Annotated in this window: 49 protein-coding genes and 2 tRNA genes (1 of these 51 running past the window's edge); 26 read left to right on the forward strand and 25 right to left on the reverse strand. The window is 68.6% G+C overall.

What is annotated here, in order from left to right; all coding sequences use genetic code 11:
- Positions 1–511: 511 nt before the first annotated feature.
- Positions 512–931 (reverse strand): VOC family protein, encoded by a 420-nt coding sequence (locus ACFXKA_RS13895; protein ID WP_379427477.1) that lies wholly within the window; start codon positions 929–931, stop codon positions 512–514.
- A 670-nt stretch (positions 932–1601) separates the two neighbouring features.
- On the opposite strand from ACFXKA_RS13895, the gene ACFXKA_RS13900 reads away from it, so the two are divergent.
- Both ACFXKA_RS13900 and ACFXKA_RS13905 read left to right on the forward strand, forming a co-directional pair.
- Entirely contained in the window at positions 1602–2462 is an 861-nt protein-coding gene (locus ACFXKA_RS13900) for a tyrosine-protein phosphatase (RefSeq protein WP_379427478.1), read from the forward strand.
- A 209-nt stretch (positions 2463–2671) separates the two neighbouring features.
- The gene (locus ACFXKA_RS13905; protein WP_379427479.1) at positions 2672–3643 is read left to right on the forward strand and encodes a trypsin-like serine peptidase; all 972 of its coding nucleotides are present in this window, start codon (positions 2672–2674) and stop codon (positions 3641–3643) included.
- Between the two features lie 36 nt (positions 3644–3679).
- Here the strand turns inward: ACFXKA_RS13905 and ACFXKA_RS13910 are convergent, their stop codons facing one another.
- The 3 genes from ACFXKA_RS13910 to ACFXKA_RS13920 all read right to left on the reverse strand — a co-directional run bounded on the left by ACFXKA_RS13910 (position 3680) and on the right by ACFXKA_RS13920 (position 5428).
- Complete coding sequence (locus tag ACFXKA_RS13910; RefSeq protein ID WP_379399819.1) at positions 3680–4135, reverse strand: hypothetical protein; 456 nt, start codon at positions 4133–4135, stop codon at positions 3680–3682.
- A gap of 119 nt (positions 4136–4254) precedes the next feature.
- Complete coding sequence (locus tag ACFXKA_RS13915; RefSeq protein ID WP_379427480.1) at positions 4255–4425, reverse strand: hypothetical protein; 171 nt, start codon at positions 4423–4425, stop codon at positions 4255–4257.
- A 136-nt stretch (positions 4426–4561) separates the two neighbouring features.
- Positions 4562–5428 carry a sigma-70 family RNA polymerase sigma factor gene (locus ACFXKA_RS13920; protein WP_379427481.1) on the reverse strand — a complete coding sequence of 289 codons (867 nt, stop codon included), beginning with the start codon at positions 5426–5428 and terminating at the stop codon, positions 4562–4564.
- Positions 5429–5543: 115 nt separating this feature from the next.
- Between ACFXKA_RS13920 and tsaA the strand changes: the two genes are divergently transcribed.
- The 8 genes from tsaA to ACFXKA_RS13960 all read left to right on the forward strand — a co-directional run bounded on the left by tsaA (position 5544) and on the right by ACFXKA_RS13960 (position 14183).
- The gene (gene tsaA / locus ACFXKA_RS13925) at positions 5544–6146 is read left to right on the forward strand and encodes a tRNA (N6-threonylcarbamoyladenosine(37)-N6)-methyltransferase TrmO (RefSeq protein ID WP_379427482.1); all 603 of its coding nucleotides are present in this window, start codon (positions 5544–5546) and stop codon (positions 6144–6146) included.
- Between the two features lie 49 nt (positions 6147–6195).
- Positions 6196–7398, forward strand: coding sequence for a PucR family transcriptional regulator (locus tag ACFXKA_RS13930; protein WP_379427483.1), 1203 nt, complete (start codon positions 6196–6198; stop codon positions 7396–7398).
- 179 nt (positions 7399–7577) lie between these two features.
- A complete protein-coding gene (lpdA, locus tag ACFXKA_RS13935; RefSeq protein WP_354838430.1) occupies positions 7578–9035 on the forward strand; it encodes a dihydrolipoyl dehydrogenase in 1458 nt (485 codons plus the stop codon).
- Positions 9036–9046: 11 nt separating this feature from the next.
- Positions 9047–10195 carry a pyruvate dehydrogenase (acetyl-transferring) E1 component subunit alpha gene (gene pdhA / locus ACFXKA_RS13940; RefSeq protein WP_379427484.1) on the forward strand — a complete coding sequence of 383 codons (1149 nt, stop codon included), beginning with the start codon at positions 9047–9049 and terminating at the stop codon, positions 10193–10195.
- A gap of 19 nt (positions 10196–10214) precedes the next feature.
- Positions 10215–11198 (forward strand): alpha-ketoacid dehydrogenase subunit beta, encoded by a 984-nt coding sequence (locus ACFXKA_RS13945; protein WP_379378293.1) that lies wholly within the window; start codon positions 10215–10217, stop codon positions 11196–11198.
- A gap of 15 nt (positions 11199–11213) precedes the next feature.
- Positions 11214–12473: a dihydrolipoamide acetyltransferase family protein gene (locus ACFXKA_RS13950; RefSeq protein ID WP_379427485.1), complete on the forward strand. Its 1260-nt coding sequence runs from the start codon at positions 11214–11216 to the stop codon at positions 12471–12473.
- 222 nt (positions 12474–12695) lie between these two features.
- Positions 12696–13406, forward strand: a complete 711-nt coding sequence (locus tag ACFXKA_RS13955; RefSeq protein ID WP_379427486.1) for a hypothetical protein — start codon at positions 12696–12698, stop codon at positions 13404–13406.
- A 165-nt stretch (positions 13407–13571) separates the two neighbouring features.
- Positions 13572–14183, forward strand: a complete 612-nt coding sequence (locus tag ACFXKA_RS13960) for a TetR/AcrR family transcriptional regulator (protein ID WP_379427487.1) — start codon at positions 13572–13574, stop codon at positions 14181–14183.
- A gap of 134 nt (positions 14184–14317) precedes the next feature.
- On the opposite strand, the gene ACFXKA_RS13965 is transcribed toward ACFXKA_RS13960, so the two are convergent.
- From ACFXKA_RS13965 to ACFXKA_RS13975, 3 genes are all read right to left on the reverse strand, one after another.
- Positions 14318–14545 (reverse strand): hypothetical protein, encoded by a 228-nt coding sequence (locus ACFXKA_RS13965; RefSeq protein WP_354838415.1) that lies wholly within the window; start codon positions 14543–14545, stop codon positions 14318–14320.
- A 5-nt stretch (positions 14546–14550) separates the two neighbouring features.
- Entirely contained in the window at positions 14551–16383 is a 1833-nt protein-coding gene (locus ACFXKA_RS13970; protein ID WP_354838412.1) for an acyl-CoA dehydrogenase, read from the reverse strand.
- A 146-nt stretch (positions 16384–16529) separates the two neighbouring features.
- Positions 16530–17702, reverse strand: coding sequence for a TetR/AcrR family transcriptional regulator (locus ACFXKA_RS13975; protein WP_379427488.1), 1173 nt, complete (start codon positions 17700–17702; stop codon positions 16530–16532).
- A 620-nt stretch (positions 17703–18322) separates the two neighbouring features.
- Between ACFXKA_RS13975 and ACFXKA_RS13980 the strand changes: the two genes are divergently transcribed.
- Entirely contained in the window at positions 18323–19231 is a 909-nt protein-coding gene (locus ACFXKA_RS13980; protein ID WP_379427489.1) for an oxygenase MpaB family protein, read from the forward strand.
- Positions 19232–19298: 67 nt separating this feature from the next.
- Here ACFXKA_RS13980 and ACFXKA_RS13985 read toward each other — a convergent pair whose 3' ends face one another.
- Positions 19299–19856 (reverse strand): GyrI-like domain-containing protein, encoded by a 558-nt coding sequence (locus ACFXKA_RS13985; protein ID WP_379427490.1) that lies wholly within the window; start codon positions 19854–19856, stop codon positions 19299–19301.
- A 154-nt stretch (positions 19857–20010) separates the two neighbouring features.
- Between ACFXKA_RS13985 and ACFXKA_RS13990 the strand changes: the two genes are divergently transcribed.
- The 3 genes from ACFXKA_RS13990 (at position 20011) to ACFXKA_RS14000 (ending at position 24033) form a co-directional block, all read left to right on the forward strand.
- Entirely contained in the window at positions 20011–21663 is a 1653-nt protein-coding gene (locus ACFXKA_RS13990; RefSeq protein ID WP_379427491.1) for a CocE/NonD family hydrolase, read from the forward strand.
- A gap of 4 nt (positions 21664–21667) precedes the next feature.
- A complete protein-coding gene (locus ACFXKA_RS13995) occupies positions 21668–23032 on the forward strand; it encodes a M20/M25/M40 family metallo-hydrolase (RefSeq protein ID WP_379427492.1) in 1365 nt (454 codons plus the stop codon).
- Between the two features lie 161 nt (positions 23033–23193).
- A complete protein-coding gene (locus ACFXKA_RS14000) occupies positions 23194–24033 on the forward strand; it encodes an alpha/beta hydrolase (RefSeq protein ID WP_379427493.1) in 840 nt (279 codons plus the stop codon).
- Between the two features lie 74 nt (positions 24034–24107).
- On the opposite strand, the gene ACFXKA_RS14005 is transcribed toward ACFXKA_RS14000, so the two are convergent.
- Positions 24108–25019: a hypothetical protein gene (locus ACFXKA_RS14005; RefSeq protein WP_379427494.1), complete on the reverse strand. Its 912-nt coding sequence runs from the start codon at positions 25017–25019 to the stop codon at positions 24108–24110.
- Positions 25020–25196: 177 nt separating this feature from the next.
- Here ACFXKA_RS14005 and ACFXKA_RS14010 point away from each other — a divergent pair, with 177 nt between their 5' ends.
- The 5 genes from ACFXKA_RS14010 to ACFXKA_RS14030 all read left to right on the forward strand — a co-directional run bounded on the left by ACFXKA_RS14010 (position 25197) and on the right by ACFXKA_RS14030 (position 30206).
- Positions 25197–26018 carry a class I SAM-dependent methyltransferase gene (locus ACFXKA_RS14010; protein ID WP_379427495.1) on the forward strand — a complete coding sequence of 274 codons (822 nt, stop codon included), beginning with the start codon at positions 25197–25199 and terminating at the stop codon, positions 26016–26018.
- 55 nt (positions 26019–26073) lie between these two features.
- Positions 26074–26148: transfer RNA gene (locus ACFXKA_RS14015), tRNA-Lys, on the forward strand.
- Position 26149: 1 nt separating this feature from the next.
- Positions 26150–26221 (forward strand) — tRNA-Arg (locus tag ACFXKA_RS14020).
- Between the two features lie 27 nt (positions 26222–26248).
- Positions 26249–28831, forward strand: a complete 2583-nt coding sequence (locus ACFXKA_RS14025; RefSeq protein WP_379427496.1) for a hypothetical protein — start codon at positions 26249–26251, stop codon at positions 28829–28831.
- A gap of 139 nt (positions 28832–28970) precedes the next feature.
- The gene (locus ACFXKA_RS14030; protein WP_379427497.1) at positions 28971–30206 is read left to right on the forward strand and encodes a hypothetical protein; all 1236 of its coding nucleotides are present in this window, start codon (positions 28971–28973) and stop codon (positions 30204–30206) included.
- 216 nt (positions 30207–30422) lie between these two features.
- On the opposite strand, the gene ACFXKA_RS14035 is transcribed toward ACFXKA_RS14030, so the two are convergent.
- The 3 genes from ACFXKA_RS14035 to ACFXKA_RS14045 form a co-directional block, all read right to left on the reverse strand.
- On the reverse strand, positions 30423–33437 hold the full coding sequence (locus ACFXKA_RS14035) for a bifunctional [glutamine synthetase] adenylyltransferase/[glutamine synthetase]-adenylyl-L-tyrosine phosphorylase (protein WP_379427498.1): 3015 nt from the start codon (positions 33435–33437) through the stop codon (positions 30423–30425).
- A 257-nt stretch (positions 33438–33694) separates the two neighbouring features.
- Positions 33695–35035, reverse strand: a complete 1341-nt coding sequence (locus ACFXKA_RS14040) for a glutamine synthetase family protein (RefSeq protein ID WP_354838380.1) — start codon at positions 35033–35035, stop codon at positions 33695–33697.
- A 73-nt stretch (positions 35036–35108) separates the two neighbouring features.
- Positions 35109–36635 carry an alpha/beta hydrolase gene (locus ACFXKA_RS14045; protein WP_379427499.1) on the reverse strand — a complete coding sequence of 509 codons (1527 nt, stop codon included), beginning with the start codon at positions 36633–36635 and terminating at the stop codon, positions 35109–35111.
- A gap of 293 nt (positions 36636–36928) precedes the next feature.
- Here ACFXKA_RS14045 and ACFXKA_RS14050 point away from each other — a divergent pair, with 293 nt between their 5' ends.
- The 5 genes from ACFXKA_RS14050 (at position 36929) to ACFXKA_RS14070 (ending at position 41602) form a co-directional block, all read left to right on the forward strand.
- A complete protein-coding gene (locus ACFXKA_RS14050; protein ID WP_379427500.1) occupies positions 36929–38068 on the forward strand; it encodes a S1C family serine protease in 1140 nt (379 codons plus the stop codon).
- A gap of 184 nt (positions 38069–38252) precedes the next feature.
- Positions 38253–39107, forward strand: coding sequence for a 3-methyl-2-oxobutanoate hydroxymethyltransferase (gene panB, locus ACFXKA_RS14055; protein WP_379427501.1), 855 nt, complete (start codon positions 38253–38255; stop codon positions 39105–39107).
- A gap of 168 nt (positions 39108–39275) precedes the next feature.
- Entirely contained in the window at positions 39276–39749 is a 474-nt protein-coding gene (locus ACFXKA_RS14060; RefSeq protein WP_379427502.1) for a hypothetical protein, read from the forward strand.
- Entirely contained in the window at positions 39749–40705 is a 957-nt protein-coding gene (gene pip / locus ACFXKA_RS14065; RefSeq protein WP_379427503.1) for a prolyl aminopeptidase, read from the forward strand. The genes ACFXKA_RS14060 and pip overlap by 1 nt, the downstream gene beginning before the upstream one ends.
- The gene (locus ACFXKA_RS14070; protein WP_379427504.1) at positions 40706–41602 is read left to right on the forward strand and encodes a CHAD domain-containing protein; all 897 of its coding nucleotides are present in this window, start codon (positions 40706–40708) and stop codon (positions 41600–41602) included.
- Between the two features lie 62 nt (positions 41603–41664).
- Here the strand turns inward: ACFXKA_RS14070 and ACFXKA_RS14075 are convergent, their stop codons facing one another.
- Positions 41665–42318, reverse strand: a complete 654-nt coding sequence (locus ACFXKA_RS14075) for a TIGR00645 family protein (RefSeq protein ID WP_379427505.1) — start codon at positions 42316–42318, stop codon at positions 41665–41667.
- 123 nt (positions 42319–42441) lie between these two features.
- On the opposite strand from ACFXKA_RS14075, the gene ACFXKA_RS14080 reads away from it, so the two are divergent.
- Positions 42442–43359 (forward strand): DUF4436 family protein, encoded by a 918-nt coding sequence (locus tag ACFXKA_RS14080; protein WP_379427506.1) that lies wholly within the window; start codon positions 42442–42444, stop codon positions 43357–43359.
- Position 43360: 1 nt separating this feature from the next.
- Here ACFXKA_RS14080 and dgoD read toward each other — a convergent pair whose 3' ends face one another.
- The 8 genes from dgoD to ACFXKA_RS14120 are packed head-to-tail and all read right to left on the reverse strand — an operon-like array spanning position 43361 to position 51602.
- Positions 43361–44506 carry a galactonate dehydratase gene (gene dgoD / locus ACFXKA_RS14085; protein ID WP_379427507.1) on the reverse strand — a complete coding sequence of 382 codons (1146 nt, stop codon included), beginning with the start codon at positions 44504–44506 and terminating at the stop codon, positions 43361–43363.
- Positions 44503–45258 (reverse strand): SDR family NAD(P)-dependent oxidoreductase, encoded by a 756-nt coding sequence (locus ACFXKA_RS14090; protein WP_379427508.1) that lies wholly within the window; start codon positions 45256–45258, stop codon positions 44503–44505. The genes dgoD and ACFXKA_RS14090 overlap by 4 nt, the downstream gene beginning before the upstream one ends.
- 17 nt (positions 45259–45275) lie before the next feature.
- Positions 45276–46355 (reverse strand): sugar kinase, encoded by a 1080-nt coding sequence (locus tag ACFXKA_RS14095; protein WP_379427509.1) that lies wholly within the window; start codon positions 46353–46355, stop codon positions 45276–45278.
- Positions 46352–47014, reverse strand: a complete 663-nt coding sequence (locus ACFXKA_RS14100; protein WP_379427510.1) for a bifunctional 4-hydroxy-2-oxoglutarate aldolase/2-dehydro-3-deoxy-phosphogluconate aldolase — start codon at positions 47012–47014, stop codon at positions 46352–46354. Before ACFXKA_RS14100 ends, ACFXKA_RS14095 begins: the two co-directional genes overlap by 4 nt.
- Positions 47004–47960, reverse strand: coding sequence for an SMP-30/gluconolactonase/LRE family protein (locus tag ACFXKA_RS14105; protein WP_379427511.1), 957 nt, complete (start codon positions 47958–47960; stop codon positions 47004–47006). The genes ACFXKA_RS14100 and ACFXKA_RS14105 overlap by 11 nt, the downstream gene beginning before the upstream one ends.
- Positions 47961–47976: 16 nt before the next feature.
- Positions 47977–49044, reverse strand: coding sequence for an ABC transporter permease (locus tag ACFXKA_RS14110; protein WP_379427512.1), 1068 nt, complete (start codon positions 49042–49044; stop codon positions 47977–47979).
- Between the two features lie 6 nt (positions 49045–49050).
- A complete protein-coding gene (locus ACFXKA_RS14115; protein WP_379427513.1) occupies positions 49051–50562 on the reverse strand; it encodes a sugar ABC transporter ATP-binding protein in 1512 nt (503 codons plus the stop codon).
- On the reverse strand, positions 50553–51602 hold the full coding sequence (locus ACFXKA_RS14120; RefSeq protein ID WP_354838339.1) for a substrate-binding domain-containing protein: 1050 nt from the start codon (positions 51600–51602) through the stop codon (positions 50553–50555). Before ACFXKA_RS14120 ends, ACFXKA_RS14115 begins: the two co-directional genes overlap by 10 nt.
- A gap of 155 nt (positions 51603–51757) precedes the next feature.
- Here ACFXKA_RS14120 and ACFXKA_RS14125 point away from each other — a divergent pair, with 155 nt between their 5' ends.
- The gene (locus tag ACFXKA_RS14125) at positions 51758–53005 is read left to right on the forward strand and encodes an ROK family protein (protein WP_379427514.1); all 1248 of its coding nucleotides are present in this window, start codon (positions 51758–51760) and stop codon (positions 53003–53005) included.
- Positions 53006–53059: 54 nt separating this feature from the next.
- On the opposite strand, the gene ACFXKA_RS14130 is transcribed toward ACFXKA_RS14125, so the two are convergent.
- The 4 genes from ACFXKA_RS14130 to ACFXKA_RS14145 all read right to left on the reverse strand — a co-directional run.
- On the reverse strand, positions 53060–53638 hold the full coding sequence (locus ACFXKA_RS14130) for a Uma2 family endonuclease (protein WP_379427515.1): 579 nt from the start codon (positions 53636–53638) through the stop codon (positions 53060–53062).
- On the reverse strand, positions 53635–55125 hold the full coding sequence (locus ACFXKA_RS14135; RefSeq protein WP_379427516.1) for an RNB domain-containing ribonuclease: 1491 nt from the start codon (positions 55123–55125) through the stop codon (positions 53635–53637). Before ACFXKA_RS14135 ends, ACFXKA_RS14130 begins: the two co-directional genes overlap by 4 nt.
- A 14-nt stretch (positions 55126–55139) precedes the next feature.
- Positions 55140–55466, reverse strand: coding sequence for a hypothetical protein (locus ACFXKA_RS14140; RefSeq protein ID WP_354838327.1), 327 nt, complete (start codon positions 55464–55466; stop codon positions 55140–55142).
- A 428-nt stretch (positions 55467–55894) separates the two neighbouring features.
- Positions 55895–56700, reverse strand: partial view of an SPFH domain-containing protein gene (locus tag ACFXKA_RS14145; RefSeq protein WP_379427517.1) — the 3' portion only. It continues 163 nt past the right edge of the window; the window shows 806 of its 969 coding nt (coding positions 164–969); the start codon falls outside the window, past its right edge; it ends in the stop codon at positions 55895–55897.

Raw genomic sequence — 56700 nt, forward strand, 5'->3', positions numbered from 1 at the left:
AAACCCCCCTAGGGGGGGCTTCTTCACGCACTACCCCCAATTCCACGGGGGGGCGCCACTTTGTAGTTGGCGCCCCCCCCCCGCTTCGTGTGTCTGCCTGTCAACCGTTGTGTCCGCCCCGTCTCCTGGGCGTGTCCACCCGTCTGCTCGGGTGGACACTGCTGTGTCCTTACTGCGCGATAAGGAGACAGTCAGGACACCGAGGAGACAGCAGAGCTTCTTCGGTGAGGCTGCGCAGGTCTTCCGGGACCTCGGTCAGCCCAACGAAATTGACCGCTTCGCTGACCGCTCGATTCAGGAACGCCTGGAACAGCGGCGCGCACGGAGGGGCGGCCTCGGCCAGGCCGCGATGGCTACCGCCTTCCTACAGCGCAATGAGATCGAGGCGGCGGCTGAACGAGCCGAGGTCGTTGTTCAACTGACCTCGACGGTCAACTATTCGCGGTGCCTCGAGGCCGTCACCGACCTCCAGCGGAAGCTGAAGCCGTATGCGGCAGTCCCGCAGGCACGTTCAGAGCCCCTTCGATTGGCCAACTTCGATGAGGTGGCCGTCGGGATCACGGATGTAGGAGCGGAGTTCGTGAGGGTGGTCGACCGGTTCTGTCAGAAAATCCGCACCTCGGGCGGTCCATTCGCGCTGCGACCGGTAGATGTCGGCGACGCGGATGTTGAGGAAGGCGCTGACCGTGTCGGGGTCTTGCGGCGTGGTGAGAGTTACGGTCGGTTTGTCCGCTGTCGGACCGCCGCCGTCGTTGAGGATCAGCCAAGTATTGGCCAACTGCAGGATGACGGGGTCACGGTCGTGCACAACCTGGGCGCCGAACACAGTCCGGTAGTAGTCACGCGATCTGTCCTGGTCGGAGACGACGAGGAAATGGGTGACCACGAAACCGTCGCGCGGGGGAAACTCGAACTGTTGTGAAGTAGTCATGGATCGCCTCCTCTAGCTTGCAGCTCGGGTGCGGTCACAGTCTCGACCGATGCATAGTACCCGACCCAGCTCCAGCATCACTTTGTGATGTAGTGCCTTCTTCGCTGGTAGTGAGCGGGTTTTTCCTGGTGTTGAGGTCTTCGTTGCCATGTCGGCCAGCGGAACAGCCAGGTGGGGTGCCGACCACAACTGGGGCTGGTCGCGCTGGCGACAACACCAAGCCCGGCCTTTCCCACTACGCGCCTCGGGAACCCTCTCGAACCATCAACAACCGTCGACAGGGAACCCGCGGGTCAGCCCACTGGTACAACGTGGCCACAACCGCAAAGGCCAAGGTGGCAGTCCGAGCTGTACTTGGACGTGTAAATCGTCGGGTCGCAAGCGATCTCAGGAGCCCCAACCGCATCGCGGTTGGGGCTCCGTCCTTTTTCGAGCCGCTGCCCGGCCTCTTCCGGATGCTGCAGGCAAGGGAATTCGCGTATGATTGCGTGAGATTTACTGGGGTGCAAGAGCATTGATGGTGGTCCAGGCGTGGTCCCGGTGGGTGGGGCGGGAGGTTCGGTGGGCGGGAGGAACCGTGGGTAGGACTGCGGGGGACGCGTAAGCACCCCTAGCGTCCCGGGCTGTGAAAACCAAACGTTTTGCACGACTTCGTGTTTCAGTGTTCGCTGTGACTGCTATCGCCGCCGCGGTGCTCGGTGTGGGAGGGCTGCCGACGGCCGTGGCCGCGCCGATCATGCGGGCGGATGCCACTCAGATCACGCTGCAGGGAGCGGTGAATGTCCGGGATGTGGGCGGGTATGTCACCTATACCGGGGATCCGACGCGGTCCGGCAAGGTGATTCGGTCCGATGCGCTGAACAAGCTGACCGATGCCGATGTCCAGAAGCTGGGCACGCTGGGCATTCAGAAGGTGATCGACTTCCGCACGCAGGCCGAGGTGCAGGCGCAGGGTGCGGACCGGCTGCCGGCCGGGCTGACCGCGGTGGCGCGGCCCATCGACGACGGCGGCATGTACATCAAGATGGCGCAGGCCATCGGATCCAAGGATCCGGTGCAGCAGCAGGCCGCGCTCGCGGACGGCAAGGCCGAGCAGATGATGAAGGACGCCTATGTCAGCTTCCTGAGCGCGGATTCGGTGGCCAAGTTCGGTCAGACCATCAAGGACATCGCGGCCGCAAGCGGGGCGACGCTCTACCACTGCACGGCGGGCAAGGACCGGACCGGCTGGATGACGTATGTGCTGCTGCGCGCGGTAGGTGTACCGGAGACCATCGCGCGCAAGGACTACCTGCTGTCCAACCAGTACCGTGCCGCGGCCGACGCCGCCCAGCGGGCCCAGCTGAAGGCGGCCGGGATCATGCAGAACCCCGACCTGCTGATCCCGCTGCAGGTAGTGAGTGACGAGTACCTGGACACCGCCGTCAACCAGATGAACCAGCAGTACGGCGATTTCGACCACTTCCTCACCAAGGGCCTGGGCCTGGACGCCGGCACCATCCTCCGCCTGCACCACAACCTGGCGGGCTGAGCCCACCACAACCGGAGCCCCGTCGCAGCGGCTGAGGCGGGGCTCCGGTCATCCGGAGAGCGGCTCGCGGCCGGGTTGCGGCCCGATCCGCGCGAGTAGCAGCAGCCGCCCGATTCGGGTATCGCGCTACCCGTGTCGGTGCGACCGGTTCGGCGCAGGATCGTAGTCGTCACAACCCTGTTCGTCACTCATTTCGGGAGGGATGCACCATGAAGCGTCTCTCGGAACGCCGACGGCTCACTGCCGCGGAGTTCGAGACCTGCGCGGGCGAGTTCGAGCGGAGCGGTCGGTCCGGAGCCGCGACGACGCCACAGCGAACCGGTCGCGGCGTGGTCGCACTGCCGCGCCGGGGACGCGGCGAGCACGCACCGGAGCAATTGGCCGGATTCCTGCCGAAGGATATGCCGGTTCATACCCGCCCACACACGGAAACCGTTGCACTGTATGCGCATTCGCGCAGACTCACCGGCGACTGCCGGCCGCCGTCCGTATCTTCCGGCCACGGCCGGCACCTGCTGACCGACCACACCTGGCCGTGGATTCTGACCGGGCGGGTCACCACCAGTGACGGCATGGCGGGATCCGGCGTGCTGGTCGGCTCCCGGCTCGTGCTGACCGCGGACCAGCTGCGGCCGAGCGAGAGCATCGCCCGGGGCAGCTGGTGGATGACCTTCTCGCCGCACTTCGACAGCGGCGCCGATCCGAACGCGCCGTTCGGTTCGAGCGATGTCAGCGATCTGGCGCACTACAACGCCGGGCGCGACACCGAATACGGTGCCGGGCACGACTTCATGCTGTGCCGGTTGTTCGAGCCCATGGGCCATCAGCTCGGGTTCCTGGGCGCCACCTCGTTCGCGGACGACTGGCGCGGGCTGCAGGTCTGGCACAGCATCGGCTACCCGGCCGACATGGGTGGCGGGACGCGTCCGGCGGTACGGATCAACGGGAGCGTGGAACACGATCACGAAGACGACAACGGCTGGTACATCGAGGCCGAGGCGAGCCTCGATCCCGGCAATGCGGGTGGGCTCTTCTTCTCCTGGTTCGACGACGGCCATGTCCGGCTGTGCGGTGTCGTATCGGCTGCGGAGAGCGTCGACGGCGATCTCGACCATGCCCTCGCCAGCGGCGACGACATGGTGTCCCTGATCAATTGGGGTCGCGCCACCTGGCCCGAGTGAACCGGAAGCGCCGGGTATGCCCCGCCCGCGGCCAGATCAGCGGCGGGGCGGCGCGGCGAACGCGGACAGGTCCAGGGCGGTGGTCTCGGTCCAGCCGGTGGCGCGCAGGTCGTCGGGGGTGGGGACGCCCAGGGCCTCGTGCAGGCCGCGCGCGGCCGAGCGGGCCAGGTCCTCGAAGCCGGTGCGGGTGATCGGCCAGTGCATGGTGCGGCGCCAGTTCTCGATTTCGTGCTGGAGAGTGGGCGCGGTCCAGCCCAGCTCGCGCAGAAGGCGGTCGGCGGTCTCGGAAATCGGTTCGGCGAGATAGTAATTGCCGGTGAGTTCGGCTGAGAGTTTGATGTCGAACTGCTGGAATTGCACGTAGCGATTGCCGGTCGCGGCGAGGATGACGGTGGCGCGGGAGGGTAATTTCGCAAGGCAGCCGGCCAGGCCGTGCACAAACACGTCCCAGTCGGTTGTGACAACTTGCAGGGGCTGGCTCCGGGTGCCCATCGCGGCCGATCATACGCCGTCAAAACACGGCGTCGACGAAAAACCGTGGCGCCCAGTCCGATCAGCGGAAACCGCGGCGGCGTCGACTGGAGGACCGTCGCGGTTTCCGGGTGATCGGCTTACCGCTGGTGGGGCATCGGGGCGGGGCCGAGTACGGCGAGGGGTGTGCGGGCCAGCATTCGCTCGTCGCTTTCCCACGACGGGAGCAGCTGGCGGGCAAAGAATTCCCGCACCCGCCGCGACATCGAGTCGGAGACCGGAATCGACGCGGCCGGCGCCGGAGCGGCCATTGCGTTCATTGCACTCCCCTCGACGGGTCAGATGTTCGACAATTCATTCTGCCCATCGAACATCGGTGTGGCCGTTAATCTCTCGTGAATATTTGCTCGCCGGCGCGCGGATTGACGATTCCCTGGCGGCCGCTCTTCAGCCGAACATTTCGAGATTCAGGTCGCTCAGCAGATCGGGGTCGGCCAGCATTTCGATGGCGGTGATGCGGCCGTCGACGACGGTGAAGTCGAAGACGACGCGCGGGGTGCCGCCGGTCGACCACACCAGGCCGGCGAGGCCGTCGATGAGGGCCGGGCGGGCGGCCTTGGCGCGGCCCGCGAAGGTGGTCGCGACCGCCTGTGCGCCACGGACTTCGGGGTCCGCGCCCATGGTGACGCCGATGGCGTCGGCGCGCACCACCACGTCGGGGTCGAGCAGTTCCAGCAGGGCGGCGAAGTCGCCGCCGCGGGAGGCGGTCAGGAAGGCGTTGACCACTTCCTGCTGGCGTTCGCGGTCGACGGCGATCTCGTCGACGCCGCGCACACGTCGCCGGCCGCGGCTGGCGAGTTGCCGGGCGGCGGCGGGGGTTTTGCCGAGAATGGGGGCGATGTCCTCGAACGGGACGGCGAACATGTCGTGCAGGACGAAGGAGAGCCGCTCGGTGGGGGTCAGGGTGTCGAGCACCACCAGCAGGGCGGCGCCGATCGAATCGCCCAGCAGCGCTTCCTGTTCCGGGCCGAAGGTGGCTTCCGGCGCGTCGTAGTCCGCGAGCGCGTCCTCGCGCCGGGTGCCGCGCGACTGGAGCATGTTCAGGCAGACGCGGGAGACGACGGTGGTGAGCCAGCCGGCCAGATTGTCGATCCCGTCGGTCTCGGAGCGGCTCAGTCGCAGCCAGGCTTCCTGGACGGCATCCTCGGCTTCGGCGGAGGAGCCGAGCATGCGCTGTGCGAGCGCCTGCAGCCGGCCGCGCTGCAACTCGAATTCCCGTGCCACCAGGTCCAGTTCGTCACGCTCGTTGCCCATTGCCGAAGTCTCCTCGATCACGACCGGTCGGTCCATCCGTACCGTGCGGGCGCGTCCGGAAAATCGGGGCCCACACCTCCACGACCGAGTAACCGGGCCGAATGTGACAGCGTCGATGAAATACCAGCTCAGAGGGGTCGAGATCCGGTTCACCGTCGCCCGCGGCGAGGATCCGATCATGGACGCCGCCCACCACGTTGGCTATAACGGCAATGGCCGGAACGTCGGCCTCGACCCGCACGGCATGGCCGCCGCATCGCCACGGTGGAAGGAGCAGACGATCGTGTCCTCGGAACCCTCCGACAACCCCGAACATTTCGAGGTGCGACCAGTGGGCCGGGTCCGTTCCCCGCTCACCGACCGCACCGGCGCACCGCGCCAGGCCGACGAGGACGCCCCACCCGCCGATATCGTCCTCGCCCCCGAATTCGCCGCGGCCGCAGCCGATCTGCGCCCGGGCATGCGCGTCGTCCTGCTCACCTGGCTGCACGCCGGGAGCCGCGATGTGCTCGCGGTCCATCCCCGCGGCGATCGAACCCGGCCGCCCACCGGGGTCTTCGCCACCCGCTCCCCCGACCGCCCCAACCCGATCGGCCTGCACGAGGTCACCATCACCACGGTGTCTCCCGAGGTCCTCGGCGTAGCCGGCCTGGAAGCCATCGACGGCACCCCCGTCCTCGACATCAAGCCGGTCCTGGGCGCCATCGAAACCCGCTGACCGGCCCGGCTCGGGCGGGCGGGCGCGGGCCCGGCGTAGGTTGAGGGTCATGGCGGCACCCAGGCATCCGATCCCGGCGGTCGGCACGCAGCGGCTGGCCGCGGCGTGTCAGGCCGAGGTGCCCGCATTGACCAAGCAGCTGATCGCGGCCATTTTCACCGACAATCCGGGGTGGACGGACTACACGGCGGTGCCGCGGGCGGACCTGAGGGACGGGTGCCGGCGGTATCTGACGCGGATCCTGGATCTGCTGGGCGGGCAGCCGCCGGATCCGGACGGGGACGATGTGGCCGCGGCCATCGGGCGGCGGCGGGCCGAGCAGGGCGTGCCGTTGGAGGCCATGCTGCGGACCTTCCGGCTGGGCGGCCAGATCGTGTGGGAAGCGTTGCTGGACAAGGCCGATGACATCGGTTCAGCGGAGACCCGGCAGGTCGGTTCGGCGATGTGGGCGGTGGTCGACGGCATGTCGTCGGCGCTGGTCACCTCGTACCGGAACACCGAGCTCGACCGGGTGCGCAGCGATGAGCGGCGGCGGCATTCGCTGATCGAGGATCTGCTGGCGGGCCGGGCGCACGACGCCACCTTCGCCGCGCGGGCGGGACGCGAGCTGAATCTGCCCGCGAACGGGGCGTACCTGGTGGTGGTGGCGCGCGGTGAGGGCGGGCCGCGGCTGCGCACGGGTGCGGAGGCGGCGCTGGGGGTGTCGGGGATCCGGTCGGTGTGGCACGAGCGGGTCGATTCCACGGTCGGGCTGGTCTCGCTCGAGCATCGCGCGAGTTCGGCTGTGCTGCACCAGCTTCGGCCGCTGATCCGGGGGCGGGCAGGGGTCTCGCCGGCGGTTCCGGGCCTGGCGGGCATCGATACCGCGCACGGGCTGGCGGTGCTCGCGCTGGACACCGCGCCCGGCGATGAGCAGGGGCTGCTGGTTTCGCTGGACGAGCGCTACCTGGAGGCGCTGCTGCTGCGCTCCCCCGATCTCACCGATCTGCTCGTCGCGCGCACCCTCGGCCCGGTGCTGGAACTGCCGCCCAAGGAGCGCGACATTCTGCTCCGCACACTGACCGTCTGGCTGGCCGAGAACTGCTCGGCGGCCAATGCCGCGCCGAAGTTGCACTGCCATCGCAACACGGTCATCAACCGGCTGCAGCGCATCACCCTGCTGCTCGGCCGCCCGCTCGAGGGGCAGCGGGCCTACCTGGAGCTTTCCCTCGCCCTGGCCGCCCTGGGACTGGCCGGCGCCGACCGCGACTGAGCCGCCGAAAGCCCGCTACTCACGGGTACAAATTGTGCTCTGCGCCCAGCCGCGCCGTGTCATATATGGGCTTCCAGTGCATTGATTGTGCATTTGGTGACCGACAGACTCGATCGGAATGACTCGCATCACAACCGATGGCGGGTTACGAGAGCAATCGAGAACGAGGAGCACCACGAGTGCCGGAATTCGATCTTCTGGTGATCGGCGGCGGTCCGGGCGGTTACGTCGCCGCCATCCGCGCCGCCCAGCGGGGCCTGACAGTGGCCCTGGCCGAAAAGGAACGCCCGGGCGGCGTCTGCCTGAACTGGGGCTGCATCCCGACCAAGGCCATGCTGCGCTCCGCCGAGGTCTTCCACACCATCGCGCACGCCGCCGATTTCGGCATCTACGCCGATAACCTGCGCTTCGACTACGCCGCCGTGCGGCAGCGCAAGGACGGCATCGTCAAGGAGCTGACCGACGGTGTCGCGGGCCTGCTGAAGGCCAATGGCGTGACCGTCATCGAGGGCCATGCGCGTTTCACGTCGCCGACCACGGTCGAGGTGGTCGAGGCCGGGCCGTCGCCGATCTTCGAGGGCGGCCCGCGCTACGCCGCCGCCCCGACCGCGAACGCCGTCCGGACCGTGAGCGCGAAGGATGTCATCGTCGCCACCGGTTCGATCCCGGCCGTGCTCCCGATTCCGGGCGCGGATCTGCCGGGCGTAATCACCTCCGACGGCGCGTTCGGCCTCACCGAGGTGCCGAAGCGCCTGGTCGTCATCGGCGGCAGCGCGGTGGGCGCGGAGTGGGCCAACCTGTTCCACGAGTTCGGCAGCGATGTCACCGTGGTCGAGATGCAGGATCGCCTGGTTCCGTTGGAGGACAAGGAGATCGGCACCGCCCTGGTGCGCTCGTTCACCAAGCGCGGCATCAAGGTGCTGACCGGTGCGACGGTCACCGCCATCGCCCAGGGCGGCACCGGCCTCACCGTCAGCGTCGGCGGCCCGCAGGCGCAGGAGCTCGCCGCGGACGTGGTGCTGGTCGGCGTCGGCCGCCGCCCCAATACCGCCGGGCTGGGCCTGGACGTCGCCGGAATCGACACCGACGCACGGGGTTTCATCCCCGTCGACGCACAGCTGCGCACCGCTGTCGAGCACGTCTACGCCATCGGCGATGTCACCGGTAAGGCGCTGCTCGCGCACGTCGCCTCGCATCAGGGCCTGGTCGCGTCCGACACCATCGCCGGCCACGCCGCCCACATCGACTACAACGTCATCCCCGCCGCGACCTTCACCCACCCGGAGATCGCCGGCGTCGGCCTCACCGAGGACGCCGCGAAAGCCGCGGGCCACGACGTCATCACCGCCAAGTTCCCGTTCGCGGCACTGGGCCGGGCCAAGTCCTTCGGCGATCAGGAAGGCTTCATGAAGATCGTCGCGGGCCGGCAGCACCAGGAGGTGCTGGGCGTGCACATCATCGGCCCGTCGGCCAGCGATCTCATTACCGAAGGGGCCCTGGCGATCTCGCTGGAGGCGACCCTCGACGAGCTCGCCGACACCATTCACGCCCACCCCACCCTCGGCGAGATCGGCATGGAGGCCGCCCTGGTCGGGCTGGGCCTGCCGGTCCACGTCGCGCCGCCCCGGAAGCGTTGAGGAGTTCCGTCATGACCACGACCACTTCAGCGGAGCTGACCAAGACCACCGCCGCGCCGCGCAAGGCGGCGCGCAAGGCGACCCGCCCGGCCGACCGGACCGCCGACGTAGCCGTATCGGAAAACCTCCTCGGCGGAGCCGATTTCGGCGGCGCGGATGCGGACACGCTGCGCGAGCTGTACACCGACATGCTGTTCATCCGCCGCTTCGAGGAGCGCACCGCGCAGGCCTACCAGCAGGCCAAGATCGGCGGCTACTGCCACCTCAACCTGGGTGAGGAAGCCACCGTCGTCGGCGTCGGAAAGGCCATGCGCCCCACCGACTATCTGTTCACCAACTACCGCGAGCACGGCTACGCGCTGGCCAAGGGCATCGAGCCCGGCCGCGTCATGGCCGAGCTGTACGGCCGCTCCACCGGCACCTCCAAGGGCTGGGGCGGGTCGATGCACATGTACGACACCGAGACCCGCCTGCTCGGCGGCTACGCCATTGTCGGCGGCCAGGTTCCGCTCGCCATCGGCGCGGCGCTGGCCATCGACTACCGGGGCGGCGACGACGTCGTGGTGTGCCAGATGGGTGAGGGCACCACCAATATCGGCGCCTTCCACGAGTCGCTGAACATCGCGGCGCTGTGGAACCTGCCCGTCGTGTTCCTGGTCATCAACAACCAGACCGGCATGGGCACCACCGTCGAGAAGTCCTCCGCCGAACCGGACCTGTGGAAGCGGGCGTCGTCCTACCGCATGCGCGGTGAGCGCGTGGACGGCACCGATGTGCTGGCCGTGCGCGAGGTCGCGAGCGATCTCATCGAGACCGCCCGCCGCGAGGGCAAGCCCGCCCTGCTCGAGGCCGTCTCCTACCGGCTGAAGGGCCACTCGGTCGTCGACCCGGCCAAGTACCGCAGCGAGGACGCCGTCTCCACCGCCGTCGAGCACGACCCGATCGTGCTGTGGCACAACCGTCTTCTCGACGCGGGCGTGCTGAGCGAGGACTCGGCCGCCGCCATCGAGGCCGACGTCAAGCAACGCGTCCGCGCCGCGGTCGATTTCGCCGATCAGTCCCCGCACCCGGACCCGGCCACCCTGTTCGATTACAACTACGCGACCCCGGTCGCGGGCGATTCCCGTCGCCTGCCCGGCGATCCGCTCTTCACCGCCTAAGGACATCACCGTGGCTGTCATGACCTACCGTGAAGCGCTGCGCGAGACCCTCCGCGAGGAGATGCGGCGCGACGACGACGTCCTCCTCATCGGGGAGGAGATCGGCGTCTTCGAGGGCTCCTACAAGATCACCGCCGGCCTGCTGGCCGAGTTCGGCGAGAAGCGGGTGCGTGACACCCCGATCGCCGAAGAGGGTTTCGTCGGCGCGGCCATCGGCGCCGCCATGCTGGGCCTGCGCCCGGTCGTCGAGATCATGACGATCAACTTCTCGCTGCTGGCGCTGGACCAGATCGTCAATCACGCCGCCAAGATCTACGGCATGTTCGGCGGGCAGACGTCGGTGCCGATGGTGATCCGCACTCCCGGTGGCGGCGGCCAGCAGCTCGGCGCGACGCACTCGCAGAACATCGAGCTGTACTACGCGTTCGTGCCGGGCCTGAAGGTGGTCGCGCCGAGCACGCCCGCCGATGCGAAGGCGCTGCTCAAGGCCGCCATCGACGACGACGATCCGGTGCTGTTCCTGGAGAACCTCTCGCTCTACAACACCAAGGGCGAGGTGCCGGACGACCTGCCGCCCGCCGAGATCGGCAAGGCCGCGGTCACCCGTGAGGGCACCGACATCACGCTCATCGGCTACTCGCGCATGGCCACCGTGTGCACCCAGGTCGCGGAAAAGCTCGCCGCGGAGGGCATCTCGGCGGAGGTCGTCGACCTGCGCAGCCTGCGGCCGCTGGACCGCGACACCATTGTCGCCTCGGTCAAGAAGACCGGTTGCGCCGTCATCGGCGAGGACGACTGGCTGACCTACGGCATCGGCGCGGAGGTCGCGGCCTCCATCTCCGACGGCGCGTTCGACTACCTCGACGCCCCCGTGCGCCGGGTGGCCATGGCCGAGGTGCCGCTGCCCTACGCCAAGCCCCTGGAGAAGCTGGCGCTCCCGTCGCCGGACTCCCTCTACAGGGCCGCCCTCGAAACCCTTGCCGCCGTGGGCAAGCGACGCTGAGAACCGGAAGGAATCATGCCTGAAGTAACCATGCCCCGGCTCTCCGACACCATGGAGGAGGGCATCGTCTCGGCCTGGCTCAAGCAGGTCGGCGACCAGGTCAAGGCCGGCGAGATCCTCGCCGAGATCGAGACCGACAAGGCGCTGATGGAGCTCGAGGCCTACGAGGACGGCGTGCTCGAGCAGATCATCGCCGCGCCCGGCACCACCGTCGCCATCGGCGAGCCGATCGCGATTCTCGGTGACGGCAGCGGGGCGTCGGCTCCGGCCCCGGCCGCAGCTCCTGCCCCTGCGGCTCCGGCTCCGGCCGCGACGACCGCTAGCGCGCCGGCGAATTCGGCTCCGACCGCCGAAAACGGCAGTGCCCCTGAGGTTCCGGCCGAGTCCGGTGAGCGCAAGAAGTCGTCGCCGCTGGCCCGCAAGGTCGCCAAGGAACTCGGCGTCGACATCGCCGCCCTGACCGGCACCGGCCCCGGCGGCCGCGTCACCAAGCAGGATGTCGAAAACGCGGGCAGCACAGCCGCTCCGACCGCTGCCGCCCCGGCTCCGGTCGCCCCGGCTCCCGCGATCGCTCCGGCCACCGGCGATTACGAAGAGATCCCGCTGACCACCATCCAGCGCGTCTCGGCCCAGCGCCTCACCGAGTCCAAGCAGCAGGCCCCGCACATCTATCTGACCAGTGCGATCGATGTGACCGAGCTGCTCGCCTTCCGCGCGCAGATCAACCAGACCCTGGAGGAGACCGGCTCCGGCAAGGTCAGCGTGAACGACCTGCTGGTGAAGGCGGTCGCCACCGCGCTGCGCCTGGATCCGGCGGTGAACGTCTCCTTCGCGGGCGACAAGCTGTTGCGGCACAACGCGATCAATATCGGTATCGCGGTCGCCACCGAGGCGGGCCTGCTGGTCCCGGTCATCCACGACGCCGACCGCAAGAGCGTGTCCGCCATCGCCGCCGAGGGCCGCGACAAGGCCGCCCGGGCCCGCGACCGCAAGCTGCGCGGCGAGGACATGTCCGGCGGCACCTTCACCATCTCCAACCTGGGCATGTTCGGCATCGAGCAGTTCACCGCCGTCATCAACCCGCCGGAGTCCGCGATCCTCGCGGTCGGCGCGGCCCAGGACGAGCTGAAGCTGGACGGCGAGAAGGTGGTGGCGCGCAAGATCCTTCGCGTCACGCTGTCGGCCGATCACCGTTCCATCGACGGCGCCGTCGCGGCCCGTTTCCTGCAGCAGTTGAAGGCGCTCATCGAGCATCCGCTGCGCATCGTGACCTAGTCACGCCCCGATCGCCGTCCGGTTTTCGATCCAGGATCGGACGACGTCGCCCGCCACCCGGCGCGCGCGGTTACCCATGCCACGCCGCGCGACCGGCAGCCGTACTCACCCGGCGGCGGGTAGTGAACGCCGGATGGCGTGGACCGGGTTACCCGGCCGGTCCCCGCCATCCGGCTCTTCGCGTCTCTACGGCTAGCCTCGGGCGTGCCTATTCTCGAATCCATGGGGTTGCAGCGGTTCCCGAACCTGACCTTCGGTGTATTCGTGGTGACGGCCGTGGTGAACGTCCTGCAATGGCTCGTACCCGGCACGCTGGCGCACCTGGAGCGGACTCCGTCAGGGCTGCATGGGGATTGGTGGCGCTCGGGCACAGCACTGTTCGTGCAAGATGGCGGATTCGCCGGCGCAATACTGAACCTGGCCTTCTTGCTGGCGCTCGGCCTGCTTGCCGAGCAGGTGCTCCCGCAGTCCCGTTGGCTGCTCCAGTATTTCGGGATCGGGCTGGTGGCCGAGTTCATCGCGTACGCCTGGCAGCCGGTCGGCGGTGGAAACTCCATCGCCGATTGCGGTCTTGCCGGCGGGCTCGCAGTGGCGTTGTGGCGGCGCGACGAACGCCTGCCGCGTTGGTCGCTGACCGTCGTAATGCTATGGAGCGCAGCCATGTTCGCCACCCTTGGAGGCCAAGCGTGGTTGCCTGCGGTATTGGGATGCGCGTTGCTCGTCGGGCCCGCAAATCTCATGGCGGCGCGTGGTCTGGACCTTCGCCGCCCGGTAGCAGCTCTGCTCGTGCTCGTCGGCCTGGTCCTCGCTGCAACTGCGAATATTCATGGCGCGGCCCTGATTCTGGGCACCGCTGCTGCGGCCAGTTCTGCCACCGGCAGTCAACACCGACGCCAGGAAACGGCCCCCTCCACGGAGGGCTCACCTGCGTAAAGCCTGGTGACGCCGGGCATGCCGAGCCGCGGCCGGCCGTTCGAGCCCTGCTAACATCGCTGGTCGAGACGTGAATTCGCGCTGAACATGTTGCATCCCAGACGGTCGGAGAGGTGGATTGTGGGCGACGCCCGGACCGAACGATGGGCCGAACATCGGGTCGAGATGCGGCGCACTCTGATCGACGCCGCCATCCGCGTGATCGAGACCGAGGGGCCGCAGGCCAGCATGCGCGCCATCGCCGCAGAGGCGAAGGTCTCCAAGCCCACCCTCTACCGGTTTTTCGCCGACAAGGCGGATCTGGCGCTCGCCATCGCGGATCAGGCCAAACAGGATATCGTGCGCGGCCTGGCGGAGGTCCGCCGGCAGCCGGCGGGCAGCGCCGGGGCGATGCTGCACGCCGCGCTCGCCGGATACGCCGCGCTGATCGTGGACCATCCGCAGATCGCGCGGTTCCTGTTCCTCGACGCGGAGAGCCCGGGAGCCAAGTCGCTCGAGAATTGGCAGGCGATCCGCTCCGAGGTCGCCGATCTGGTCGTCCTGATCATCGAATCGTCCGGCGCCACAACGGCGGTCGACGCGTCCCTCTACGCTTCGATGATCGTCGGGGCGGTGGAGGGCGCGGCGAACTGGTGGTCCGCGCCCGCCGAAATGCCCGGCTCGGCCGAGGAATTCGTGGCGGCGGCGGAACCCGTGGTGCGGGCGATCATCGAGCGGGCCGCGACCGCCGCCGGCGTGACGATCGATTTCGACCGGCCGCTGACCACCGCCTCCTGACCTGCGCCGGCAGCGGCTCTGCGGCGCGACCACGTCGCCGATTCAATACATCATCGCCTTCGACGGCACGCTCGCCGACGCCCCACTGCCGCAAAGGCCGTGGGCCCGCTCGCCTTCCGCCAGCTGCAACCCGCCTAGCGCGCGACACCGGCCGCCCGCAGATACGGCCAGAGTGCCGAGCGCGCATGCCGGAGGAATGGTTCCTCGGCCGTCGTTCCCCGAGCCGAGAGGACGGCACGGATCCTCGCGCGGAAGACGGGTTCGGTCATGCCGAACTCGACCAGGATGTCCTCGGGGGTGGGGCCACCGTACGGCTGCCAGATCAGGGCGAACTCGACGATGGCCCACTCGTGACTCCGCACCGGGGTCAGAAAGCCGATTCTTCGACGGTCATGATCTCGCTGTCGAGCGCGGCGAGGACCTCGAGGTCGGCGTCCAGCCGGGGCAGCACCTGCTGGGCGAAGAATGTCGCGGTGGCGACCTTGCCCTCGTAGTAGCGGCGATCGGTCTCGGCCGGGTCCGAATCGAGTGCGGCGAGAGCGGTTTCGGCGCCGGCGAGCAGGCGCCACCCGATGAGGAGGTCGCCGACGGCCAGCAGGAAGCGGACCGAGCCGAGACCGACCTTGTACAGCTCGTCGGGCTGTTCGCCGGCGGCCAGCAGATAGCCGGTCAGGATCCCCGCCATGTCCTGGACCTGTTCCAGCGCGACCGACAGCTGATCCTTGGCGAGCTTCAGCTGCTGCGGACCGTCGGCTTCCGCGGTCCGGCGCACCTGGGCGAGCACGTGCCCCAGCGCGACGCCGCGATTACGCGCGATCTTGCGGAAGAAGAAGTCCTGCGCCTGGATCGCCGTGGTGCCCTCGTAGAGCGAGTCGATCTTCGCGTCGCGAATGTACTGTTCGATCGGATAGTCCTGCAGGAAGCCCGAACCACCCAGGGTCTGCAGCGATTCCGCCAGATACTGGTAGGCGCGTTCGGAGCCGACACCCTTCACGATCGGCAGCAGCAGGTCGTTGACGGCGGCGGCCAGTTCCGGGCCGGCCCCCGAAATATGCTGCGCCACCACGGCGTCCTGGTGCCCGGCCGTGTAGAGGTAGACCGACCGCAGCCCTTCGGCGTAGGCCTTCTGCAGCAGCAGGGATCGGCGCACGTCAGGGTGGTTGATGATCGTCACCTTCGGGGCCGTCTTGTCGGCCTGGCGGGTCAGATCCGCGCCCTGCACCCGCTGCTTCGCGTAGTCCAGCGCGTTCAGGTAGCCGGTGGACAGCGTGGCGATCGCCTTGGTGCCCACCATCATCCGGGCTTCCTCGATCACCTTGAACATCTGCGCGATACCGTCGTGCACCTCGCCCACGAGCCAGCCGACCGCGGGGACGCCGTGCCCGCCGAGGGTCAGCTCACAGGTCGCCGAGGCCTTGAGGCCCATTTTGTGCTCGACGTTGGTGACGAACACGCCGTTGCGCTCACCGAGCTCACCGGTCTGCGGATCGAAGTGGAACTTCGGCACGAAGAACAGGGACAGGCCCTTGGTGCCCGGACCGGCGCCCTCCGGCCGCGCCAGCACCAGGTGCGCGATGTTCTCGAACAGATCGTCCGAATCCGCGCCGGTGATGAAGCGTTTGACGCCCTCGAGCCGCCAGGAACCGTCCTCCTGCCGAACGGCTTTCGTCCGGCCCGCACCGACGTCGGAGCCCGCGTCGGGCTCGGTGAGCACCATGGTGCCGCCCCAGTTCCGTTCCGTCATCAACTGCGCCCAGTGGCGCTGCTGCTCGGTGCCGACGCCGTGGAGGACATTGGCCATCATCGGGCCGATCAGGTACATGTAGGCGGCCGGTTGCGCACCGAGCACGAATTCCGAGATGGCCCAGGACACCATCGCGGGCGCCGGCATCCCACCGATCTCCTCGGCCTTGCCCACCCGCCACCAGTCCGCGTCGTACCAGGCCCGGACGGCCTGCTTGAAGTCTTCCGGCAGCCGCACCGCGTGTGCCGCCGCGTCGAAAACCGGTGGCGTGCGATCGGTTTCGGCGTAGGACGCCGCCGCCGGTCCCTCGGCGAGGCGGGCCGCTTCGGCCAGCATGGTGCGCACGGTGTCGGCGTCGAGGTCGCCGAAGGCGCCCGCGTCCAGGACGGTCCCGAGCCCGAACACCTCGAACAGGTTGAATTCGAGGTCGCGGACATTGCTCTTGTAATGGCTCACGAGTCACCACTTTTCGAGATACGGAACGGGCTGACAATGGCTTGTTAATGACCGATAAGTAAGGAACCCGTATCAATTCACGCCATTCACGTACTGGTAGCAGGCAATTCGAATCGACTAAGTGAATGGCCGCTAAGTGGCGTAATTCACCGGGCCGCCGCACGGACGCCGATCGGGGCCGCCGCGATCCGCTCGTCGACCGCAACCAGGACGTCGACGAGATCGTCACGCCACCGCAACCGCGGATTGCGCACGGCCTCGATGACAACCGTGGTGGATGCGCGGACCAGCAGCCGCGCCACCGCGGCCGGGATCTCGGGCCGGACCGCCTGCAACATGCGCCCCCACTGGGCAATGCTGTCCAGGCGGACGCGCCGGTAGCGCTGCACCGCGTCGTAGGGCAGGTGACGTGTTTCGCTGACGGTGATGGCCAGCAGGTCCGGTTCGTCGACGCCGAATCGCGCGAAGCTGCGCATCAGCGAGCGCATCGACGCCTCGGCGCTGCGGGTCTCCGCGACCGCCCGCACCAGTGTCAGCTGCAGCCATTCGTCCTGCCGTCGCACGATCCGATCGAGCAGTTCGGCCTTGTTCGAGAAGTGGTAGTACAGTGCGGGTCCCGACACCCCGACCGCCGCGCCGATGTCCTCGATGCCGACGGCGGCGAAACCGCGAGTGCTGAACAGCCGGGCGGCCTCGGCGAGCATCCGCTCGGACCGGAGCGCTCGATCCAGCGCGGTATTCGCACCGTCGAGCCGCGCGGAGCGCGTCGGCGGCCGTCCCCCCGTCCGATCCGGCAGCTCGGTCCGGATCACCTCGGCGACAACGGATTCGAGCAGCTGCGCGGCGATCGGCAGCGGCAGCTCGGTCCGGTGATAGGACGGACTGACCGCGACCGACAGCACACACCAGCTCAGCAGCTCGACATCGGCGACGTTCAGTTCGGGACGGCAGCCGCGAATCCAGTGTCTGAGGTATCCGGTGAGCCGGGCGGCGCGCAGCAGCACCGCGGTCCGGTCACCGGGCGTCAGATTGCGGAACTCCAACTGCCACAGCCTGGGCAGCTCACGCAGCTCGAGCGCAACCCGGACCAGAGCGGCCGGTACCGCCGCCCCCGACGGGTCGGCCCGGTGGGCGGCCTCGACACGCGTCAGGGTGTCGTCGAGGCCGACCAGCAGGCACTGCCCGAGCAGTGCCTGCTTACCGTGGAAGTGCCGGTACAGCGCCGGCGCCGAAATGCCCACGGCCGCCGCGATATCGGACATGGAAGTGCCGTGATAGCCACCGTGCGCGAAGGCGTCCACGGCAGCGTCCAAGATCATGGCACGCCGGGTCGGAGGGCGTTTCCCGGTCGCGGCGGCTCTCGTCCGCCGGTGTGTCGGCGCGGACGCCCGGTCAGGCCGCGGAGTCACCCGCGGCAGCCCATTCCGCCGCCGCGCGATCCGATCGGATCGCTGAAGTAGATCAGTGCCTGGAGAGCGGCGGGCAGAGGCGGCCCTGGCGGCAGCACCGCGCTCGTGGTTGCCGTGACATTCATGATGGGAAGGCTCCATACTGGTACCGTCGGTACCGATACCGAGGGTAGCACGACGTCCTGAGCAGGCGACATCCGTCAACAGGGCACCCCGGACAGAGAAGGCCGACTCGGATCACATCTCCAGCCGCTGAGTAGCGGGCTTTATTTTATTGCGCACCAACATAATTCGTCGAAATAACCTGATATTCAGGCGTTCAATCGTTGCCCACGGTATGCCATCCCGACCGGTCATACTCGCCGACCGGGAGAGTTCCCGGCCCGAGAGCCGGCAGGCGACGAATCCAGTGGAGGACCGATGCCCGAGTGACGGTTGCCACGCTCTCGACATGATGAGAAGATTTGTTAGTAACTCTCTCATCCTGTCGCAGTGTGGCGCTCCGGCGGGAGTGATCAAAGGAGATCAGCATGACCGCCGCCGTCGCGCTCGACCACGAGACCAAAGGCCGTCCCGAACGCCGCCCGTTCGAACCCGGCAGCCGGATGTGGGATGACGTCGGCCTGCTCACCTTCTCCCTCACCGCCGGGTCCGCCTTCCTGCTGCAGACCATGGAACCGACCATCGCCGCGGTGGTCGACGAACACTCGACCTTCCGCACCGACCCGATGGGCCGGGCCACCCGCAGCATCGCCTCGGTGATGATGTGGATCTACGGCGGCGACGAGGCGCTCGCCGAGGCCGACCGGCTGCGGCGGATGCATGCCACTCTGAACTCCACCGACGCCCAGAGCGTCAAGCACCGGGCCCTCGCGTCCGCGCCCTGGGCCTGGGTCCTGCACACCGGCGTGTTCGCCTTCACCGAGGGCAACAAGTACTTCTCCAGCCGGAAGCTCACCGACGCCGACAAGGAGTCCTATTACCAGGAGACCGTGCAGCTCATGCGCAATTTCTCGGTGGCCCCCAAGGAGATTCCCGCGACCTACGCGGAATGGGAGCCCTGGTTCCAGGATCAGGTCGAAAACCACCTCGTCGCAACGAATGTCGCCTACGACTATCTGAAGGTGATCCGGAAGATCGCCCCGCCCAAGCAGGTCCCCGCTCCCCTGCACCCCGTCTGGCGTGCCGTCACCAACCCGGTCGGCCGCCTCCAGTACTTCTTCACCGTCGGCACCACCCCCGAGCTGGTCCGCGACCGGCTCGGCCTGGAATGGACCGCGAAAGACGAACGCGCCCTGCGCATCCTGGGCCGCGTCATCGGCCGCACCGTCCCCCTCCTCCCCGAGCGCGTCCGCTACTTCCCCATCGCCTACGAGGCCCGCCGCCTCGAACGCGACCGCGCCCGCCTCCGCAAGATGATCAACCTCCGTCCCGTGTAATCACACGGGATCGGGGGAGCTCTCAGCATAGGGAACCGGGCGAGATGCCATGGTGAGAGCTCCCCCGTCAGGACAGCGGCCGGACCGGGTGGCGAAGCAGGGTGCGCATGGCGGCGTCCTGGGTCCGGCGCGGGTCCGAGAGGTAGATCTCGTGGTGGCGGCCGTTCATGGTCAGGTGGTGTTCGGCCATGAAGGCTTCCATGCGGGCGAGGGTCTCGGGCTCGGTGGCGTACGGGCCGCGGTGCATGATCTGGATGGCGTCGCCCTCGGTGAGCTGTTCGAAAGTGGCTCCGGAGACCATGTCCGGGGTCACCGGGTCGGGCATGCGGATCATCATGGTCCAGTGCCATTCGTCACGCGGCACCTCCAGGGCGGGACGGTCCGACTCGACCCACCACAGGCCCTCCAGCTTGGGGACCACGAAATCGTTGCCCTCGGCCTTGGCGATCTTCTTGGCGCCGTAGGCGGCTCGGTACAGGGTCGAGACGGCCTCGGTGTAGGCGTCGCCCAGGGGTGCGCCGACACCGCTGACCGTCGCATAGTTGCAGGTCCGGAAGGTACGCAGGACGGGTTCGGCGGGGGCGTCGTAGTAGTGCCTGTCGGTCTTGGCCAGGTCCAGTTTCATGGGTGCTCCTCCCTCGGGGTCGATTCGAGGATGCGGTCTCCCGTGACGGGAGGGTCAAACCCGGCGTGGCGTGCCGACCGGGAAGCGGACCGCGCACCCCGGTTCCTGGGGCTGGATCGCGGCCCTCGCAAGCACCAAGGTCACTATGGTGAGCATGCGGATGGTGTTGTGGCGCGCGTTGATCGGCGTGCTGCTACTGGTGGTGGGGGTAGTGGCGGAGCCGGGGCGGGCGGGGGCGCAGGCGCAGTATCAATGGCACGAGGAGTTCATCACCGCACCGGACGGGACGCGATTGCACGCGGACGTGCTGCGACCCGTCGGAATCGCCGACGACGTGCGCACACCGGTGATCATGACCGTGAGCCCGTACCGGGCGCACCTCATGCGGTTGAGCGAGCCGCGGGTCAAGGGCGGGCCGTCCACCGACGATCTGCCGGCGTCGCTGTTCCTGCAGGCCGGATACACCTACGTGATCGTGGATCTGCGCGGATTCGGCGGCTCCAACGGCTGCCCCGATTTCGGCGGCCCGGGCGAGCGGTCGGATGTGAAGACCGCGGTGGAATGGGCTGCGGGACAACCGTGGTCGACCGGCCGGGTCGGGCTGGCCGGCACCTCCTACGAGGGCTGGACCGGGCTCATGGGACTGGCCGAGCGGCCCGCCGGACTGGCGGCGGTGGCCGCCTTCGAGCCGGTCGTGGATCCCAGCACCTACCTCTATATGCAGGGCATCGCCTGGAAGTTCTCGCTCAAGCCGATCAGTGAGAACGGCTTCCGGCCCGGCGATCTCGCGGGCTTCGAGCATCTGATGATCGCCTCCACGCCCGCGTATCCGACCGATTCGGCCGAGTACAAGGCGAATGCTTCGAGCATCGATCCGGCCTGCTATCAGCACTACCTCGCCGAAACCACCAACCACGACGCGAATTCCGCATTCTGGCGGGACCGGGATCTGGTGGAGAAGGTGCGGGGCAACACCATACCGCTGTTCCTCAGCCAGGGCTTCGTCGACTACAACACCCGCCCCGACCGGGTCTTCCCGCTGTGGAACGCGCTCGGCCCGGGCGAGCACCGGGCCTGGTTCGGGCAGTGGGGTCACCGCGACTGCACCGAGAAATGCGGTTCGCCCGACTTCGCCACCGAGCTGCTGGCGTTCTTCGACCGGCACGTGGCGGGCAAGGACGTGACGGTGCCCGGACCCCGGATCACCGTCGGCCAGTTCGACGGCCGGTGGCGTTCGGAGACCGCGTGGCCGCCCGCCGACAGCCGCGCCGTCGACATCGATCTGCGCACCGGACGCTACAACGACCGCGGCCTTGTCCCGGGCGCGGACCGCGAGATCTGGACCGTGACCCAGCCACTCGACCAGGACCAGCACCTGTCCGGTCAGGCGACGGCCACCCTCGGCCTGGACGGGCCCGCCGCGGCAGCCGTCACCGTCGAGGTCTACGACATCGACCCGAACAACCGGGCGACCGTCGTCACCCGCGGCATCGCCCCGGTCACCCCGACCGCCCAGGTCCGGCTGCTCGCACAGGACTGGCCCATTGCCGCCGGCCACCGGATCGGCATCCGCATCACCGACGTGGTCGACGACGTGTGGGCGCACCCGCCGGCCTTCGCACCGGTCACTGTCACGACGGCCCAGATCCACCTGCCGCTGCTCGCCAGCATCCGCACCCCCGACCTGCCCGGCGATATCAGCGAGGCCATTCCGAAGTGGCGGAACGAGAAGTCGGTCTCGCTGTCCCCCGATGTGGTGAACAATGCCAGTGTGACCGTGAACTTCCCGCCCAGGGCCGGCGGATAGGCCCATGACCAGCACCGCGCCGACCGACGCCCGCACCGTCGACGATGCCACCGCCGAGCGGCTGGCCGCGGCGCTCCGCTGCCGAACCGTCTCCTACGAGAACCGCGACCGCATCGACCGCGCCGAATTCGACCGCCTCACCGCTCACCTCGAACAGTCCTTCCCACTGGTCCACACCCACCTCACCTGGGAAACCTTCGGCCACAGCCGCCTGTACCGCTGGGCGGCCGCCGACGGGCCGGATGACACTGTGGCGGCGATTCTGCTGGCGCATATGGATGTCGTGCCGGTGGACGATCTGGAGGCGTGGACGCACCCGCCGTTCGACGGCGTGGTGGATGACGAATTCATCTGGGGGCGTGGGGCTATCGATGACAAGAGCCGGGTGCTGGCGATTCTGGAAGCGGTCGAGCGGGCGTTGAGTGCGGGTGTCCGGCCCAGGGAGACCGTGTATCTCGCGTTCGGGCACGACGAGGAGATCTTCGGCGCCGAGGGCGCGGGACGGATGGCGCAGCGGTTGCGTGACGCCGGTGTCCGGGCTCGGTTGCTGGTCGACGAGGGCGGCGTGATCACCACGGGCGTGGCCGACGGGATCGACGTGCCGGTGGCCACGATCATGGTGGGCGAGAAGGGGTTCGCGACGGTGCGGCTGTCGGTGACCGATGTGGGCGGGCATTCGTCGATGCCGGGACGGCAGACCGCGGTGGGGCGGCTGGCGCGGGCGGTCGCACGTATTCAGGATCATCCGTTCCCCTTGCGGTTGACGCCGGTCGCGGTCGACATGCTCACGCGGGTACGGGAATTCATGTCCGAACCGCGCCGGACGCTGCTCGGGCTGGTGCACGTGGCCGGGGCCATCGCGGCGCGGGTGCTGGCGGCCCGGCCGCAGACCGAGGCGCTGGTGCGGACCACCACCGCGCCGACCATGATCAGCGGCGGGGTGAAGCCCAATGTGCTGCCGCAGCGGGCCGAGGCGTTCGTGAACTTCCGCATCCTGCCGGGCGATTCGGTGGCCGATGTGCTGGCCCACTGCCGGAAGGTGGTGCGGGACAAGGGCGTATCCATCGAACTCGACGGCACCACCTCCGAGCCCTCGGCCAACCCGTCGGCGGGCCCGGACTTCGATCTCGTCGCCGACGTCGCGCGCGAGGTTGCGCCGGGCATCGCCGTCACGGTCGGCGTCGTCCCGGGCGCCACCGACTCCCGCTATTACGACGATCTGGCCGCCACCCGCTGTAATTTCGCGCCGATCATCTTGACCGCCACCGATCTGGAGCGTATCCACGGCACCGACGAACGAATCTCCCGCGCCGATTACGCCCGATTGATCCGGTTCAACCGGCTTCTGCTCGACCGCCTCGTCGGCTGACCCCGGCAACCCCCACTCCACCGGACGGATTTGCCCGTCCGGCCCCGCCACGCGCCGGATGCGCGAGAATGATTCCGCCGGTACTCGACATTTCGGGCGCACCGTGTTGGGCGGGCGCACCCTCCGGCAGCGTGACGACCTTGAACCGAAGGGAGCGGCGAATGACCCGCACGGAAACCGGTGAATTCCAGGGAGCGGAAGGCCGCGTGTTCTGGCAGGCGTGGCTGCCCGACGGCGACCCCCGCGCCGTCGCCGTGATCGTGCACGGGTACGCCGAGCACTCCGGCCGGTACGCGCATGTCGCGCAGCGGCTCACCGAGTCCGGGGTCGCGGTCTACGCGCTCGACCACACCGGGCACGGCAAATCGGAGGGCCCGCGGGCGAATGTCGTCTCGCTGGATACCGCGGCCGACAATGTGCGCACCATGCTCACCACCGCCACCGGACGCCATCCCGGACTGCCGAGCTTCCTCATCGGCCACAGCATGGGCGGCCTCACCACCGCCTACCTGGCCACCCGCGACCAGCCGGAGGTGACCGGCGTCGTGCTGTCGGCCCCGGCCATCGATATCGAGGCGGGCAATGCGGTGCAGCGCCTGGCCGCGCCGCTGGTGTCGAAATACCTGCCGAATCTGCCGGTGGTGAAGCTGGATTCGACGCTGGTGAGCCGCGACCCCGAGGTGGTGCGCGCCTATGACGAGGATCCGCTGGTGCACCACGGCGGCGTCCCGGCCCGCACCGCCGGTGAGATGCTGCGCGCGGGCGAGTACGTCAAGTCCCACCTGGACCGCCTGACCGCCCCGCTGCTGGTCCAGCACGGCACCTCCGACGGCCTCGCCTCGCCCACCGGCAGCGACCTGCTGGAGCGGAGCGCGGCGTCGAAGGACAAGACGGTCATCCGCTACGACGGGCTCTACCACGAGATCTACAACGAGCCCGAACAGGACAAGGTGCTCACCGACCTGGTGAACTGGCTCGAGGCGCACCTGCCGCAGAACTGAGCCGGCGGCCGTAAACGGCCGGAATCCACTGCGCCACTCCGGATTCCGGCCGTTGGTCCGCTACCGGTAAGCCTTCAGGCAGGCGTCCTCGCCGTCCAGCACCCCGGTCCGGAAGGCCTCGAGCCGCACGAAGCCGCTGGGAACCACAGCGCCGTTGACGTCGGCGGCGGCCAGCCCGTCGAGCAACAGTCCGGAGATCGCCGCGTCGAGATCGGTTGCACGGCGGTGACCCGTCCGAACGCGGTCCCGTGCTCGTCCTGCGACGCGCCGGGTTCCCGGTCCCGGAAGGAGATGACCGCGGCCAGCACGCCGTTCAGCCCGTCGGTGGTGTTGAGGGTGAAGTGCCGCGAATTCCCTTCCGCCACCGAGCGCAGGAACACCCCCGCGAAGCAGTCGGCCTGCTGTTCGCGCACCACGCTCGAGGTGAAGAAGCCGTTCAGTTCGGCCTGCGCCTGGACGGAGTGCCCGTATTCGTGGGCCAGCACCATGACCACCGCCAGCTGCCCGAACTTCTTCACGAGTTCGGGCAGCAGGGTGCCGCGATCCCAGCCGATGGTCTGGTCGACGCTGCAGTAGGCGGCATTGACCTCCTGATAGGTGCTGCTGCGGCAGAAATCGACGGCCCGGGCGCGGGGCGCGGTGGCATCCCAGGAGATGAATCGGGTCACCGGGGTGAAGGTGCCCGGAAAGTTCTTGGCGTACTGCCCTTTCCAGTAGTCGGCGATATCGGAGATGGCGTTCAGGGCCAGCTTGTCGATGGCCCCGCCGTCCCCGTTCTCGGCCCGCAGATCCGCGTCCGGCACCCCGGTCCGGGGACCGCTGGGCCCGCTCGCCGAGGTCTGCCCGGTGAGTTCCCACGGATTGGTCGTCGCCGGAGCCGGAACATTTTGTGCGGCTGGTCCTTTGACGGCCGAACAACCGGTGAGGACCACCCCCGCCACCAAGAGCACGACGGCCAGCCCCAGCCGCACCCGCGACGTCCCCATCTCGCCTCCCGCTCACCACTCGGGACCTGCTCCGAGTATCCACCGACATATCGCACGAAGTCCCCGGTCTCGCAACTGCCGGTGGGAATCATCGGCCCGGTCACGGCGCGCCGCTCGCGACACGCATCCGGAAAATCAGCTGAGACGGCCGCCGCATTCATGGCACAGTCGAGCATCATGAGCGACTACCGCCGCCTGAACCGGGCCAACTGGGACGATCGCGCTCCGCTGCACGCCGGTTCCGGCGACTACGCCCTCGACAAATTCCGGACCGATCCGTCGTTCCTGAGCCACGTGGTCCGCTTCGACCTGCCGCGCCTCGGCGACATCCGCGGTCTGGACGCGGTGCACCTGCAATGCCACATCGGCACCGACACCCTCTCCCTCGCGCGGCTGGGCGCCACCATGACCGGCCTCGACTTCTCCCCCGCCTCCCTGGCCGAGGCTCGCAAGCTCGCCGAATCCAGCGCCACACCAATCGATTTCGTCGAGGCCGACGTCTACGACGCCGTAACCGTGCTCGGCGCTGCGCGATTCGATCTCGTGTACACCGGCATCGGGGCGCTGTGCTGGCTGCCCGACATCCGCCGGTGGGCCGAGACGGTGGCCGGGCTGCTGCGGCCGGGCGGGCGGCTGTTCATCCGCGACGACCATCCGGTCCGGATGGCCGTGGACGAGGCCCGCACCGACGCGCTCACCCTCGGCTACCCGTACTTCGAGACGCCGGAGCCCATGGTGTTCGACGACGGAACCACCTATGTGGACATCGATCTGGCGGTCGCGCACAGCACCACCCACGAGTGGAATCACGGCCTCGGCGAGATCGTGGAGGCCGTCCTGCAGGCCGACCTGACCCTCACCCAGCTCGTCGAGCACCACAGCGTGCCGTGGGAGGCCCTCCCCGGTCGCATGGTGTGCGGCGAGGACTCCGAATGGCGGCTCGCCGAACACCCCGAACGCCTGCCCCTCAGCTTCACCCTGCAGGCACGCAAACACTGACATCGAAAAATGTTCGTGCGCATCCGGTTCCGCCCCGGATACGATCCGGACGCCACATGGAGTAGATCAGCGGTAGATCACCCGGCTCTTAACCGGGAGGGCGCAGGTTCGAATCCTGCCTCCATGCCCACCCTGGCCTAGCTCAGCGGCAGAGCACCCGGCTTCGGACCGGGAGGGCGCGAGTTCGAATCTCGCGGCCAGGTCTGCTTGTCACCGATTCAGGAGTTCCCTTGTCCGATCAGGTCTTTCGCCATGGTCCGCAGCGGTATGCGACGGGGCAGCTGTCGCGCGCGCTGACCGCCATCGTGCGCGCCGGGGCGAACAAGGCCGAGCGGCGGCGAGCAGAGGCCAAGGCGCAACGCTGGCGCGAGGTGCTGGACGGACTGACGAGCGGCCGCGTCACGGTCGGCAGCCGCACCCCCGTCGCCGATCTGCCCGCCTGGGTGACCCTGGAGGTCGCACACGGCGGATTCACCACCGGCCGCGGCCTCGCCGAGGCCCCGCTCACCCGGGACGAGGCGGAACGAGTCGCCGACCTGCCCGCCGAGGTGCCCGGCGACAACCCCCGCGAACGACTCAACCTCTGGTACCTCGGCGACGCCGGCCAGGCCCAGCTCCTGGCAGCCCTGCGCAGCGGCCACTATCGCATCCAGCTCCCCGAGCATGCGGCGCTGCTCGTCGTAGCCCTGTTGCTGGACAAGGGTTTTCCCGAGCAGGCGCTCGACCTGGTCGCCGAACTCCGCCCGTACATGTCGCGTCTGCGCTTCACCCCCGCCTTCGACCTCGTGGCCCGCCCGTCCGGCGCGGCGGTGCGGGTGGCGACCGTCGGCGAGGCCGCCGACGCCCTGCGCGGCGTGCGCACCCCGGAACAACTGACCCTCATGCACGCCACCATCGAGGTCTGGACCCCGCTCTACGACCGTCTGGTCGCACTCTGGTGCGCCACCGTCGACGGCGACCTCCCGAGCCGCGACCGCACCGGCACCGTCATCGGCGGCCTTCCGGGCAGCGCCGTCCCGCCCCACTGGATGCACGAACGTGCCCGCTGGCTGGCCGATTTCGAGTCCGCCCGCACCACCCACGAGTTCCGCGGCCGCCACGCCCACCGCAAGAGCAACTTCACCCACCTCCACGAGGCGCTGCTGAGCATCCGCGACGAGGCCCGCGACAACGGCTCGATCGATGTGTCATCACGAACCACCGCCCGCATGTCGGCCGGGCCCGCACCGGCAACGAACCCGGCCAACCAGCAGTCGGCGGCCGCTCGATCGGTGAACTCGCAGTCAGCGAACCCGCACCCGGGCGCCGCGCAGTCGACCGACGCGGACACTCGGCCGGCACGTACGAGTCTGCTGAACCCGCACCAGGTTGATCGAGTTCGCCGGGCGCTGGCCAATACGCTCACCCGGCACGGGGAACCCGGTAGCGCCGCACGGGAGTCAGCGCGGGCGGAACAGGCGGCCGCTATTACCGCGCCGCTGTATACGGATTTCGCCGGCGTTCTCCTGACGCGCATCGAACGCTTCCCCGCGGACGGTGGCCTGCCCTCGCTGGACCCTGTCACCACGCCGGTCGGGGCGGACGACAGGGTCGCGATCGCCGACGGCACCACCATCCCACAGCATTTGCAGGACAAGGCGATTCGCGCATTGGAAGCGCCCGCCGAGGAGCTGGCCCAGCGCGGAATCATCGGTTCCGGCGAGGTGCTGGCGGCGGTGCTGCCACAGCTCACCTCCCGGCTGCTGGCCGCCGATATCGCTGATCCGGTGGCCGCGAGCCTGTACGAGCAGATGTACACGGCCTTCCGGCAGCGACGCAGCCTGCTGCTGCTCAACCTCCAGTATCAGGTGCGGTTCGACGAATTGCCCTGGGTCACAGCCCTGCACGCGCTGCGCACGGCGACCGGCACCGGAGAGCCGGACGACGCAACCCGCGCCGGGTCGTCCGATGGCCTCCGCTCCAGGAAGTCCCGGGAATCCCGCGACGGGAACTCCGGTGGTGGATCGGCGGCGGCGCGGCGGCTGCTGCGGCAGACGACGTTGCTGGCCATCGAGTCGTTTCCGGAGGCGGTGCTGCCGAACCCTCTGGTGCGCGAATTCCACACTCTCGCAGAGCAGGCCGGGCTGCGGGTGCCGCTGGTCGAGGAGGTGGCGGCGGACATCTTCATGGGCACGTTCACCGAGAAGTGGCGGGCAGCGGCGATCATTGCGAGCCGGACCCTGACAGGCACGCTGTACCAGCGGTATTACGACCTGCCGTCGGCCGACCACTGGCGCGCGGGTGCGCGGAGCGAAATCCGGTGGGGCAAGTCCACTGCCACCGATTTCACGGAGCTGTGTGCGCGGCGCGCCGTCGAGGCAGGTACCCGGCACGACTACGTCGCCCGCAATGGCGCGCTGCTGGAGCAGAGCCAGATCCTGACCACCCACAATCTGGCGGTCCTCGTCGACGCGCTGGATCTGGGCGAACAGCTGCGCGAGTCCGCGCCCGATCTGGCGAACCGCACCTTCGACTGGATCATCCGGCGCCTGAGTCAGCCCGCCCACGGTCATGCCGCCCTCATCCAGGTGAAGAACGCCGCCTACGCGTGGCGGCAGGCCGTATTCCTGCTCAGCTATTGCGATCTCGCCGGCCAGACCGGCCAGATCGACCGGCTGATCGACCAGCACGCTGTCCCGCGCCTGGAGCCGGCCGTCGCGGGATTGGCCCACATCGTGGCGGGCGGCCGGTTCGCACCGAACGGCCTCGAGCCGAACGGAGCCGGCCGCCGCCTGCTCGGCTGGGCGGTGGGACGCCACTGGTATTTCGGCTGACCGCCTTCGTTTCGGTTGACGGCACCGGAAGTCCGAGCGCTGGCCCCAAGCGAATCACTCCGCGACAGGGTGGGGCGCGGAACCGGTGCCCCACCCGTGGCGTCCAAGTGAGGAGACGCCGGACGATGGGAGGAGATCGATGGAACCGGAAGCCTTGCGGCGCAGGGCCCGATTGAGTCAGTCGGGCACCGAACATGAGCAGTCGCGGATCGCCGGGCGCGGACTCGACCCGGATTACATCCGGCAGCTGGAGCATTTTCCCCGGTTCTCGCACGCGCAGATCCACGCCCGCGTCCAGGCCATGAACCCCGGCGACATGCACGCGGCCGCCCAGATTTGGGTGAGCATCGCCGACAGCATGTTCGGCGCCCTGAGCACCCTGCACGCCACCGTCCAGACCACCCTCGCCGCCGCTATGTCCGGCCATCTCGCCGACGCCGCCGAGACCGCTGCCCGCCAATTCGTCCGCGACGCCACGGATGTCGCCGAAATCGCGCACAGCACCGGCCACCGAGTGATCGCTGCCGCCTACGGCGCCGAAGCCGTCCGGAAAACCGTGCCACCACCTGTACCCGACGTCCCCGCCGACACCAAAGACGAGCAGTACCACCTCGCACTGGCCGCCCTGGATGCCAACTACGTCCCGATCTACCCACCCGCCGGCACGGCCGTCCCCGCCTTCTTCGCGCTCAGATCTCCCGGCGATACCGCATCCGAAAACCTCGGCGGCACACCCGATTCCACCCAGGACACAGGCCGGCCCACCATCCCGCCCTCGGATGCCTGGAGCGGCCCGGGTGGCGGTCACGATCCCGGACCTCAGTCTCCCGGCACCACGGCCGCCGCAACCGATCCGGGCGATTCCCAACACCTTCCGGGCTCCGGGACAGAAGCCGATGCGCACGATCCCGCATACCGGAGTCCCGACCGCCGAACCTCCGGCGATCAGCCCTCGACCGCCCCTCATCGGACCGATCCCGAAACCGAACCCGCCGCCACCACCCCACCCACGTCCCCGTTCACCCCGACCCCCGGCGGCCACCCGGCCATCCCGCTCTCCCCCACCCCCGCTACCCCCGATCCGGGTCGCAGCTTCCCCGGCCCGCCCAGCCCCGAACCCCTCACCCAGCCCAGACAACCCAACTCCCCCAACCTCGCCGCCCCACCCGGCTCGGCACCTTCCGGCATGTTCGCCCCCGGCGGCCGCCCCACCACCGACCCGGATTCATCCCATCGCACCCCACCCTGGCTGATCCGCGACCGCCAGGACGAACTCCTCGGAAGCCCCCTCCCCCACGTCCCACCCGCAATCGGTGCCGAATTCCCCGCAGCCCGAAACGATCTCGTGCAACCCGACATCGGCGACCCGAGCTGATCCCTCGGCCGAACAAGCGCCGCGAGCCGGCGATGGAGGTCTCCGCCGCTGCCTCGCGCGGCACACCTGCGGCCTCGAACAGGTCCACCACCGCGACCGCCCCGGCAGACAAGAGACCTCACCACCGCACTGTCGATGTGCGCCTACTGACGGCGACCGGCTGCAACGTCGCGAACAGGCAGGGCGTGAGGAGGATTCGTGCTGCCGGCGCGGCTCCTACTCTCCGCCGAAGACGCGTTCCACGACCGTTTTGGCGCGACGGGTGACGCGCATGTAGTGGTCGAGGAATTCGCTGCCGTCGTCGTTGGGCCAGCCGGCGACTCGGGCCACGGCGGAGAGCAGGGTGCCGGGGCCGGGGAGTTGGTCGGCCGGTTTGCCGCGGACCAGGACGAGGGCATTGCGGGCCTTGGTGGCGGTGAGCCAGGCGTCGCGGAGGAGGGCGGCGTCGGCGGTGTCGATCAGCTCGGCGCGTTCGATGGCGTCGAGGGATTCGAGGGTGGAGGTGTTGTGGAGTTCGGGGTCCTCGTGGGCGTGCAGGAGCTGCAGGAGCTGGACGGTCCATTCGATGTCGGCGAGGCCGCCGCGGCCCAGTTTGGTGTGGGTGGCGGGGTTGGCGCCGCGCGGCAGGCGTTCGGAATCGACGCGAGCCTTGATGCGGCGGATCTCGCGCACGCCCTCGGGGGACATGCCGCCCTCCGGATAGCGGATCGGATCCATGGTGCGCAGGAACCGGATTCCGAGTTCGCGGTCGCCGGCGACCTGGTGGGCGCGCAGCAGAGCCTGCACCTCCCAGGGCTGCGCCCACTGCGTGTAATAGGCGGAGTAGGCGGCGAGCGTGCGGACCAGCGCACCGTTACGGCCCTCGGGCCGCAACCCGGCATCGACCTGGAGCGGCGGGTCGGTGCTCGGCGCGCCGAGCAGTCGCTGCACCTGTTCGGCGACGCTGATCGCCCATTTCACCGCGACGGTCTCGTCCTCGCCGGGCCGCGGATCGCACACGAACAGCACGTCGGCGTCGGAGCCGTAGCCGAGTTCCATCCCGCCCAGCCGGCCCATGCCGATGACGGCGAAGTCGGCGGGCGCGCGCCTGCCGAGTTCGGCCTCACTGGCCCGGATCACGGCCTGCAGCGCCGCCTCCAGGGTGGCGATCCACACCGAGGACAGCGCCTCGCACACCTGCGGGACCTCGAGCATGCCCAGCACATCCGCCGAGGCCACGCGGGCCAGCTCGTGCCGGCGCAGCGAGCGCGCGGTCGCGACCGCGCGCCTCGGGTCGTCGTAACGACGTGCGCCGGAAAGGATTCCGCGCGCCACATCCGAGGGCTTGGTGGCGAGCAGCAGCGGCCCGTCCGGCCCGTCGGCGTACATGCGAATGGTCTCGGGCGCATTGATCAGCAGATCCGGCAGGTACGCCGAGGACCCGAGCACGATCATCAGCCGCTGCGCGATGGCTCCCTCGTCGCGCAGTTCGCGCAGGAACCAGATCTCGTTGTCGAGCCCTTCCGACACCCGCCGATAGGCCAGCAGGCCCGCGTCGGGATTCGGTGTCTCACCGAGCCATTCGAGCAGGGTCGGCAGCAGCAGCGCCTGGATCCGTCCCTTGCGCCCGACCTCCCCGGTCAGCGCCTTCAGATGCCCGAGCGCGTTCTCCGGCGCCACATAGCCCAGCGCGGCCAGCTGCCGCACCGCCGCCTCGGGGCTGAGTCGCAGACTGGCGGCGTCCAGGCGCGCAACCGATTCCAGCAGCGGCCGGTAGAACAGTTTGGCGTGCAGCCGCCGCACCCGCACCGCATTGCGTTTGATCTCGCTGGTGAGCACCCCGACCGCGTCCTGCCGCCCGTCGGGCCGCATGTGCGCGGCGCGGGCCAGCCAGCGGATACCCTCCTCGTCCTCGGGGGCGGGCAGGGTGTGGGTGCGCTTGAGTCGCTGCAGCTGCAGGCGGTGTTCGAGCAGCCGCAGGAATTCGTAGGAGGCGGTCAGGTTGGCGGCGTCGTCGCGGCCCACATAGCCGCCCGCGGCCAGCGCGGTCAGCGCCTCCACCGTGCCCTGCACGTGCAGCGATTCGTCGGCCTTGCCGTGCACCAATTGCAGTAGCTGGACAGCGAATTCGACGTCGCGCAGACTGCCGTGCCCCAGTTTCAGTTCGCGTTCGCGCAGGTCCGCGGGCACCAGGTCCTCGACGCGCCGCCGCATGGCCTGCACGTCCGCCACGAAGTCCGGCCGCTCGTTGGCCGCCCACACCATGGGCATCAGTGCGTCGCGGTAGGCGGCGCCGAGTGCGAGATCGCCGGTGGCGGGCCGCATCTTGAGCAGCGCCTGGAATTCCCAGGTGCGCGCCCAGCGCTTGTAGTAGGCGATGTGCGAGTCCAGGGTGCGCACCAGCGCGCCGGCCTTGCCCTCCGGCCGCAGCGCCGCGTCGATCTCGAAGAAGGCCGCGCTGCCCACGCTCATCATCTCGGCGGCGAGCCGGGTGGCGGTGGTGTCGGCCGGTTCGGCGACGAAGATGACGTCGACATCGGAGACGTAATTCAGTTCCCGCGCACCGCATTTGCCCATGGCGATGACGGCCAGCCGGACCGGCGTCTCCCGGTCGGGGCACACCCGGGCTATCGCCACCGACAGCGCCGCGGTGAGCGCCGCGTCGGCCAGATCGGTGAGGTGCCGGCCGACCTGCTGGTACGGCAGCACCGGTTCGTTCTCCACGGTGGCGGCCAGGTCGATGGCGGCCAGCAGCATGAGCTGATCGCGATATCGCTTGCGCAGCAAGGCGATCGCCTCCGGGCCGGCCACGCCGGCCCGGTGCATCATGGGGCCGGCGTTCTCCCCGGTCTCCGGGGTGGCGTGCACGGCGTCCAGCAGATCCGCGAGCAGCTCCGCCCGATCGGGCAGCGTCTTCCGCTTCAGCAGCTGCCAGGAGCCCGGATCCGCCACCAGGTGATCGGCGAAGGCGCTCGACGAGCCGATGAGGGCCAGCAGCCGCCCGCGCAGCGCGGTGTCCCGGCGCAGCTCGTAATCCACAGCGGCCCAGTCGCTCCCGAGCTGCTCGCGCAGCCGGATGAGCGTCAGCAGCGCCAGATCGGCGTCGGGGGACCGCGACAGCGCCCATAACAGTGGCACGCTGTCCACGTTGTCCCACGCCAACTCTCGCAGAGAGTCGGCGGCCGACGGCTCGAGCAGACCGAGCCGTCCGACACTGGGTACAGCGGAGCGAGCAGTCGGTGGCCGAACCATGCCCTTCAAATTACATGTCACGCTGATCGGACGTGCCGCCCATCCCTCTCAAACGGGACATCGTTGCCCGCTCGCAGCCGGTTCGACTCCTGAATGCACCCGCCCCGGTTCCGCAAATCCCGAGGGCACTCCACCCAGAGTTCGCGGCCCGCCTCGGCCTGGACTCACGGAGCGTGGGAGCGAAGCGGAGGAGCGGAGGAGGGAAGGCCGAGGTCACAGGGCCGCGAACCGCCCGGAGCGAAGCGGAGGGCAAAATGTCACAGCCCGAGGTATTCCTTCAGCTCGTAGGGCGTCACCTGGGCGCGGTAGCCCGCCCACTCGCGGCGCTTGTTACGCAGGAAGAAGTCGAAGACGTGCTCGCCCAGCGTCTCGGCGACCAGCTCGGACTTCTCCATGGCCTTGAGCGCCTCGTCCAGCGACGCCGGCAGTTCGCGGAAGCCCATGGCGCGACGCTCGGCGCTGGTCAGCGACCACACGTCGTCCTCGGCCTCCGGCGGCAGCGTGTAGCCCTTCTCGATGCCGCGCAGACCCGCGGCCAGCAGCACCGCGAAGGCCAGGTACGGGTTGCAGGCGCTGTCAGGGCTGCGGATCTCGACGCGACGAGAGGCCGACTTGTTCGGCGTGTACATCGGAACCCGCACCAGCGCAGAGCGATTCGACCGGCCCCAGGAGGCGGCCGTCGGCGCCTCGCCGCCGTGGATCAGGCGCTTGTAGGAGTTCACCCACTGGTTGGTGACCGCGGAGATCTCGTGCGCGTGCTCGAGAATGCCCGCGATGAACGCGCGCGCGGTCTCCGACAGGTTGTCCGGGTCGTCCGGGTCGGCGAAGGCGTTCTGCTCGCCTTCGAACAGCGACATGTGGGTGTGCATGGCCGAACCCGGGTGGTCGGCGAACGGCTTGGGCATGAAGCTGGCCCGCACGCCCTCGTCGATTGCCACTTCCTTGATCAGGTAGCGGAAGGTCATGACGTTGTCGGCCATGGACAGCGCGTCCGCGTAGCGCAGGTCGATCTCCTGCTGGCCCGGCGCGCCCTCGTGGTGGCTGAATTCCACGGAGATGCCCATGGATTCCAGCGAGTCGATGGCGTGGCGGCGGAAGTTCGGGGCCTCGTCGTGCACGGCCTGGTCGAAGAAGCCGCCATTGTCGGCCGGAACGGGCATCGTGCCGTCGTGCGGGCCCGGCTTGAGCAGGAAGAACTCGATCTCGGGGTGCACATAGCAGCTGAAGCCCAGGTCACCGGCCTTGTTCAGCTGGCGGCGCAGCACGTGCCGGGGATCGGCCCAGGACGGCGAACCGTCCGGCATGGCGATATCGCAGAACATGCGCGCCGAGTGCTGGTGTCCCTTCGACGTGGACCACGGCAGCACCTGGAAGGTGGACGGATCCGGCTTGGCCACCATGTCCGCCTCGGAGACCCGGGCAAACCCCTCGATGGCCGAACCGTCGAATCCGATGCCTTCCTCGAAAGCGCCCTCCAGCTCGGCGGGCGCGATCGCGACAGACTTGAGATACCCCAGGACATCGGTGAACCACAGTCGCACGAATCGGATATCCCGTTCTTCGAGCGTCCGGAGCACGAATTCCTTCTGACGGTCCATGACCGCGAGCGTAGGGTCCTGGAGTTAAATCCGTGTTACATGAACGTCAGGAGGCGCGGCGAGTCGTGCCCACTCAACACGTGAGGCCCGCCGCAGGCTCTTTCAGATCAACGAGATACGAAATCACCGGGTCGTCGACACACTGAACTCCGGAGAGCGACACGGTGTGTCGGGTGCCCTTGTAGGTGATCAGCGACGCGCCGAGCTGCTGCGCCAGGTTGACACCGGCCTGGTACGGGGTGGCCGGGTCCTCGGTCGTGGAGATCACCACGGTCTTCGGCAGTCCCTGGATCGAAAGCTTGTGCGGCGCGCTGGTATTCGGGACCGGCCAGATGGCGCACAGCTCCAGCGGCGCGGCGTTGCTGCCGTGGCCGTCGTCGAGGAAGGGTGCGACGCGGCGGTAGTCGGCGTCCTGCTTGGCTGCGATGGACCGGTCGGTAATGGCCGGGTCGTCGACACAGCGAATGGCATTGAACGCGTCGGAACTGTTGTCGTAGGTGCCGTCGTCGTGACGGCCGTCGTACATGTCGGCGAGGGCGAGCAGCGTGTCGCCGCTGCCCTGGGCCAGTTCACGCAGGCCCTTGGTGAGGGCGGGCCACAGGCGGTTGGAGTAGAGGGTCTGCTGCACACCGGTGATGGCGTCGCCGTAGTGCAGACCGCGCGGGTCCTGAGTGGGAACCGGCTTGTCCCACAGCGGATCCACCAGCGAGCGGAACTTCTTGGTGGCCTGTCCCGGGTCATCACCGAGCGGGCAGTTGGTCTTCTCCTTGGCCGCGCAGTCCACGGCGTAGGCGTCGAAGGCCTTCTGGAAGCTGGCGGCCTGCGCCACCGACTCCTTGACCGGATCCTGCTCGGGGTCCAGCGCGCCGTCGAGCACCAGCGCGCGCACGTGGTCGGGGAACTTCTCGGCGTAGGCGTAACCGAGGCGGGTGCCGTAGGAGTAGCCCAGGTAGGTCAGCTTCTGATCACCCAGCGCCGCCCGGATCACGTCCATGTCCTGCACGACCTCCCGGGTGCCGACGTGGGCCAGGAAGTCCTTGCCGGTGCGCTCGACGCACTTGCCGGCGAAGTCCTTGTTCTCGTTCTCCGCGGCCGCGATGCCCGCGGGCGAGTTGTCCTTGTTGGGCTCGGCGCGCTGGGCGTCGTCCTCGGCCGCGGTCATGCACTTGATGGCCGGCTGCGACGCGCCGATGCCACGCGGATCGAAGCCGATCCGGTCGAACCGTTCGGCCAACTGGGTGCTGTCACCGAGGGTGACCATGTTCAGTCCGGTCACGCCGGGACCGCCGGGGTTGAGCAGCAGCGAGCCGATCTTGTTGCCGGTGGCCCGGACCCGCGAGATCGCGATCTTGGCGGTCGCACCGTTGGGATCGGCGTAGTCGACCGGCACCGTGACCCGCGTGCACTCGGAGTTCTTGGGCATCTCGTCTTCGCTGTAATCGGCACAGCTGCCCCAGGTCAGGGTCTGGTTGTAGAAGGAATCCATCCCCACCGGTGTGCTCGCGGTGGGCTTGCCGTCCACCACGCTGGTGCACGCAGCCGCGGTCATCGCCAACGCCGTCACCAGGAGCACGACCCGGCCGGTTCGCATCAACGCCATCCCACGATCGTGCCATCCCGCCGAAATCACCCTCGCACCCCTCGTCCGGTCCATATATCTCTCCGTTTACATTCCGGCCGCACTGTTGTTCACGTTGCGGCCGTCACCGCTGTGTACATCGCGCTCGCCACCGCTGTGCGAAACGTCACGCATGGCACGGATTCGGCAACGGTAGAGGTTCGGAGCCGAGACCACCGAGTACGTGGGCGTTCACACGGTAAGTCCCCAGTCCGCTCTCAGAAACGGCATGCTTAATGGAAGGTGACCTGGGGGCTCTAGTGATGAGGGATGCCATGACCGTGCAACCACATTCGCCGAATCGGTCCGCCGCGGCCGGATCCGGTTCATCGCGTTCACGCACCATCCGGGCCGCGGCCGCCGCGGCAGTGGCGCTGGCCGCCACCCTGGGCCTGGTGGCCTGCGGGCCGTCGACGCTGCCGGGGAGCCCGATCGCACACTCGCCGGGTGGCGTCACCCAGAGCCAGCCGATCGACTTCACCACGCCCCCGGCCGATCTCGACGCCGCCGTGCAGGGCGTGGTGCCGGGCATCGTGGACGTGAACACCGAGCTGGGGCTGCAGAACGGTGAGGGCGCGGGCACCGGCATCGTGATCGGTTCGGACGGCTACGTGCTGACCAACAACCACGTGGTCGAGGGCGCGACAAGGATCTCGGTCACTGATCTGGGCAATGGCCGGACCTACGACGCCACCGTGGTCGGCTTCGACCGCAGTGAGGACATGGCGGTCATCAAACTGACTGGTGCGTCCGGTCTGCAGACCGCGCCGCTCGGCGACTCGGACAAGGTGGCGGTCGGCGACACGGTGGCCGGCGTCGGCAATGCGGGTGGACGCGGCACGCCCACCGCGGCCGCGGGCAAGGTGACCGCCCTGAACCGGGCCATCACCGCCAGCGACGACTCCACCGGCAGCTCCGAGCAGCTGACCGGGCTCATCCAGGTCGCCGCCAATATCGAACCCGGGGATTCGGGCGGCCCGCTGGTCGACGCGGCCGGACAGGTCATCGGCATGGACACCGCCGCCTCCAAGGGCTTCCGCTTCAGCATCGGCGGCGGCGAGGGCTTCGCGATCCCGATCAACAAGGCGCTGTCGGTGGCCAAGCAGATCGAGGCCGGCCAGGCCTCGGATCGCGTGCACATCGGCGACACCGCGTTCATCGGCGTCTCGGTCAGCTCGGTCTCCGGCGGCGCGCAGATCCGGGGCGTGGTCCAGGGCGGCCCGGCGGACCAGCTAGGTCTCGAGGCCCGCGACGTCATCACCGGCGTCGACGACCACGCGGTCACCTCGGCCAACGACCTCACCTCGACCATGGATCAGCACCACCCGGGCGACACCGTCACCCTGAAGTGGACCGACCAGACCGGCCAGTCCCGGTCGGCCCAGGTCCAATTGGGTAAGGGCCCGATCGGCTAGCGAGTAGCGGGAAAGAGGCGAGGGGTGCGTCCCTCGCCTCTTGCTCTGCGCACGGTGTCTCTCATCTGCCTGCGGTGTGAGGAATTGCATCCCTGCCGGGAGCGGCCGGAATGGCAGACTGACATTCGTCAGAACAACCCGGGGACCCGGTCATGGGCCTCGAGGAACGACGAAAGGGACGATGATGTCCGTATCCGATGCGGAAACCCCTGTGTACGGGTCTGCGGCGCCGAAGACTCCCGCCCGGCGGAAGACGCGAGTGCAGCACCTGCAGCAGATGAAGCAGGCCGGTGAGCGCTGGTCCATGCTCACCGCATACGACTACTCCACCGCCCGGCTCTTCGAAGAGGCCGAGATTCCGGTCCTGCTGGTCGGCGATTCGGCCGCCAATGTGGTGTACGGCTACGACACCACGGTCGCGATCACCGTCGACGAGCTCATCCCGCTGGTGCGCGGCGTGGTGCGCGGTGCGCCGCACGCGCTGGTGGTGGCGGATCTGCCGTTCGGCAGCTACGAGTCCTCCCCCGAGCAGGCCTTGGCCACGGCCGTCCGGTTCATGAAGGAAGGCGGCGCGCACGCGGTGAAGCTGGAGGGCGGCGAGCGGGTGGCCGACACCATCCACAAGCTGACCGCCGCCGGTATTCCGGTGATGGCGCACATCGGGTTCACCCCGCAGAGCGTCAACACCCTCGGCGGGTTCCGGGTGCAAGGCCGCGGCGACGGGGCCGAACAGCTCGTCGCCGACGCCATCGCGGTGCAGGAGGCCGGGGCCTTCTCGGTGGTCATGGAGATGGTGCCCGCCGAGCTGGCCGGGCAGGTCACCCGCAAGCTGACCATTCCGACCGTCGGCATCGGCGCCGGCGCGGAATGCGATGCGCAGGTGCTGGTCTGGCAGGACATGGTCGGCTACACCGGCGGCAAGACCGCCAAGTTCGTCAAGCAGTTCGCGGATGTAGGCGGTCAATTGCGTACCGCCGCAGCCACTTACGCCGACGAGGTGCGGCGCGGCGTGTTCCCGGGTCCGGAGCACAGCTACTGAGCCGCCCGGCCGCGCAGTGATCGAGGACGCCCCCGCGAGGACCGCGGGGGCGTTTCTTTCATAGCGGTCGGCTATTGGAATCTATTCGCCGCCGATCATCTCGGTCCACTGCGAACTTTTGGTGGCAGACTCGGAGTCCAACGAGCTGGATCGACCAAAGGGAAGTTCATGGATCGTGGAACGAGTCGCTGGATTCGGCGGGCGCCACTACTGGTCGTGGCGGTGGCCACCGTCGCATTGACCGCGGCCTGCGGGGGCAACTCCTCGACGGGCTCGACTCAGCCGCAGAGCTCCTCCTCGCCGCTCTCCTCGACGCCGGGCAAGCCGACCACCACGGGCGGACCGACCACGTCGGCGGGCGGCGGCTCGGGGCTGACCGTCTCCGACGAGGCGGCCAAGCAGCTGTGCGACCTGATCCGGCCGCAACTGTCGGACTGGCGGGTGCAGACCCCGACCATGGACAAGATCTCGCTGAACGCGACCGTGATCCAGTGGGCGACCCAGAACGGCTTCCTGCTGCAGTTGCCGAGCAATCGGGGCCTGGTCGACCAGATCACCACCAAGGCCTGTCCGGATGTGCGCGATCAGGCCCTCTCCGCGATCGAGATCCCGGATCTGGCCTCGGGCCTGGCGGCCGGCTGATGCGCACCCTCTACCCGCCGATCGAGCCCTACGCGCAGGGCATGCTGGACGTCGGCGACGGTCAGCGGCTCTATTACGAGGTGAGCGGGAATCCGGACGGCAAGCCGGCGGTCTTCCTGCACGGCGGCCCCGGCGGCGGCACGTCGCCGTATCACCGCCAGTTCTTCGATCCCGAGGCGTACCGCATCGTCCTGTTCGATCAGCGGGGTTGCGGCCGGTCCACGCCGCACATCGCGGACGGGGCGAGCCTCGAGCACAACACCACCGGGCATCTGGTCGCCGATATCGAAAGGCTGCGAACGCATCTCGGCGTCGAGCAGTGGCTGGTGTTCGGCGGCTCCTGGGGTTCGACGCTGGCGCTGAGCTACGCGCAGGCCCATCCGGACCGGGTCACCGAACTGGTGCTGCGCGGGATATTCCTGTTGCGGCGCAAGGAAATCGATTGGTACTACAATGGCTCCGCGGGGTACGTGTACCCCGATGAGTGGGAGAAGTTCCTGGCGCCGGTGCCGGAAGCCGAACGCGGGCAGGATCTGATCGAGGTCTACCACCGCCTGCTGCACTCCCCCGATGCCGCCCTTGCCACCGACGCGGCCGTCGCGTGGTCCACCTGGGAGGGTGCCACGAGTTCCCTGCTGCCCCACCCGGAACGGGTCGCCGAAACCGCCGACCCGCGCTTCGCGCTGGCCTTCGCACGCATCGAGAACCACTATTTCGTCAATCACGGCTTCCTCGACGAGGGGCAGCTGCTGCGCGACATCGGGCGCATCGCCCACATTCCCGGCGTCATCGTGCAGGGCCGCCACGACGTGGTGTGCCCAGCCACCAGCGCCTGGGATCTCCATCGGGCCTGGCCCGGTTCGGAATTGCACCTGGTGCCCGACGCCGGCCACGCCGCTCTCGAACCCGGCATCACCCACCATCTGGTGGAGGCCACGGACAAGTACAGGATGTAGATGAGTACCACAGCCGGTCCCGCATTGGTCGACGCCGTAGCCGCCGATGTGGACCGGCTGTGTACCGCCGAACCCGATGTGCGCCAGGACCTTCCGGATTCGGTGCACAAGATGCGGGTGGCCACCCGGCGACTGCGCAGCGTCCTCAAGTCCTACCGCCGGGTGCTGCGGCGCAAGCCGGTCGGCGAGATCACCGATGAATTGCGCTGGCTGGCCGGACTGCTCGGGGTGGCGCGCGACGCCGAGGTGCGGGCCGAACGGTTCGCCGCGCTGCTCGGCGACACCGGGGTGCCGTTCGACGAGCAGACCGTGCCGCTGGGTGAGAAGACCACTCCGCGAAAGGATTTCGGCGCACGTTTGGTCGCCGACGAGCGGCGGATCTACGCCGGTGCGCACCGGGCTGTGGTCGAGGCTTTCGGCGGCCGCCGCTATCACGCCCTCCTCGACCGGCTCCACGGTCTGATCGCCGATCCCCCGCTACGCGCCGCGCGCGCCGACGAGCCCGCCGAGCAGGTCTTCGCCGCAGTCCTGCGCCATGACTTCCGCGACCTACACCGTCTGGTGCGCACGGAACCGGGCTTGTCCGGGGACGAACGCGTCGCGCATCTGCACGACATCCGCAAAGCCGCCAAGCGGCTGCGCTATTCGGCCGAAGCCGCGACCGCGGTGCTGGGCGAACCGGCCGACGAGCTCGGCAAGAAGGCCAAGCGCTTGCAGACGGTGCTCGGCGATCACCGGGACGCGGTGGAAGCTCTGCAAACCTTGCGCACGTATGCCACCGACGCCGGCGAGTCCGGCTATCAGCGGCTCTGCGACGCCGAAGAGGCGGCGGCGGCCAAGGCGCTCGAGGAGTACCCCGACGCCGCCGAATTCCTGCGGCACCGCCCGCTCGGCTGAGCGCTGCCCCCGGGCGGATCCCGGTCGCGCGCAGGCGGAATGACCAGCGGTGTCGCCCGTGCCTAGTTGCTGCGGAAGGCCGCGTGATCCTCGTGCGCCCACCCGCCGGAAGGTGCGCTCTGGGCCGCGGCGGCCGACTCCCCGTGTGGGTGCTCCTTGTGTGCCGCGTGCGGCATGATGCGGTCGATCCAGGCCAGCAGCACCGCCGAAACCACGAATGCCAGGTGGATGAGCACCGGCCACAGGTAGCGCGCACTGTGCGCGCCCGGATCGGTGTCCGTGGTGATGGAGATGAACGTCTTCAGCAGGTGGATCGAGGAGATGCCGACAATGGACATGGCCAGCTTCACCTTCAGCACATTGGCGTTCACCTGTGCCAGCCACTCCGGCTGATCCGGATGCCCGTCGATGCGCAGGCGCGACACGAAGGTCTCGTAGCCGCCGACGATCACCATGATCAGCAGGTTGGAGATCATGACCACGTCGATCAGCCCGAGCACCGACAGCATGATGCTGGTCTCGACATTGCCGTCGGCGAACAGCCCGTGCACCAGATCCCACAGCTCGCGCAGGAACTGCCACACGTACGCGGCCTGCGCCACGATCAGACCCAGGTACAGGGGTAGCTGCAGCCAGCGGCTGAGGAAGATGAAATAGCCCAGACTGCGCTGCTGGGCGACCTCGGGGGAATTCGCGTTCGGGTATGGAAAAGCCATGGGACTCAATACAGCACGCGCGAAATCAAGCACCGATCAGTAATCGATCACGGCTGTGCGCGCCGCTCGGGAATTGATGTCTTCCTGATCGATCGTTGATGTGCGCGCCGATAGGTTCGCCGCGTGCAACACGGAATTCAGCAGAAACGCCGCGGCCCGCTGTGGCTGGTCGCGATCGCGGCGGCGCTCATCGTGGGCCTGGTGCTCGCGCTGTCCACCTACGAGGTGGGCCGGACGCGGGCGGAGGCCTCGCATCCCTTCGGCAATACGGCGGTCAGGGATCGGGTGGACCTGGGCATCTGGGTCGCAAAGATCGACCCGGTCACCCAGACCACCACCGTCGAGGTACTGGCCACCCCGCGTGGCGCGCTGGCGGACAAGAACGGCAATTTCGCCGCCGACACCGTCATCTACACCTCGGCGCTCAAAGCCGATCCGATCAAAATCAAAGCGGGCGAACCGATTTCCGCAGCCGAGGTGAAGGTCGTGGTGGAGGGAACGCTCACCGACTACCCGTTCGACGCCTATGACGCGGTGCTGGCCTTCGATGTGTTCAGCGGCGACCGGCGCCTGCCCACCGCCGCTACCGTGGCCAGCGGAGACACGCTGTTCGCGGTGAGCGAGCAACCGGAATCGGGCGCCGACAACGGCATCGATCTCGGCTTGCACGCCGCCCGGTCCGTCCCGTCGCTGACCTTCGCCCTGTTCATCATGATCCTCATGCTGGGTCTGGCCCTGGCCGCGGCCATCGCCTGCTATTACGTCCTGGCCGGTAAGCGCGGTCTGATGTTTCCGGCCGTATCCATGATGGGCGCACTGCTTTTCGCGCTGGTGCCGTTGCGCAATGCGGTGCCGGGTGGTGCACCGATCGGGTCGATCATCGATTTCACATCGTTCTTCATCGCGGAGGGCATTATCTCGGCGGCCCTGGTGGGCACCGTGATCGTCGGCTACCGCGTCGAAATGGCGAAGGAACGCGAGGAAGAAGCGGACACGCAGCATCCGACCGATCAATTCCGAATGCTCACGCCGCAGCGGTGATTCACCATTCGGCGAGCGAACCGTCCCTGCGGTGCCAGATCGGATTGCGCCAGCGGTGCCCGGTCTCGGCGGCGCGGGCGACGGCACGCTCATCGATGCGGAGGCCGAGGCCGGGTTCGCGCGGCAGGCCGACGTAGCCGTCGCGGTAGTCGAAAACCGTTGGGTCGATCAGATAGTCGAGCAGGTCGGAGCCCGTGTTGTAGTGGATGCCCAGGCTCTGCTCCTGGATGAGCAGATTCGGGGTGGCGAAGCCGACCTGCAGGCAGGCGGCCAGGGCGATCGGACCGAGCGGGCAGTGTGGGGCCAGGGCGACATCGCGGGCCTCCGCCAGTGCGGCGATGCGCCGGACCTCGGAGATGCCGCCCGCGTGGGACAGGTCGGGCTGCACCACGGCGACACCGCGATCGAGCACCGGGAGGAAGTCCCACCGCGAATACAGCCGCTCGCCGGTCGCGATGGGAATGGCTGTGCCGCTGGTGATCTCGCCGAGGCGGTCACCGGCCTCCGGCACCAGCGGTTCCTCGACGAAGAACGGCAGGTACGGCTCCAGCAAGGGCAGCACGCGCCGTGCCATGGCGACGGACAGGCGGCCGTGGAAGTCGACGGCGATATCGAAGTCGTCGCCGGTCGCCTCCCGCACGGCGGCCACCCGGTCGACGATGTCCAGGGTCGCTCGGGGTGTGTCGATCGGCTCCAGTTCGGCCGAGGCGTTCATCTTGATCGCGGTGAAGCCCTGGGCCTTTCGCTCCAGCGCGGTGGCCGCGACATCGTCGGGGCGGTCGCCGCCGATCCAGCTGTAGACGCGGATCCGGTCGCGCACCGCACCGCCGAGCAGCTGCCACACCGGTACGCCGAGCGCCTTGCCGGTGATGTCCCACAGGGCCTGATCGATACCGGCGACCGCGCTCGACAGGATGGGTCCGCCGCGGTAGAAGCCGCCCTTGGTGAGGGTCTGCCAATGTGCCTCGATGCTCATCGGGTCCTTGCCGACGAGGTAGTCGGACAATTCTTCGACGGCGGCGGCCACGGTGTGGGCGCGGCCCTCGATCACGGGCTCGCCCCAGCCGGTGACGTCTTCGTCGGTGTCGATGCGCAGGAAGCACCAGCGTGGCGCGACCAGGTAGGTGGTGAGTGCGGTGATCTTCACCGGGATTCCTTTCGCACGCTCCAGCCACCGTCGACGACCAGGTTCGCGCCGGTGATGAAGGAGGCGTCGTCGGAGGCGAGGAAGGCGACCGCGGCCGCCACCTCCTCCGGCGCGCCCAGCCGGTCCAGCACCGTTGCCCGAGCGGATAATTCGCGCCCCTCGGCATCCACGTCGTCCCACACGGGCGTCAGGATGGGCCCCGGCAGCACGGCATTCACCCGCACCCGGTCCTGCCCGTACTCGACCGCAAGCTGCCGCACCAGGGCGGTCAGCCCGCCCTTGGCCGCAGCATAGACCGGATACCCGGGCAGCCCGAACTGGGCGTGCACGCTGGATACCGCGACCACATTGCCACGCTGGGCCCGCAGGTCGTCGATGAATGCCCGCACGCCCAGGAACAGCGGCGTCAGATTGACCGCGAGCCCGTCGTCCCACTGCCGCCTGCTCAACTCGTGTGCCGGCACGATGGCCTGCCGAGAAGCATTGCTGCACAGGAAATCCAGGGGCCCGAACCGATCGTTCACCCGCGCCCGCAACGCGTCCCACGACTCCTCGAGAGTCACATCACACCACTGGAATTCGGCCTGCGCCCCCATCGCCCGAATCTTCTCCGCCACCTCACGCCCACCGATCTGATCGATATCCGCGACGACGACCGCCGCCCCCTCGGCGGCCAGCCGCCGCGCCGTGGCCGCCCCGATCCCCGAGGCCGCCCCGGTGACGACCGCGACCCGGTCCGTCAGACGACACATGCTCTTCCCCTTCGTCCTCATCGCTGAACATCGGCCCCATCGAGCAGCCCGAGCTCGTTCCGATAGGGCAGCCCCGCCCAATCCCCCGGCACCGAGACCGCGAACGCACCGCAGATGGACGCCAATCGCAAACGCTCCGACACAGATCCGCCGTCCAGCAGCCCCGCCAGATACCCGGCGACGAACGCGTCCCCGGCACCGATGGGATCGACCGCGGTCACCGGCACCGGGCCCTCGCGGAGAAACGCCCCGCCGGCCCAGGCCACCGCCCCGCCGGCCCCGAGCTTGAGTACGATTTCCGAGGGGCCCCGGGCCGCAAGCGATTCGGCCGCTGACACCAAGTACTCTGTTGCCACGTCCGGGCCCGGCTGCGCCGTGGTTCGTGCACCCACCGAGATGTCCGGCGCAATGCGTTGGCCCACAATGTTTTTCACCGAAATAGTCGGTGTATTCGAGCCGCCCATCGGCGCGTCGGAGCGTTCACCCCCCAGAAGCAGGGCCGCCTCGTCCAGTCCAGCGAAGAGGATGTCGGCCCGCGATACCAGCTCGGCCAGCTCCGTGGCGGCTCGGGCGGGCGTCCACAGCGCACGGCGATAGTTGACATCCAGGGACACCGGCACGCCCGCATCGACCGCGATGGCGACGGCCGAATCCACCGCGGCACGCGCCGAATCACTCAGGGCGGGAGTGATTCCTGTGATGTGCAAGACGCCCGCGGCGGCGATCCGGGCGGTGTCGACCTCGTCCACCGACAAGTGGGAACCCGCCAGCCCGCGCCGGTAGTAGGTGACCCGGGTCCGGTCGGCCGTGCGGCGTTCGCGCAGCATCAGCGCGGTGGGTAGTTCCGGATCGATACGGCAGTGCGAAACGTCGACCTGCTCGGCACGCAAGCGTTCCAGGATCATCCGGCCCACGGCGTCCGCGCCCAGACTGCCGATCCACGCGCTCTCGTGCCCCAGCCGCCGCACGCCGATCGCGACGGTGGCCTCCGCCCCGGCGAAATCCATCCGCATGGACGCGCCGGGGGCCAGCGGACCGGGGTCGGTCGCCGCCACCACGCCGAGCGCCTCCCCGAGCGTTACCAGTCCGCCCCTCATGACAGCTGGTCCCGAACGAGGAGCACGCGCTCCCGCAGCGCGTCGAGATCGCCACCGGCACAAGCGTCCCCGATCAGCGGCGATCCGATCCCCAGTGCTGCGGCCCCCGCATCCAGATACGCGCGGACCGCACCGAGCCCGATTCCACCGGTGGGCACCAGCGGGATATCGGGCAACGGCGCACGAACAGCTTTGATGTATCCCGGTCCGCCGACGGCGGCCGGAAACACCTTGACCATGGAGCTTCCCGCCGTCCAGGCCCGATGAATCTCGGTGGGCGTGAACGCACCCGAGACCACCGGCACACCGAGCCGGCGGCCCTCGACGATCACTTCCTCGATCACCGCCGGGGTGATCAGGTACGCGGCCCCCGCCTCGACCGCGAGCGCCGCATCCTTTGCGGTGAGCACGGTGCCGACTCCGGTGGGATGCGCCATGCCCGCGCATTCACGGAGGGCATCCAACGCCCCGGCGGTCGTCAGCGTGAATTCGACCGCGGTGACTCCGGAGTCATGCAGAACAGCGGTCACCTCCGCGAACCTGTCAGCGCTGGGCGCGCGCAGAATCGCGATGATCGGAATTTCCGCCCGCAACGGGTCGGCGAATATCGGATCCGCCTCTGCGCCGGCGGGCGAGGTCCGCGGTGTGTCATCGGCCATCGGCGGAGACCAGCCTCTCGTCTGCGAACGGCGTCGAAGGCAGGCCGATCACTCCGGGGACACAGGCGAACAGCCGGCCCGCGCCGGGTTCTCGTGCGGCTCCACCTTCGGCCGCGGTGGTTATCACCAGAACGTCCAGGTCGGGTCCGGCGAAGGCACAGCTCGAGACTTGGGAGGGCCCGACTTCGACTGTGGTGTGGAGGTTGCCGGAGGGGTCGAAGGCGCGGACTTGGCCTGCGCCCCAGACGGCGATCCAGACGTTGCCCTGGGCGTCCACGGTCAGGCCGTCCGGCTCGCCGTCGGGGAAGCGCGCGAATGACCTTCCCTCGCTGAGGGTTCCGGTGTCGAGGTCGTAGTCGAAAATGTCCACGCGGTGGGTGGGGCTGTCCGCGTAGTAGAGGGTGCGGCCGTCGGGGCTCCAACCGAGGCCGTTGGAGATGGTCACGCCCGTGCGGAGGGTGATCAGAGTGCCGTCCGGATCGAGGCGGTAGAGGCCGGCGCTGCCCGCCCCGTCGTCGGATTCGGCCATGGTGCCCACGAGCAGCCGGCCGCGCGGGTCGACCTTGGCGTCGTTCAGGCGACGGCGCACTCCGTCGTCCGGGAGCGGCAGGGTGACGACCGGGCTGAGTGGCTGAGCGAATGTTCCGCCCGGAGACTTCTCGGACGAGCGCTCAGCGGCGACAGAACTGTCGACGCGGAAGATGGTGTCTCCCATCGCCGCCAGCAGTCCGCCGGAGGCGCACGGCAGTACCGCGCTGACCGGCGGGTCGAGGCTGATGGTCGCCCGGGGGGCGAGGTCGGGGGTGCTGCCGGTCAGGGTGGCGCGGTGGATGTGACCGCCGCGGATGTCCACCCACAGCAGTTCCCCGGTGCGCGGGTCCCAGACGGGCCCCTCGCACAGGCGGCCGGGCGGGGGTGCGCACACGTGTGCCCTGAGAGTGTTCATGGTGAGCTCCGGCCCGCTATGTGGGCAGTCCGACGGCGCGTTCGCCGCTGCGCCGCTGTTGGATCACCACGGCCGCGACCAGCAGCGAGCCCTGGGCGACGTTCTGCCAGAACGTATTGACGCCCACCACGTTCAGGCCGTTGTCCAGCGCGCCGAGCAGGATGACGGCGAGCAGCGTGCCGCCGACCGTGCCCTTGCCGCCCTTGAGGGCGCAGCCGCCCAGCGCCGCCGCGGTGATCGCCTTGAGTTCGAGGCCCTCGCTACCGGAGACCGGCTGGCCGGATCCGGTGCGGGCGGTCAGGATGATGCCCGCGATGGCCGCGACCACGCCCGCCAGCATGTACACCGCGATCAGGTACTTGTTGATGTTGATGCCGGAAAGTCGCGCGGCCGTGTCGTTTCCGCCGATGGCGTAGATGTTGCGTCCGATGTCGGTGTACTTCAGCAGCACGTGCACGCCCAACGCGACCAGGCCGAGGACGATCACCGGCACCGGCAGCCCGAGGATTTTGCCGCGCGCCAGGAAGATGAACACATCGTTGTCGAGGACGAAGCCCTGCGCCTTGCCGCCCGAAATCAACTGGGCCAGACCCTTGTACGCGGCCAGCGTGGCCAACGTCGCGATGACGGGGTTGACCCGGCCGTAGACGATGATGATGCCGTTCGCCAGGCCCAGCACCAGTCCGACACCGATCGCGGCCAGGATCCCGGCGAAGGCATTGCTCCCTGCCGAGGTGAAGGCCATGGCGCTGACGACCGAGGCGACACCCGCCTGCGAGCCGACCGAGATATCCAGGGCGCCGCAGATGATCACCACGGTCTGCACGACGGCGAGCAGCCCGAAAACCGTGACCGCGTCACCGATTCCGGCGATATTGCGCGGATCCAGGTAGCCGTCGTTGAGCCAGGCGAAGATCGCCACGACCACGACCAGCGCGCCGATCAGGCTGAGATTGCCGGTGCCGATGAACCGGACCACCCGGCGCGGGGTGAGTGCGGTCAAACCACCGAGGTAGCGGGCGAACACGGGTGTCGGCGCGGAAACCGCTGTCTCCGTATTCATGTCGATTCGTTGGTCGGTCATGATTTCCTAAGGTCGCTGCGCGGTCAGGTCGTCAGCCATGGCCAGGGCGAGGATGGCCTCCTCGCTCGCGTCGGCGCGGTCCAGTTCACCGGTGACGCGGCCCTGCTGCATGACGACGATGCGGTCGGCGAGGCCGAGGACTTCGGGGAGTTCCGAGGAGATGACCAGCACCGCTACACCGGACTCGGCCAGTTCCTCGATGATGTGGTAGATCTCGATCTTCGCGCCCACGTCGACGCCGCGCGTGGGTTCGTCCAGGATGAGCACGCTGGGTTTGCGGGCCAGCCAGCGCGCCAGCACCACCTTCTGCTGATTGCCGCCGGAGAGCTTGCGCACCTCCTGCTCGATCGAGGGCGTCCGCACCCGCAGTGACTCGACGTACCGGAGCGCCAGCGCGCGTTCCGCACCGCGGCGCACGAAACGCCAGTGCCGCAGACGATCCAGCATGGCGAGCGAAATATTGTCGCGCACACCACGATGCAGCAGCAGCGCCTGCGCCTTGCGTTCCTCGGGCGCGTATCCCATTCCGGCCCTGACCGCGTCGCGCGGCTGGCGCAGCCGCACCCGGGTGCCGTCGATCCGCACCTCCCCGGACCGGATCGGCAGGTCCCCGGCCAGCGCGCCCGCCAGCTCGGAGCGGCCCGCGCCGACCAGCCCGGCCAGCGCCACCACCTCACCCGCGCGCACCCGCAGGCTCACGTCACGCACATCGTCGGTGGTCACGTGGTCCACCTCGAGCAGCACCCGCCCGAGTTCGGAATGCTTGCGCGCGAACACCGTCGACAGATCGCGGCCGACCATCATCCGCACGATCTCCTGATCGTCGGTGCCGGCGGTATCGCGCACGCCGACCAGCGCGCCGTCCCGCAGCACGGCCACCCGGTCGGCCAGCTGGAAGATCTCCCGCATGCGGTGCGATACGTAGATCACCGCGAGTCCGCGGTCGCGCAGGCGGCCGATCAGCGCGAACAGTGATTCGGTCTCGTGATCGGACAACGAGGAGGTCGGTTCGTCGAAGGCGATGACCTTGGCGTCGGTGGTCAGCGCCCGCATGATCTCCACCAACTGACGTTGTGCCGCAGTCAGTTTCGAGCCGAGGGTGTCCGGATCCAGATCCCGGTCGAAGCCGAGCCGGGCGAGATCGGCGCGCACGCGGACCCGCAGTGCCGCGCGATCCAGCAGCCGGCCCGCGCGGCGCGGCAGCGCGCCGAGGTAGACGTTCTCGGCGACCGAGACATGCGGTACGATCTCCGGTTCCTGGCCGATCACCCGGATGCCCGCGGCGCGCGCGGCCGCGGGACTCGCCAATTCCAGTGCCACACCGTCGAGTTCGAGGGTGCCGCTGTCGGGACGATGGTCACCGCCGAGGATCTTGATGAGCGTGGATTTACCCGCGCCGTTCTCCCCCATCAGCGCGGTCACCATTCCGGCGGGGAAGTCCAGGCTCACCTCGCGCAGCGCGGGCACGCCCGCGAAGCCCTTGGTGAGCCCGGAGACCCGCAGTCCCGTCAGCTGCACGTGACGCCTGCCTGCTGCCAGTTGGTGGCGTCCACCATCTTGGTCGGGGCGAAGGCCTCGGCGGGCATGGACTTTCCGTTCTTCAGGTAGTCGTACATGGTCTGCACGGCCAGCGCGCCGACGTCCTTGCCATTGATGAACAGGGCCGCCTTGAAACCGGTGGGCTTGCCGCCGCGCCATTCCTTGCAGGCCAGATACGCGCCGAGGCCGACGCCGAGCACATTGTCGGCGGAGTAGCCCGCGTTCTGGATGGCCGCGACACCGCCGCTGACGTTCTCGTCGTTGCAGCCCATGACGATCCAGTTCTTGACCGAGCGATTGCCCGCGACGGTGGCGGAGATCTTGTTCTGCGCGTCCGACGGGGTGTTGTCGGTGCCGACCTCGATCACCTTGACGTCGGCGCCGGAAGCGTCCTTGAAGGCCTTCTGATTCGCCTTCACCCGATCGGTGCAGACCGTCACGTCCTGCTTCCAGGCGTCGACGATCGCGGTGTCCTCCGCCTTCCAGCCCGCCTTCTTGAAGTCCTCGCCCGCGCGGGTGCCGACCTCGGTTCCCATTTGCGTGCCACTGAATCCGACGCGCGGCACCAGATTGTCCTTGGTGCAGGAGGACGGATCCGGGCCATTGGTGCAGACCTGGTCGTCGGAGGTGAGCAGGGCGACGCCGCCCGACTTGGCCAGCTGCGCGACCTGCGGGCCGACCGAGGGATCCGGGACGACCACGATGACGCCATTGGCTTTCTGGTTCACCGCGTTCTGCACCTCGGTGACCGCCTTGTTGGCGTCGTTGCCGAGGTTCACCACCTTCAGGTCGACGCCGAGTTCCTTGGCCTTGGCCTTGGCGCCGTCGGCCTCGCCGATGAAGTACTCCTGGTCGCCCTGCTTCTGGGCGTAGACGAGGTTGATCGTGCCCGAAGTGTGCTGCGGGCCTGCGTCGTTCGAGCCGGAATCCTTGCCCGACGAGCAGGCGGTCGCGGCCAGGGCCAGAGCGGCTCCGCAGACCAGCGCGCTGGTCCATCGGCGTCGGTGGGTCCAGGACATGAGCACTCCTAGGTGATCTGCCACACAGTAGGCATCGGTAGTGATGCCGGTTACAGTAGGACTTCGGATAACTGTTGTAAATAGTGTTGGCAGAAGTAGTCTCGCGAAAGGCTCGGGTATCTTCGCGGGCAGCAGCGAAAGGAGTGGGCGAGGCCGTGTACCAGTTGACCGCGCGGGATATCAGGCGCCGCAACAGGTTCTGCGTACTGCAGGCGGTGTACGCCGCGGCGGGGCACACCAGCCGGCAGGAGATCGCACAGGCCACCGGGCTGTCGTTCGCGACGGTCGGCAATATGATCGCCGAACTCCTGGACGTGGGGGTGCTCGCCGAACTCGGCTACGAGGCAGCGGGAATCGGACGGCCGCGCGCCCAGCTCGCGATCAATCCGGACCGCGGCAGGCTGATCGGCGTCGATATCGCCGAAACCAGTATCCACGTGGACGTTTTCGACCTCGCGATGTCGGTGCTGCGGTCGAGTGAGATCCCGGTCGATCCCGCCGCGACCACGCCCGACGACATCGTCGAGCTCATCGCGGAGGGCATCGAGGAGGTCATGGCAGGCGATGCCGACAAGGTGCTCGGCATCGGCCTGAGCGTGCCCGGCCTGGTCGAACCCGAGACCGGGAAGTCGGTGTTCTCACCGTACTGGCACTGGCACGACGTCCCCCTCAAAACCCTGCTCGAACAGCGGCTACCGTATCCCCTGTACCTCGACAATCCGCTCAAAGCCAGTACCGCGGCACAACTCTGGTTCGGCGCCGGCCGCGATGTCGACGACCTCATCGTCGTCACCCTCCGGGCGGGCGTCGGCATCGGCGTCGTCATCGACGGCATGCTCTACCGCGGCGTCACCAACAGCGCCGGCGAGTGGGGCCACACCAACCTGGTCCTCGACGGCCGGCCCTGCACCTGCGGCCGCAACGGCTGCGTCGAAGCCTATGTGAGCGCCCCCGGAATCGCCGCGACACTCCGCGAAATCGATTCCGCGAGTGACCTTCTCGCCGACAACGCCGCCACCACCGTCGCGGCTGTGGCCACCGCCGCCGCCCGCGGCGACGAAACCGCCCACGCCGTAATCGAAAAGACCGGCCACTACCTGGGCGTGGCCATAGCCAACCTGGTCAACCTCTTCAACCCCCGCCGCATGGTCTTCGGCGACCTGGTCGCCCGCCACCTCGGCACCCCACTACTGGAAGCAACCCGCCGCGCCGCCGCCCACCACGCCATGTCCGACCCCTTCGCAGCGGTAACCCTCGAACTCGACACCCTCCCCCACAACCCCTCCAGCCTCGGCGCGGCAACCTTCGCCCTCGAGGGATTCCTCGCCGACCGAGAAACTTTCGGCTCGGTGGCCGCCCGCCGCGCCCGCCGCACCGACACCCCACCTCTCACACCGGCCTGACCACGGCCGTGCCCCGCCGTTGGTTACCGCCTCATGCCTCAGGTCGAGACACGGTCAGAGAAGGTCGATCTCGGTGAGATCGATATCCATCTCGAACGGCACGGTCAGCTGAAGCCGATCGTGATGAATTCCGGTGAGCGCGTATGTACTTGTGGCCGGATCGAGCTCATAGACGTACACCACCGGACGCCCGTCGACATTTTCGACGCGCCAGAAATGCGATATCCCGGCCTTCGAGTACAGCTGGGGTTTGCGCTCGCGATCCCGCGACCGCGACTCCGGCGAGACGACTTCGACGGCCAGCACGACATCGTCGGCTTGGTATGTCGTCAGTTCGGGGCCACCGGCACGATCGGCACGCACGGCGATCACATCTGGTTCCGGCCGTTGATTGTGATCCAACGTCACCGTCATCTCACGCCGGATCCGGACCGTAGCGGGTGCAACGCGCCGCAGCGCCATTTCGAGCATGCTGACGGCCAGCGCGTGAAATTGAGCTTGCGGGCTCGCGAAGACGAGGCTCCCGTCGATCAGCTCGGTGTGCGGCGGCAGGTCGGGCAACCGGTCCAGATCCTCGGCGACGAATCCTCCCGGCGGCGGGCGCAACCACTGCGGAAACGGTTCGACGGTCATGTGTTCGTGTATGGCATCGAAAGCGCTGGTCCGGCGGGGTAGCCGAACATGACCGTGCGGGTCGTGGGGTCGGCCTCGTCGAGTCGCACCCGCACCGTCCGCCCTTCCGGGGGCGTGCCGGTGCACTTGGCGAGGACGGGTGGGTGGGCGATGAAGATTTCGGCGGGGCGGGTGGCGTTGGCTTCGCGGAGGACCACGGCGTCGAAGTCGGTGCCGAGGCGGGGGGACAGGACGGTGGCCTCGGTGAGGTCTACGCAGGCGCGTTCCACCTTGCCGGCCATGGCGTCGGTGCGGCGCATGGTGTCGGCGACGGCGGTGAGGCCGTCGCGGACCCAGTGCGGGACTTCGGTTTTCGCACAGCGGGCCAGGCAGATCTCGGTGGCGTAGCGGTCGCCCAGGCGGCGCAGGGGGGCGGTCACGTGGGCGTAGGGTGCGCCGATCGCGCTGTGCTGCAAGGCTTCCGGGGCCTGGCCGTTCAGGATGGTGTAGGTCGCGCCGCGCAGCAGGCCGGTGGCCTCGGACATCAGCACCAGGGCGGCGGGAGTATTGCAGTCCAGCGTGGCCAGCATGCGTCCAGCGGACTCGTTCCGCGGCCAGGACACCCCGACCGCGGCGGCGGTGTGGCGCATCGACTCGATGGCGGCCGGGGCGGGCGGTGGCATGGTGCGTAGCAAACCCACGTAATCGGGGTTGCCGGACCCGTTCAATTTATAGCCATCGAGCATGATTCGGGCCGCGCACATGCCTGCCAGCAGGGAGACCTGTTCGTTCCAATCGTCGGCGGCGGTGCGCGGTTCGACGGCGAGCTGCCAATGATCGATTCCGGTTTGCTCGCCGTCGCGCACCACGATCTGCGCGGGCAGCCGCAGGGTGATCGCGCCGCGCTCGATTCCGGCGGCGATGCGCAGGCGGCCGAACTCCGGCAGCGCCGCGAGGGACGGGTGCAGGCGGCCGGCGTCGGCGTCGGCCTGCACACCCCGATAGTCGAGTCGGGCACGGGAGCGCACCAGGGCGCGCGTCACCGTGTAGCGCACGGGCACGGCGCGCGCGTCGCACTCGATGGTCCAGAGCGCGACCGGGCGGTCCACGGCGGGCAGCAGGCTGGCGCGGCCCTCGGACAGCACCGGCGGGTGCAGCGGGACGGTGCCATCGGGAAAGTAGAAGGTCTGGCCGCGAGCCAGGGATTCGCGGGCCAGTTGCCCGCCGGGAACGACCATCGCGGCCACATCGGCGATGGCGTAGTAGAGCAGGAATCCGCCGGCCGGGGTGCGCTCCAGATACAGCGCCTGATCCAGATCCATGGCGCCGGGGGGATCGATGGTGACCAGCGGAATCTCCCGCCGATCGACCCGGGCGCCCGCGAACGCGTCCACCGCGTCGCGGGCCTCCGAGACAGCCCCGGACGGGTAGTCCGAGGCCAATCCGAACTCAGCTCGGACGACGCCGAAGTCCACCGGCGCCGACACGATCCGCTGATGCAGTTCCACTGCGGAGACTGTCCCTACTGCAGGGCCAGCATGGTGCCGTTCAGCTCGTTGAACGGACCGTACACGGTGAACACCACGCGACCGTCCGGGTACTGGGACGACATCGCGGCCGCCGAGTCCAGAGCCTCCCCGAAGGACGCGGCCGAGGGATGCGGCAGGCCCGCGATCGCCTGCCCGATGTGGGTCTGCGCCACCCACACCGTGTCCGCGGGGGTGAGATCGACCTGCACCCCACCCGGCAGCGGGGTCACGGTGGCCGCCGAGGCGGAACCGGCACCCAGCACAGCGGTAGCGGCGGCAGCGAGAAGCGCACCGACTGCCAGTTTGCGAGCAATTCGCATGTAGACGAGACCTGCTTTCCGACGATTGTTGAGCCCTTCGCCCCGTTGCGGACCGCAACGGAACTTTCCAACGCGCAACACTTTATGACGTCGATCACGTTCGGTGCCAGTTCGGAGCAGATAACCCGCTCGACACGCCGAGCCGCGCCGCTACACACCGTGTGGCGCGTCGCAATTCTCATCCAACCCGTCCGTCCGCGCACGCGAACGGGAGAGCGGCGTCGCTCACGCCGCTCTCCCGCCGGGCATTTCCCCGCCCGTGGTCGCGGGGTCTACTTTCCGCGCAGCCCGTCCGGGAACTTGGCGCTGAAGAGTTTGAATGCGTATGCGATACCGAACAGCACCACGATGGCCGCCGGCTGAATCAGACCCGACATGATTGTTTCCTCACCTCTTGCCGCCGGACGCGCTCGGACCCGGTGCCCGCGCTACGCCGACTCCTCACCGCGACCGGGGCCCCCGGCCGCGTTCGTCTTCGCCTGCGCACCCGGCTGTTCCAGTGCCGCCAGTGCCTCCCGGATGCCGGGCTGGGCGAGCGCGGCCATCAGCTCGCCGAGGGCGGCGGGCTCCAGGGCCGACGGCTCGGCGGCCGGTTGCTCGGGCGCGGTTTCCGATCCGGCTGCCCGGGCGGGCGCGTGCCCGCTGCGTTCCAGGAAGCGCAGCAGTTCCACCGGGAACGGCAGCACCAGGGTCGAATTCTTTTCCGCCGCAACCTGAACCACGGTTTCGAGGAAGCGCAATTGCAGGGCGGCCGGGGCGTGGGCCATATTGGCCGCGGCCGCCGCCAGCTTCTCCGACGCCTGCAGCTCGCCCTCGGCGGAGATGATGCGGGCGCGGCGTTCGCGTTCGGCCTCGGCCTGGCGAGACATGGAGCGCTTCAAGGCATCCGGCAGCGCGACGTCCTTGATCTCGACGCGATCGATGTGCACGCCCCAGTTGATGGCCGGGCTGTCGATCATGAGCTCCAGGCCCTTGTTGAGCTGTTCGCGATTGGACAGCAGATCATCCAGTTCGCTCTTGCCGATGATGGAGCGCAGCGATGTCTGCGCCACCTGCGCGACCGCGAACAGATAATCCTGCACCTCGATCAGCGCACGCAGGGGATCGATGACCCGGAAGTAGACGACCGCATCCACGCGGACGGTCACGTTGTCACGCGTGATCCCCTCCTGCGCGGGCACCGGCATGGTGATCACCTGCATGGAGACCTTCTGCATCTTGTCCACGCCCGGAA

It is taken from the genome of Nocardia sp. NPDC059228, assembly GCF_042754245.1.
Classification (GTDB): Bacteria; Actinomycetota; Actinomycetes; order Mycobacteriales; family Mycobacteriaceae; genus Nocardia.

What these genes read in the sequence shown, in the direction of transcription:
- ACFXKA_RS13895 (WP_379427477.1), bottom strand. Translation starts at nt 931, where the DNA reads ATGACTACTTCACAACAGTTCGAGTTTCCCCCGCGCGACGGTTTCGTG.
- ACFXKA_RS13905 (WP_379427479.1), top strand. Translation starts at nt 2,672, where the DNA reads ATGAAGCGTCTCTCGGAACGCCGACGGCTCACTGCCGCGGAGTTCGAG.
- ACFXKA_RS13910 (WP_379399819.1), bottom strand. Translation starts at nt 4,135, where the DNA reads ATGGGCACCCGGAGCCAGCCCCTGCAAGTTGTCACAACCGACTGGGAC.
- ACFXKA_RS13915 (WP_379427480.1), bottom strand. Translation starts at nt 4,425, where the DNA reads ATGGCCGCTCCGGCGCCGGCCGCGTCGATTCCGGTCTCCGACTCGATG.
- ACFXKA_RS13920 (WP_379427481.1), bottom strand. Translation starts at nt 5,428, where the DNA reads ATGGGCAACGAGCGTGACGAACTGGACCTGGTGGCACGGGAATTCGAG.
- tsaA (WP_379427482.1), top strand. Translation starts at nt 5,544, where the DNA reads ATGAAATACCAGCTCAGAGGGGTCGAGATCCGGTTCACCGTCGCCCGC.
- ACFXKA_RS13930 (WP_379427483.1), top strand. Translation starts at nt 6,196, where the DNA reads ATGGCGGCACCCAGGCATCCGATCCCGGCGGTCGGCACGCAGCGGCTG.
- pdhA (WP_379427484.1), top strand. Translation starts at nt 9,047, where the DNA reads ATGACCACGACCACTTCAGCGGAGCTGACCAAGACCACCGCCGCGCCG.
- ACFXKA_RS13945 (WP_379378293.1), top strand. Translation starts at nt 10,215, where the DNA reads ATGACCTACCGTGAAGCGCTGCGCGAGACCCTCCGCGAGGAGATGCGG.
- ACFXKA_RS13950 (WP_379427485.1), top strand. Translation starts at nt 11,214, where the DNA reads ATGCCTGAAGTAACCATGCCCCGGCTCTCCGACACCATGGAGGAGGGC.
- ACFXKA_RS13955 (WP_379427486.1), top strand. Translation starts at nt 12,696, where the DNA reads ATGGGGTTGCAGCGGTTCCCGAACCTGACCTTCGGTGTATTCGTGGTG.
- ACFXKA_RS13960 (WP_379427487.1), top strand. Translation starts at nt 13,572, where the DNA reads ATGCGGCGCACTCTGATCGACGCCGCCATCCGCGTGATCGAGACCGAG.
- ACFXKA_RS13975 (WP_379427488.1), bottom strand. Translation starts at nt 17,702, where the DNA reads ATGATCTTGGACGCTGCCGTGGACGCCTTCGCGCACGGTGGCTATCAC.
- ACFXKA_RS13980 (WP_379427489.1), top strand. Translation starts at nt 18,323, where the DNA reads ATGACCGCCGCCGTCGCGCTCGACCACGAGACCAAAGGCCGTCCCGAA.
- ACFXKA_RS13985 (WP_379427490.1), bottom strand. Translation starts at nt 19,856, where the DNA reads ATGAAACTGGACCTGGCCAAGACCGACAGGCACTACTACGACGCCCCC.
- ACFXKA_RS13990 (WP_379427491.1), top strand. Translation starts at nt 20,011, where the DNA reads ATGCGGATGGTGTTGTGGCGCGCGTTGATCGGCGTGCTGCTACTGGTG.
- ACFXKA_RS13995 (WP_379427492.1), top strand. Translation starts at nt 21,668, where the DNA reads ATGACCAGCACCGCGCCGACCGACGCCCGCACCGTCGACGATGCCACC.
- ACFXKA_RS14000 (WP_379427493.1), top strand. Translation starts at nt 23,194, where the DNA reads ATGACCCGCACGGAAACCGGTGAATTCCAGGGAGCGGAAGGCCGCGTG.
- ACFXKA_RS14005 (WP_379427494.1), bottom strand. Translation starts at nt 25,019, where the DNA reads ATGGGGACGTCGCGGGTGCGGCTGGGGCTGGCCGTCGTGCTCTTGGTG.
- ACFXKA_RS14010 (WP_379427495.1), top strand. Translation starts at nt 25,197, where the DNA reads ATGAGCGACTACCGCCGCCTGAACCGGGCCAACTGGGACGATCGCGCT.
- ACFXKA_RS14030 (WP_379427497.1), top strand. Translation starts at nt 28,971, where the DNA reads ATGGAACCGGAAGCCTTGCGGCGCAGGGCCCGATTGAGTCAGTCGGGC.
- ACFXKA_RS14035 (WP_379427498.1), bottom strand. Translation starts at nt 33,437, where the DNA reads ATGGTTCGGCCACCGACTGCTCGCTCCGCTGTACCCAGTGTCGGACGG.
- ACFXKA_RS14040 (WP_354838380.1), bottom strand. Translation starts at nt 35,035, where the DNA reads ATGGACCGTCAGAAGGAATTCGTGCTCCGGACGCTCGAAGAACGGGAT.
- ACFXKA_RS14045 (WP_379427499.1), bottom strand. Translation starts at nt 36,635, where the DNA reads ATGGCGTTGATGCGAACCGGCCGGGTCGTGCTCCTGGTGACGGCGTTG.
- ACFXKA_RS14050 (WP_379427500.1), top strand. Translation starts at nt 36,929, where the DNA reads ATGACCGTGCAACCACATTCGCCGAATCGGTCCGCCGCGGCCGGATCC.
- panB (WP_379427501.1), top strand. Translation starts at nt 38,253, where the DNA reads ATGTCCGTATCCGATGCGGAAACCCCTGTGTACGGGTCTGCGGCGCCG.
- ACFXKA_RS14060 (WP_379427502.1), top strand. Translation starts at nt 39,276, where the DNA reads ATGGATCGTGGAACGAGTCGCTGGATTCGGCGGGCGCCACTACTGGTC.
- pip (WP_379427503.1), top strand. Translation starts at nt 39,749, where the DNA reads ATGCGCACCCTCTACCCGCCGATCGAGCCCTACGCGCAGGGCATGCTG.
- ACFXKA_RS14070 (WP_379427504.1), top strand. Translation starts at nt 40,706, where the DNA reads ATGAGTACCACAGCCGGTCCCGCATTGGTCGACGCCGTAGCCGCCGAT.
- ACFXKA_RS14075 (WP_379427505.1), bottom strand. Translation starts at nt 42,318, where the DNA reads ATGGCTTTTCCATACCCGAACGCGAATTCCCCCGAGGTCGCCCAGCAG.
- ACFXKA_RS14090 (WP_379427508.1), bottom strand. Translation starts at nt 45,258, where the DNA reads ATGTGTCGTCTGACGGACCGGGTCGCGGTCGTCACCGGGGCGGCCTCG.
- ACFXKA_RS14095 (WP_379427509.1), bottom strand. Translation starts at nt 46,355, where the DNA reads ATGAGGGGCGGACTGGTAACGCTCGGGGAGGCGCTCGGCGTGGTGGCG.
- ACFXKA_RS14100 (WP_379427510.1), bottom strand. Translation starts at nt 47,014, where the DNA reads ATGGCCGATGACACACCGCGGACCTCGCCCGCCGGCGCAGAGGCGGAT.
- ACFXKA_RS14105 (WP_379427511.1), bottom strand. Translation starts at nt 47,960, where the DNA reads ATGAACACTCTCAGGGCACACGTGTGCGCACCCCCGCCCGGCCGCCTG.
- ACFXKA_RS14110 (WP_379427512.1), bottom strand. Translation starts at nt 49,044, where the DNA reads ATGACCGACCAACGAATCGACATGAATACGGAGACAGCGGTTTCCGCG.
- ACFXKA_RS14120 (WP_354838339.1), bottom strand. Translation starts at nt 51,602, where the DNA reads ATGTCCTGGACCCACCGACGCCGATGGACCAGCGCGCTGGTCTGCGGA.
- ACFXKA_RS14130 (WP_379427515.1), bottom strand. Translation starts at nt 53,638, where the DNA reads ATGACCGTCGAACCGTTTCCGCAGTGGTTGCGCCCGCCGCCGGGAGGA.
- ACFXKA_RS14140 (WP_354838327.1), bottom strand. Translation starts at nt 55,466, where the DNA reads ATGCGAATTGCTCGCAAACTGGCAGTCGGTGCGCTTCTCGCTGCCGCC.